Genomic DNA, 57,671 nt, shown 5'->3' with positions numbered 1-57,671 from the left:
CCTTGTGTACGTCAAGGACCGGCCGCCCCGGCCCCGAGTCAGGTCGCACTGGAAGGGACCTCAAGCACCTCGCGATGCCGCGGGCGACCGGCAGATCTGCGCCCAGGGCGCGAATTCCGGCGAAGGGACGAACCGGTGAACGAGTACGCGCACGAGCTCAACCAGGTACTGCGCCAGGCCAGTTGCACGGGACTCACCGCAGGGGCCGACGCGCCGCCGCTGCGACTGGCCGGGGCCGACGACGAGGCGTCCGTGGCCGCCGAGCCGCACATCGTCAAAGGCATCGACTGAACCGCGCCCCCGGTCCCGCCCGCCCGTGGGCCGGGCTCTTCGACGGGCCACGGGGCGGCGCCGGGGCACCCGATACAGAACCGCTCGAACTCCGCACTATCCGCCTTGTTGGTCCGGCGCTCCCGTCCCTACGGTGACGTGGCAACGCCGGGGTCGCTACCGGCGCCGGGGGCCCCTCGACGGGGCGCCCGGACGGTGGTCGCAAGGACGACGCCGATGGGCGCACCCGCGCCCGGCGCCGCACCCGGCCTGACGATTTCCGATTCCCGTGTCACCCCATGACGGTTAAGGACGGTGCCAGTTGAGCACGAACCCCTTCGATGACGAGGACGGCCGCTTCTTCGTCGTGGTCAACGACGAGGAGCAGCACTCCCTGTGGCCGGCGTTCAGCGAGGTGCCCGCGGGCTGGCGGGTCGTCTTCGGTGAGGCGGCCAAGGCCGAGTGCCTGGAGTACGTCGAGCAGAACTGGACGGACCTGCGCCCCAAGACGCTGCGCGAGGCCATGGCGGCGGACTGAACGTCCCCCGCACACCCGCCCGTTCCACGCGGCGGAACCCGACGCCCCTGCGGGCCCGGCCGGTGCGAGCTGCCCGGTCGGGCACCCCGGATGAGGCGTCCGGCCCGTGATCTCGCGGGCCCGCACACCTGTGTATCGCCGGTGCTCGCGGCGTAATCGAGCGGAACCGGCGCACGTGGCACGCCAGTGACCGCCGCCCGGACGCTCGGTCCAGTGATCGGTCCGCGCCCAGGAAAACACACTGAGTTGGGGGAGATGAAGATGGTGAGCGGCGCTGTGAGGACCGCGAGCAGACACAAGGCGGGTCCGGCGGGCTCCACCGGCGAGGCGGCGCAGGGCGAGGCGGTCCTGTCCTTCGTCGGGTCGCCGGCCAAGGTCCAGAAGTCGGGCATGCTCCTGCCGCAGAACCTGCCGGAGCGCTCCTGGGAGCAGATCGGCACCAACCTGCGCGAGCTCGTGAACTCCTCCGCGTGGTGGCTCGCCGACTGGCTCATCTACGGCGAGGCCACCTATGGATGGCGGCGCTACAAGGAGGCCATCGAGCGCACCGGCCTCGACTACCAGACCCTGCGCAACTACGCGTGGGTGGCCCGGCGGTTCGAGCACCACCGCCGCCGCGACAACCTCAGCTTCGCCCACCACGCCGAGGTCACCCGGCTCTCCCCGCCGGAACAGGACTACTGGCTGCGCAAGGCCGAACAGCAGAAGTGGTCGCGCAACGAACTCCGCAGGGCCGTCCGCGCCAGCCTGGCCGTGCAGAGCGACACCGCCGACACCTCCCCGGACAGCGATGCCGAGCAGCCGGGCGTGCCCCAGCTGGCCAAGTCGGCCGCCGCCGAGCGGCGCCAGCAGAAGGTCGCCCGCCTCACCATCGAACTGTCCGCGGGCCAACTTGAGTACTACTCGAAGGCCGCCGCGGCACACGGTCTGCCCGTCGACAAGTGGGTGGCCCAGATGCTCGAAGCCGCCGACCAGCGAACCCCCGATCAGCGGACCGCCTAACAGCGCACCGCCCGAACGCCGTGCCGGCCGGACTCCCTTCTCGAGGCGGTGTGCCGACGGCCCGTCCGACCGGCCACCTCTCACATCGGAGCAGTTGATGATCCTTCAGGGAAAGCGGGTTGACCTGCCCCCGGCGCCCGTCGTGCACCACCAGGTCGAGGCGCACGCGCGCAACACGCCCGACGCCGTCGCCGTCTTCTACGCCGGGGAGCGGGTGACGTACGCGGAACTGAACGCCCGGGCCAACCGGTTCGCGCACTACCTCCTCGCGCGCGGGCACGGCCGGGGCGCGAAGGTCGGGGTGTGTCTCGACTACTCGGTCGACCTGCTCGTCGCCATCCTCGGCACGCTCAAGGCGGGCGCGGCCTACGTGCCCTTCGACCCGGCCTACCCCTCGGTGCGGCTCCAGCTGCTGCTGGGCCAGGTGCCCGACCTCGCCCTCATCGTCGCCTCCCCGGCCACGGCCGCCCTCGTGGAGTCGGCGTCCGTCGACGTCATCGACCTGGCGCCGCTGGCCGAGCGGCTCGCGAGCCTGCCGGACACCGACCCCGGCGTCCCGGTCACCGGCGACGACGTGTGCTACGCGGTGTTCACCTCCGGCTCGACCGGCACCCCGAAGCTCACCGCGGTGCGGCACGAGGGCTGGTTCAACCTGATGAACTGGCTGAAGCTCGAATACGGCCTGCACAGCGGGTCCAACAACCTGGTCGTCAGCGCGTTCGGCTTCGACCTGTCCCAGCGCGCTCTGATGACCCCGCTGTTCTGTGGTGCCACCCAGCACCTGATGGCCACCCGCAACTTCGACGCCATGATGGCGTACCGGATGATCGGCGAGCACGACATCCGCGTCGTGCACTGCGCCTCCAGCACGCTGTACCTGCTGGTCGACTGGGAGACCGCGCGGGGCGGAGACGCACTCACGCGGCTCGACTACGTGCTGTTCGGCGGCGAGGCGCTGAAGGTCGAGCGGCTCACCAACTGGGCGCGCCGCGAGGGCAACACCTGCACCCTGCTGCACCAGTACGGCGTCGCCGAGTGCACGGACGTGGCCACCTCCTACGACCTGGCCGGCTACCGGCCGGGCGAGCACGACATCGCCCCGGTGGGCAGGCCCGCCTACAACACCGACATCCACCTCCTCGACGAGGAGCTGAACGAGGTCGGCCCGGGCGAGCAGGGCGAGATCTGCATCTCCGGTGCCAGCGTGGGCGCGGGCTACCTCAACGGCTCCGGCCCCGAGAACGCCAAGTTCACCACGCTCGTGGTCGACGGCGCAGAACGCCGCCTGTACCGCACGGGCGACCGCGGCCAGGTGAACGAGGAGGGCGAACTCGTCGTCCTCGGCCGCATGGACGCGCAGGTGAAGGTGCGCGGCATGCGCATCGACCCCACCGACATCGAGCGCGCGCTCGGCCGCCTGGTCGGGGTCCGCGAGGCGGCCGTGGTGGTCACCTACACCGAGGCCGGCGACGCAGAGCTGACCGCGTTCGTCGTCCCCACCGGCGGCGACCTCTCCGAGGACGACCTGCGCACCCGCCTGCTGTGGACGCTGCCGCGCAACATGGTGCCGGCCCGGTTCGTGAACATCCTGCGCATCCCCCTGAGCCCGCACGGAAAGGTCGACCGCGCGGCCCTCGCCGACGCGTGCCGCAACCAGCTCGCCGGCGTCGGCGCCGCGGCGTAGTCGCCGGACTCCGATGACAACCGAGAGGACTGTGATGATCGCCGACAAGGTGCGGGCCATTTGGTGCCGGGAATTCAAGCGCGAGGACATATCCGACCACGACGACTTCTTCGCCCTGGGCGGCCAGTCCCTGATCATGGTCAAGATTCAGGGTGCGTTCTACGAGGAATTGGACGTCGAGGTCCCGATGGACCAGATGTTCCTCAACCCGACGGTGGCCTCGATCTCCGCCTACATCGAATCCCTGACCCCGGCGTCCCTGTAGCGTCAGGCGAGTTGGTGCCGTGGTGTGTCCCGCCGGCGAGACGCACCACCGCCCCGGCCGGGGCGGCCGCACCGAGTTCCGAACGTGTTTTTCCCGCCGGTTCGCGCGGCTAGCATCTTATTCGTGCTCCGCAGCGGCCCTTTCAATTGCTGCGTCGACAGCGCGCCCCATCGCAAGGGGAATTCCGGCTGCAGCCGCATTGGATCAAAAACTACCTGGTAAGAGAGGCGCGCCATGTACGACGTGATTGTCATAGGTGCCCGTTGTGCGGGTTCGCCGACGGCCATGCTCTTCGCGCAGCAGGGATATCGCGTCCTGCTCCTGGAGAAGGCACGATTCCCGCAGGACACCCTGTCCTCGCACTACCTCCACATGCAGGGCGTGGCACTGCTCAACCGGTGGGGGCTGCTCGACAAGATCCGTGAGTCGGGCGCCCAGCCCATCACCCACCAGGTCTACGAGGGACCGGGCGTCCGCATCGAGGGCTTCTCCCTGCCGATCGACGGGCTGCGGACCACGTACGCGCCGAGGCGGTTCGTGCTCGACCCGATCCTCGCGGACGGTGCCGTGGCGGCCGGCGTGGAGTTCCGGGAGGGCTGCGCGGTCAACGACCTGGTGTGGGAGGACGACCGGGTCGTCGGAGTGCGCTACACGACGCCCGGCGGCGTCGAGGCGACCGACCGGGCGCGCCTCGTCGTCGGCGCGGACGGCATGCGCTCGCTGGTGGCCCGCAAGGTCGGCGCGCAGAACGTCATCGAGCACCCGCGGATGACCTGCACCTACTACAGCTACTGGGCCGGCGTCCCCTCGGACTTCGAGCTGTACGAGCGGACGGGCCGCTGGATCGGTGTCCTTCCCACCAACAACGACCTCACGCTGCTCATGGCGTACTTCCCGCAGGAGGACTTCGCGCAGGTCCGCAAGGCCGTGGAACCCGCCTACCTCGACGCCTTCCGCACGACGGCGCCCGAGCTGTACGAGCGGATGCAGGCCGGCGAGCGCGTGGAGCAGATGTACGGCACGGGGCACCAGGACAACTACTTCCGCAAGGCCTACGGACCCGGCTGGGTGCTGGTGGGCGACGCGGTGAACCACAAGGACTCCATCACCGCCCGGGGCATCACCGAGGCCTTCGTCCAGGCCCAGACGCTGACCGACAACATCGGGGAGCGGCTGCACGACGACGACGCCCTCAATTCGGCTCTGCGGCGCTACGAGAACAACCTGAGCAACGAGGCCCTCAACCACTACCAGGGCGCGCTCAACGTGGCCGAGCTCAAGCCCGAGGGACGCACGGAGATGCTGCGGAAACTGGTTGGCCACCAGGACCACATCGACCGGTACTTCTCGACGCTGTCGGGGGCGTGCTCCATCGACGACTTCTACAACGACGAACTCTTGACCCTGCTCGACCAGAGCTGACGACTTGCTCCCTGGTTTCACCGATTTGGAGACACAATGATCCCGTTGTCGTTCGCCCAGCGTCGGCTGTGGTTCGTGGACCGTTTCGAAGGCCCTTCGCCGACCTACAACGGCGCTTTTGCCCTGCGACTGACCGGTGAACTGAACGTGGCCGCGCTGGAGTCGGCGCTCCGCGACGTCATCGAGCGGCACGAGGTCCTCCGCACGGTGATCGTCGAGAGCGACGACGGCGTCCCCCACCAGGTGGTGCTGCCGACCGGGGAGAAGCCGTTCGACCTGCCGGTCGTCGAGGCCGCGGGGGAGGACGAGCGGGCGGCGGCCGTCGACCAGGAGGCCGGGCAGACCTTCGACCTGGCCACCGACGCGCCGATCCGCGCCCGGCTGGTGCGGTCCGGGCCGCTCGACCACACCCTGGTCGTGGTCGCCCACCACATCGCCGTGGACGGAGAGTCCTTCGGACCGCTGTTCCGCGATCTCACCACGGCCTACGCGGTCCGCAGCGAGGGCGGGGCGCCGGAGTGGGAGCCGCTCCCGGTCCAGTACGCCGACTACACGCTGTGGCAGCGGGACCTGCTCGGCGACGAGACCGACCCGGAGAGCCTGTCGGCCAGGCAACTGGCGTACTGGCGCGAGACGTTGGCCGATCTGCCGCAGCCGCTGGCGATGCCGACGGACCGCCCGCGCCCGAGGGTGATGAGCCCCGACGGCGACCGGATCCCGTTCGCGATCGACCCCGAGCTGCTCGGCGCCGTGGAGAAGCTGGCCGCGGGAGCGGACACCACGGTGTCGATGGTCATGCACTCGGCGCTCGCCGTGCTCCTGCACCACCTCGGGTGCGGTGACGACGTGTCGATCGGCGCGCCCATCACCGACCGCACCGACGAGGAACTGCGCGACCTCATCGGGTTCTTCGTCAACACCTGGGTGCTGCGCGTCGACCTCTCCGGCAACCCGACCTTCCGCCAACTGCTCGGGCAGGTGCGGGACCGGTCCCTCGCCGCGTACGACAACCAGGACATGCCGTTCGAGCGGCTGGTGGAGCTGCTCAACCCGGACCGGTCCACCGCCTACAACCCGTTCTTCCAGGTCATGCTCTCCTGGCAGCCGCCCGTGCCGGATCTCGAACTGCCCGGCCTCGGCGTCCGCACGGAGCGGCTGGAGACCAGCACGGCCAAGTTCGATCTGTTCTTCGACCTGCTCCCGAACAACTCGGGCGGGGCGCAGTGCCGTCTGGAGTACGCCACCAGCCTGTTCGACCGGGGCACGGCCGAGGCCATCGCGCAGCGGTTCGTCCGCGTCCTGCGGGGGCTCGTGGCCGACCCGGAGCACGCGATCGGCACCCTCGACGTGCTCGACGCGGCCGAGCGCGACCGTCTGCTCACCGACTTCAACCACAACGCCGACGCCACGGCGCTGTCCGGGCTGACGATCCCGGAACTGTTCGAAGACCAGGTGGCCCGAACGCCCGACGCCCCCGCGCTCGTGTGCGACGAGCGGGTGCTGACCTACCGGGAGCTCGACGACCGGGCGAACGGCGTCGCCTGGGAACTGGTCCGGCGCGGTGCCGGGCCGGAGGACCTGGTGGTCCTCGCCCTGCCGCGCACCGAGGACCTCGTCGTCGGCCTGCTCGGCATCCTCAAGTCCGGCGCCGGATACGTGCCGATGGACCCGCAGTACCTCGCCGGCCGCGCGGAGACCGTGCTGTCCGAAGCACGCCCGCGCTTCGTGGTCACCGACACCGCGACGTCGCAGGACCTGCCGCGGCACGACATGGTGAGCGTCAACCTCGACCTCCGGGCCGAGTGGGCCGCGCCCGCGGGGGCGCCGGACAACGCCGACCGCGTCGCGCCGCTGGGCCCGGACAACCTCGCCTACGTGATGTACACCTCCGGCTCCACGGGCAAGCCGAAGGGCGCGGCGATCACCCACCGCGGCGTCGTCAACGGCGTGCGGGAGCTGGTGCGCGTCGTCGACGCGCGGCCCGGGCACAAGATGCTGGCCGGCACCTCGGTCAACTTCGACGTCTCCGTCTTCGAGCTGCTCACCGCCCTGTCCACCGGCGGCACCGCGGATCTGGTCCCCAACGCGCTGGCGCTCGGCGAGCGCGACAGCTGGGACGGCCACGTCATCAGCGGCGTCCCCTCGGTGCTCGGCGAACTGGTGGAGCACCTGGACAAGGCCCCCGACGTGCGCACGGTCGTGTTCGCGGGCGACGTGCTCCCGGCCCGACTGGTGCGGCAGGTGCGCGAAGCCCTGCCCGGCGCGCGGATCGTGAACTCCTACGGGCAGAGCGAGAGCTTCTACGCCACCACCTTCTCCCTCGCCGCGTCCCAGGAGTGGGCGGACGGCGATGTCGCGCCCATCGGCACCCCGCTGGGCAACATGCGGGCCTACGTGCTCGGCCCGGGCCTCGCCCCGGTTCCGCAGGGCGTGATCGGTGAGCTGTACGTGGTCGGTACCTGCCTGGGCCGCGGATACTACGGCCGCCCGGGCCTGACCGCCGAGCGCTACGTGGCGAGCCCGTTCGGCACCGGCGAGCGGATGTACCGCACGGGCGACCTCGCCCGCTGGAACGCGGACGGCAAGCTGGAGTGCGTCGGCCGCGGCGACGGCCAGGTCAAGGTGCGCGGTTTCCGCATCGAAACCGCCGAGGTCGAAGCGGCGTGCGTGGCCCACCCCGGCATCAGCCAGGCGGTGGTGATCAGCCGCGAGGTGCCCTCGGGCGGAAAGCGGCTCGTCGCGTACGTGGTGCACACCGGCGAGGGCGCCGTCGGCGACAACGGCGCCGGCGGCATCGGCGACGTGGACGTGCAGGCCGGTGCCTCGGCCGCCGAGCTGCGCAAGTTCGTCGCGGCCCGGCTGCCCGACTACATGGTGCCGTCGGCCTTCGTGGCCCTCGGCCGACTGCCGCTCGGACCGACCGGCAAGCTGGACCGCAAGGCACTGCCCGAACCGGAGTTCCTGGGTGAGGCCTACCGGGAGCCGCGTACCGAGGCCGAGAAGATCATCACCGCGGCGTACGCGGACGTGCTCGGCGTGGAACGGGTCGGTATCGACGACGACTTCTTCGCGGTGGGCGGGGACAGCCTGCGGTCCATCCAGGTGGTGGCCCGGGCCAGGGCCCGGGGCCTGGTCCTCAGCACGCGCGAGATCTTCGAGTGCCGCACGGCGGCCCGCCTCGCCGAGGTGGCCTCCGCCCGCCGGGACGAGGTTCCCGCGCTCGTGGAGTTCGAGGGCGGCGGCGTCGGCCCGATGGCGCTCCAGCCGGTGGCCCGGCACGTCTTCGAGCACGGCGGCGGGACCAACCGGTTCGCCATGTCGATGGTGCTCGAACTGCCCGCCGGCATCGACGCGGACGGCCTCGGCGCGACGCTGGACGCCGTGCTCGACCGGCACGACCTCCTGCGCGCCCAGCTCGTGCGGGGCGACGAGCTCTCCCTCGTCGTCCGTCCGCAGGGCGCCGTGCGAGCGGCGGACCTGATCCGCCGCGTCCCCTGTGACGGCCGGTGGGACGAGCCGTCCTCACTGGAGGCGGCGAAGGCGGAGCTCGACGACGCGGTCGGACGACTCGACCCGGAAGCCGGGACCATGGCGGACTTCGTCTGGTTCGCCGCGGAGTCGGGCGAGGGCCGGCTGCTCGTGGTGCTGCACCACCTGGTGGTGGACGGTGTCACCTGGCGCATCCTCATGTCGGACTTCGCCGAGGCATGGCAGCAGGTCCGATCCGGCAACGCGCCCGAGCTCCCCGCGGTCGGCACCTCGGCCCGCCGCTGGGCATCGGCCCTGGAGGACGAGGCACTCTCCCCGGAGCGGGAGGCGGAACTGGCGTACTGGCAGGACATGCTGGAGGCGCCGAACCCCCCGCTGGGCACGCGGATGTTCGACCCGGCGCTGGATGTGTGGTCCACCGTCGACACCGTGCGGGTGCAGCTGCCCGCCGAGGTCACCGAGGCGGTGCTGACCAAGCTCCCCGCCGCGTTCAAGGGCACCGGCACCGATGTGCTGCTCGCCGCACTCGCCCTGGCGGTGAACCGGTGGCGCGGTGCGGACCGTTCGACCCTGGTCCGCCTCGAAGGACACGGCCGCGAGGAGGACATCGTCCCCGGCGCCGACCTCTCCCGGACCGTCGGATGGTTCACCACCATGTACCCGGCCCGGGTCGACGTGCAGGGCGTGGACCTGGCCGACGTGCTGGCCGGCGGCCCCGCCGCCGGGAAGGCCATCAAGCTGGTCAAGGAGCAGCTGCGCGGGATACCGGACAAGGGCATGGGCTACGGCCTGCTGCGTTACCTGAACCCGGAGACCGCCGAGCTGCTCGCCGAATACCCCGTGCCGCAGATCGGCTTCAACTACCTCGGCCGGATCTCCGACACCGACGTGCCCGAGCACCTGCGTGCGGAGGGCTGGGGACCGGCGTCCTGGTCCGCCGAGCTGATCGCGGCGCCCGACCCGGACCTGCCCGCGCTGTCCGCGCTCGAGGTCAACTCGGTCGCCACGGACACCGTCGACGGCACCCGGCTGCAGGCCGCCTTCATGTTCCCCACCGGGGTGCTGTCCCGCGAGCGTGCCGCCGAACTGGCCGAGCTGTGGGTCGAGGTGCTGCACGGCATGGCCGCGCACGCCGCACGCCCGGGCATCGGCGGGCTCACGCCCTCGGACGCCCCGCTGGTCTCGGTGCGGCAGGACGAGATCGATACCTGGGAGGAGCGCTACGGCCGGCTGGTCGAGGTGTGGCCGCAGGCCCCGGGCCAGTCCGGCATCCAGTTCCAGGCGGCGCTCGCCGACGGCGTCTTCGACGTCTACCACATGCAGTTCGTGCTGCACCTGTCCGGGCACGTGGACCCGGCGCGCATGCGGTCGGCCGGGCAGGCGCTGCTCGACCGGTATCCGAACCTGCGCTCCGCGTTCCTCACCGGAGCCGACGGTGATCCGGTGCAGATCGTCGCGGAACACGTCGCTCTGCCCTGGCGGCACCTCGACCTGACCGGCCTGAGCGAAGCCGAGCAGGACGCCGCGCTCGACCAGGCCCTCGCCGACGACCGGGCCGACCAGCTCGACCCCACCCGGCCGCCGCTGATCCGCCTGGCCCTGCTCACCTGCGGGCCGCAGCAGGCCAAGCTCATCGTCACCGCGCACCACACCCTGTTCGACGGCTGGTCGTCGCCGATGGTGATCACCGATCTGATCCGGCTGTACTCCCCGACCAACGAGCTTGCTCCGGTCCGCAGCTACGGCGACTACCTGGCCTGGCTGTCCAAGCAGGACTGGGAGGCGTCGGCCGTCCGCTGGAAGGCCGAGTTCGACGGATTCGAGCAGCCGACCCTGGTCGCCCCGAACGCTGCCTTCCGGGAGGAGGCGGCGTCCGCCCTCGGACGGGTCGAGGTACCGCTGTCGATCGACAAGGGACGCGAACTCGCCCGGCGCGCCGCCGAGCTCGGCGTCACGCTGAACACGCTCCTGCAGGGCGCGTGGGCGATGCTGCTCTCGCAGCTGACCGGGCAGCAGGACGTGGTGTTCGGGGCCGCCGTCAACGGTCGCCCGGCGGACCTGCTCGGTTCCGACGAGATGGTCGGCCTGTTCATCAACACCCTGCCGACCAGGGTGTTCTGCCGACCTGACCGCAGCCTGGGCGACATCATCACCGAGCTGCAGGACCGGCAGACCGCTCTGCTCGACCACCACCACTACGGCCTGGCCGACATCCAGCGCGGTGTCGGACTGCCCGCGCTGTTCGACACGCTCATCGTGTTCGAGAACTACCCGATCGACCGCGAAGGCATGGTGGACGCCAACACCTCGGCGGGCTTCACGATCGACGGAATCCGCCCGTTCGCGGGCTCGCACTACCCGCTCACCCTCAACTCCGCCGACCCCTATCTGCGGCTCTCGCTCGACTACCAGAACAACCTCTACGACCGTGAAGCCGCCGAGGAGATCGCCGCCCGGCTCGTCCGGATCCTGGACCAGCTTCTCGCCGACCCGGGTACGCGTCTCGGAGACGTCGACGTGCTCGGCGCGGAGGAGCGCAACTGGCTCCTGCACGAGGTCAACGACACGGTCGAGCCGACCCTGGACCTGGGTCTCGTGGAGGCCGTGCGCCGCCAGGTGACGGCGGCGCCCGAGGCCCCCGCCGTCATCGGCGAGGACGAGTCCCTGACCTACGGGGAGCTGGAGGAGCGGACCAACCGGCTGGCGCACTGGCTGATGGACCGCGGTGTCCGGCCGGAGTCGCTGGTCGCCGTGTGCCTGCCCCGCTCCACGGACCTGGTGGTCGCGCTGCTGGCCGTGCTGAAGACCGGCGCGACGTACATCCCGATCGACCCGGAACACCCGCGATCCCGGATCGACTACATCCTGGAGGACTCCCGCCCGGCGCTCGTGCTCGATGCCGAGGTGCTGGCCGGTGCGGACTGCTCGGGATGCCCGGCATCGGCGCCGGAGGTGGTCGTCCGGCCCGAGAACGCCGCGTACGTGATCTACACCTCGGGTTCGACCGGCAAGCCGAAGGGCGTGTCCGTCCCGTACGGCGCGCTGGCGAACTTCCTGGCCACGATGGGGCGGCGGTTCCCGCTCACCCCGGCGGACCGGCTGCTCGCCGTGACCACGGTCGCGTTCGACATCGCGGGCCTGGAGCTCTACCTCCCCTTGATCTCCGGGGCGGCGGTGGTGCTGGCGGGGAAGAAGACCATCTCGCAGCCCTCGGCCCTGGTGGAGGTGATGCGCCGTCACGAGGTCACCATGGTCCAGGCGACCCCGGCGTTCTGGCAGATGCTGCTCATGGAGGAGCCGAACGGCGCGCAAGGTCTGCGGATCCTGGTCGGCGGCGAGGCCCTGCCGGTGCAACTGGCCGAGGCCCTCGCCGGGCAGGCCGTCGACGTGGCCAATGTGTACGGTCCGACCGAGACGACGATCTGGTCCACGACGGCGCCGGTCGAGTCCGGAGCCGGGCTCCCGGCGATCGGGAGGCCGATCGGGAACACCCAGGTGTACGTGCTCGACGGGCGGTTGCTGCCGGTCCCGCGCGGGGTGCAGGGCGAGCTGTACATCGCCGGCGACGGCCTGGCCCGCGGCTATCAGGGTCGGCCGGACCTGTCCGCGGGACGGTTCGTGGCCTGCCCGTTCGGCGAGCCCGGCTCGCGGATGTACCGCACCGGCGACCTGGTGCGGTGGGGCGACGACGGCCGGCTGGAGTACATCGGGCGCACCGACTTCCAGGTGAAGATCCGCGGCTTCCGCATCGAGCTCGGTGAGATCGAGCACGTGCTGGCCGAGCACCCCAGCGTGGCGCAATCGGTCGCCGTGGTCCGCGAGGACCGCGTCGGTGACCAGCGGCTGGTCGCGTACGTGGTGCCCGCCGGCAAGGCGGACCCCGCCGGGCTCGACCTCGACGTCCTGACGGACCTGCTCCGGGAGCGCGTGCCGGAGTACATGGTGCCGTCGGCGATCGTGCCGCTCGCCGCGTTCCCCACCTCCCCCAGCGGGAAGCTCGACCGCGGCGCGCTCCCCGCGCCCGACCACACCAAGGCCGTGACCGGCCGAGGGCCGCGCAACGCCACCGAGGAAGTCCTCTGCCGGCTGTTCGCCGACCTGCTCGGTGTGGACGAGGTCAGCATCGACGACGACTTCTTCGCATGCGGCGGCCACTCGCTCCTGGCCACCCGGCTGAGTGGCCGCATGCGCAACGAATTCGGCGTCGACTCGAAGGTCACGATGGTGTTCCGCAATCCGACCGTCGCCCAATTGGCCGTCCGGATCGAGGAACTGACCGCGTCGGACAGCCCTCAGCGGCGCAAGCCGAACCGTCCCCAGCTGCGCCAGATGACTGTGTAGGAGTAGCGTCGATGATCCCCCTGTCATTCGCCCAACGCCGACTGTGGTTCCTCCACCGTCTGGAGGGTCCGTCCGCGACCTACAACATCCCGTTCGTGCTGCGCCTGGACGGGCCACTGGACACGGCGGCCCTCGCCGCGGCGGTGACGGATGTCGCGACCCGGCACGAAACCCTGCGCACTCTGATCGTCGAGGACGCGGACGGCACGCCGGAGCAGCGGATCCTGCCCCCGCAGGAGGCGGTGCTCCCGTTCCGGGTGGTCGACGTGACGGCCGACGCGGTGGACGCCGCGCTGCGCGAGACCCTGTGCCAGGGGTTCGAGCTGGAAGCGGAACTCCCCTTGCGGACCACCGTCTTCCGCCTCTCGCCCCAGGAGCACGTCGTCGCGTTCGTGTTCCACCACATCGCGGTGGACGGTGCGTCGATGGCGCCGTTCCTCCAGGGGCTGGTGTCGGCGTACGCGGCCCGCCACCAGGGGAGTGCCCCGCAGTGGACGCCGCTTCCGGTGCAGTACAAGGACTACACGCTGTGGCAGCGGCAGCTGCTGGGCGACGAGGCCGATCCGGAGAGCATCGCCGCGGCGCAGATCGACTACTGGCGCCAGGAGCTGGACGGGGTTCCGCAGCCGGTGCAGCTGCCGCTGGACCGGCCCCGGCCGACGATGGCCAGTCACCGCGGCGGCCATGTCTCGTTCGAGCTGGAACCCGAGCTGCTCACCGGGCTCGGGAAGCTGGCCGCGGACCACGGTGCCACCCCGCCGATGGCGGCCCAGGCCGCCCTCGCGGTGCTCCTGTACAAGCTGGGGGGCGGGCAGGACGTGACGATCGGCAGCCCCATCGAGGGGCGCGCCGATGAGCAACTCGACGAGCTGATCGGGTTCTTCGTCAACACGTGGGTGCTGCGCGCCGACCTGTCGGGGAACCCGTCGTTCGGCGAGCTGCTGGACCAGGTGCGGGACAAGGCCCTCTCCGCGTACGACAACCAGGACATGCCGTTCGAGCGCCTGGTGGAGCTGCTGGGCCCGGACCGTGCCACCTCCTACCAGCCGCTGTTCCAGGTGATGCTGGCCTGGCAGTTCGTGTGGCCGCGGATCGAGATGCCGGGTCTGCGGGCCACCCCCGTCGCGGCGGACACCGAGACCGCGAAGTTCGACCTGTTCTTCAACATCGTTCCGACCGCGTCCGGCGGCGCGTACGGGCGGCTCGAATACGCGACGGAACTCTTCGACCACGCCACGGCCGTGAGCATGGTCGACCGCTACGTGCGCGTGCTGCGGCAGGTGGTCGCCGATCCCGCGCGGCGGCTCGGCGGGGTGGACGTGCTCACCGACGCCGAACGCGACTGGCTGGCGGGGGTGAACGAGACGACGGCAGCGGTGCGGGCCTCGACGCTGCCGGAGCTCATCGCCGAACAGGTGGCTCGGACACCCGACGCGACGGCGGTGGTGTCCGGACAGACCGCGCTGTCGTACCGGGAACTCGACGCGCGCGCCGGCCGGCTGGCCGCCGTACTGCGCGACCACGGCGTCGGACCGGATGTCCTGGTCGCCGTCGCGCTGCCCCGGTCCGCGGACCTGGTGGTCGCGCTGCTCGCCGTACTCAAGGCCGGCGGCTGCTACCTGCCGATCGACCCCAACTACCCGGCCGCACGCGTCGATCTGCTGCTCGACACCGCCGATCCGGCACTGGTGCTGACCCAGCACGAAGTGGCGGCGACCGTGGCCAAGGCCCGGCCGCCGGTGCTCCACCTCGACGAGCTGAACCTCGACGGCCCCGCTCCCGAGGTCCCGGAGGTACGCGTCGGGCCGGACCATCTGGCCTACGTGATGTTCACCTCGGGATCGACCGGGACTCCCAAGGGCGTCGCCATCACCCACGCCAGCGTGGTCAACGGTGTGCGGGACCTTCGCCAGACGGCGCGCGTCGGGGCGGGGTCCCGGATGCTCGCGGCGACCTCGGTGAACTTCGACGTCTCCGTGTTCGAGATATTCACGGCGCTCACCAGTGGGGCGAGCGTCGAGGTCGTCCGCGACGTACTCGAACTCGCCGAGCGCGACCGGTGGTCGGGAACCACCATCAGCGCCGTGCCCGCGGTGTTCTCCGCGCTGCTCGACCAGATCGGCGCCCCGGGCGGCCTCGAACTCGACGTGGAAACGGTCGTCTTCGCCGGTGAGGCGCTCTCGGCCGACCTGGTCCGCAAGGTCCACGACGCCCTGCCCGATGTTCGTGTCGTCAACGCCTACGGACAGACCGAGAGCTTCTACGCCACTACGTACACGCTCCCGAAGCAGTCCGCCGCGACCGGAGCGATACCGGTCGGGCAGCCGCTGGCCCACATGCGCGCCCACATTCTGGGCCCGGACCTCGCTCCGGTCCCGCCCGGTGTGGTCGGCGAACTGTATGTCGGCGGTCTGCTCGCCCGTGGCTACTACCAGAACGGCGCGACGACCGCCGAGCGCTTCGTGGCCAGCCCCTTCGGCCCCGCCGGCGCGCGCATGTACCGCACCGGCGACCTGGCCCAGTGGGACGGGGACGGGCAGCTCAAGTACGCGGGGCGAGCCGACACCCAGGTGAAGGTCAATGGCATCCGGGTCGAGCCGACCGAGATCGAGGCGGTCCTCGCCCAGCATCCCGCGATCGGCCAGGCCGTGGTCACCGTCCGCGAGGACCACACCGGCACCACACGGCTGGTCGGCTATGTGGCACCCGCGAGCACCGGGGACACGCACGCCGCTGTCTCGGTGGCGGAGCTGCGGCAGTTCGTGGCCAAGCGACTGCCGGACTACATGGTGCCCGCCCTGCTCGTGGTGCTCGACCGGCTGCCGTTGACCGCGAGCGGAAAGCTGGACCGGGCCGCGCTGCCCGAGCCGGAGTTCTCCGGCACCGCCTACCGGGCGCCGCGCAACGAGGCCGAGCGGGTCCTGGCCGAGGTGTACGCGGACGTACTGGACGCCCAGCAGGTGGGCATCGACGACGACTTCTTCACCAGCGGCGGGGACAGCATCCGTTCCATCCAGGTCGTCGCCCGGGCCAAGTCCCGCGGCGTGGTGGTCAGTACGCGGGAGATCTTCGAGCACCGCACGGTCGCCCGGCTCGCGGAACTGGTCGAAGGCCGTCAGGACGAGGAGCGGGTGACCCTGGCCGAGCTGCCGGGCGGCGGCGTGGGCTGGGCCCCGCTGCCGACGACGGCGGCGCACGTCCTCGCGCTCGGTGGTGGCATCGGCCGGTTCTGCATGTCCGCGATGCTGACCCTGCCCGAGGACATCGACCGGGCTGGACTCGTCGCCACGTTGCAGGCCGTCCTCGACCGGCACGACGTGCTGCGCTCCCGGCTCGACCGCGCGAAGCCCGGCCTGCTGACGGAGCCGGTCGGCACGGTGGACGCCGGCACGCTGGTGCGGGAAGTCCGCTACGGCGACGCCGACGCGAAGGCCGAACTGGACGCGGCCGCGGACCGGCTGGATCCGGACGCCGGCGTCATGGCGCAGTTCGTGTGGTTCACCTCCGACACGGAGGCGGATCGGCTGCTGATCGTGCTGCACCACCTGGTCGTGGACGGGGTGTCGTGGCGGATCCTGCTGCCGGACCTGGTGTCCGCATGGCAGCGGGTCCGCGACGGGCAGGCCCCGCGACCGGCAGGCACCGGCACCTCGTTGCGCCGGTGGACGCACGCCCTGGCCGACCAGGCCGTCACCACGGAGCGGATGGCGGAACTGCCCGTCTGGCAGCGGATCCTGCGCGAGGACGAGCCCGTGCTCGGAGCACGGGAGCTGGACCGGGCGCGTGACGTCGCCGGCACCGTGGACGCCGTGCGCGTCCACGTGCCGACGGACGTGACGGAGACCCTGCTCAACACGGTGCCGGCGGTGTTCCGCGGCGGCGCCGACGACGGGCTGCTGGCCGCGCTCGCGCTGGCGCTGGCGCACTGGCGCCAGACGCGCGGCGGGTCCGGGGCCTCGACACTCGTCCGGCTCGAAGGCCACGGCCGGGAAGAGCACGTGGTGCCCGGCGCGGACCTGTCCGGCACGGTCGGATGGTTCACCGCCATGTTCCCGGTACGCCTTGACCTGGCCGGTATCGACGTGGCGGACGCCTTCGCGGGCGGCCCGGCCGCCGGACGGGCGATCAAGGCCGTCAAGGAACAGCTGCGGGCCGTACCGGACAACGGCATCGGCTACGGCATGCTGCGCCACCTCAATCCCGGCACCGCCGCCGCGCTCGCCGGACAGCGGGAACCGCAGATCGGGTTCAACTACCTCGGCAAGTCCTCCAGTGCGGACATCCCCGAGGAACTGCGTGGCCTGGGCTGGACACCCGACACCTCGCACCCGGACCTGATCGCCGCGCCGGACGCGGACATGCCGGTGCTGTCCGCGCTGGAGATCAACGCGGTGGCCGCCGCCACCCCCGGCGGTGACGAACTGACCGCCTACTTCGGCTTCCCGACCGGGGTGCTCTCCCGCGACGAGGTGACCGAGCTGGCCGGGCTGTGGGTCCAGGCGCTGACCGGCCTGGCCCGGCACGCCAACACGGCCGAGGCCGGTGGGCTCACCCCGAGCGACGCGCCCCTGGTCGACGTCGGCCAGGACGAGATCGACACCTGGGAGGCCCGCTTCGGCCGGCTGACCGAGGTGTGGCCGGTGACACCGGCACAGTCCGGGATGCTGTTCCACACCATGCTGGCCGGGGCGTCGTTCGACGCCTACCACATGCAGATGGTGTTCCACCTCTCCGGCAAGGTCGACCCCGAGCGGATGCGCCGGGCCGGGCAGGCACTGCTGGCACGTCACGCCGGCCTCCGCGCGGCGTTCGTCAACCAGGCGGACGGCGACATGGTTCAGGTCGTGCCGCAGACGGTGACCCTGCCCTGGCGCCACCTCGACCTGACCGCGGTCGGTGAGGCCGAGCGGGCCGAGACGTTCGAGCGGTTCCTCGCCGAGGACCGGACCGTCCACTTCGACCGGCACACCCCGCCGCTGATCCGGCTGGCACTCGTCGTCCTCGGGCCCGACCGGGCCGAACTGGTCATGACCGCCCACCACGTACTGTTCGACGGCTGGTCCACGCCGCTGCTGGTGCGGGACCTGCTGCTGCTCTACGCGTCCCACGGCGACCCGACGGGCCTGCCGAGCACGCGCAGCTACGGCGACTTCCTGTCCTGGCGCGCCCGGCAGGACCAGGAGGAGTCGGCACGGGCCTGGAAGGCCGCGCTCGAAGGGGTCGAGGAGCCGACCCTGCTCGCGCCCGGCTCCGAGGGCGCGGGCGACGAAGGCCTCGACGAGGTCGACGTCGCGCTGCCGCTCGACGTGGCGCGCGAACTCAACCGGTGCGCCGCCGAGTTGGGCGTCACCATCAACACCCTGGTCCAAGGGGCCTGGGCGCTGCTGCTCGGTCGGCTCACCGGCCGTCAGGACGTGGTGTTCGGCGCCACCGTCTCCGGACGCCCGCCCGCGGTGACGGACGTCGAGTCGATGGTCGGGATGTTCATCAACACCCTCCCGGTGCGCGTCGACCACGCGCCCGGCGACACCCTCGCCGAGGTCCTCACCCGGCTGCAGAACCGACAGGCCGGTCTTCTGGACCACCACCACTACGGGCTCACCGAGATCCAGCAGTCCGTCGGCCTTCAGTCCCTCTTCGACACGCTGGTCGTCTTCGAGTCGTACCCGGTCGACCAGGAGGGCCTCAGCGCCGCCACCGACGCCGCGGACGGCATCGCGTTCACGGGCCTGGGTCTGTCCACCGGCACCAACTACCCGCTGACCCTGATGGCGCTGGTCGAACCGCACCTCCAGCTCAGCCTCCAGTACGCGCGGGGTGTCTTCGAGCGGGACACGGTGGAGGTGTACGCGGCCCGACTCGTGCGGGTGCTGCGGCAACTGGTGGCCACCCCCGAGCTGCGGGCCGCGCAGGTCGACGCCCTGGATCCGGCCGAACGCGACCGGCTGCTCGTCGAGTTCAACGACACGGCCGTCCCGACCCCGGACGTCACGATCAGCGGGCTGGTCGAGGCCCAGGCGGCACGGACCCCGGACGAGGTCGCGGTGGTCGCCGACGGCGAGTCGCTCACCTACCGCGAGGTGAACGCCCGGGCCGACCGCCTGGCGCGTGAACTGGCCGGTCGTGGCGTGGGCCCGGAGTCGGTGGTCGCGGTGTCGCTGCCACGCTCGGCCGACCTGGTCGTCGCACTGCTCGCGGTCCTCAAGGCGGGCGGCGCGTACCTGCCGCTCGACCCCAAGTACCCCAGCCACCGCCTCGCAGCCATCTTCGAGGAGGCCCGGCCTCGCCTGGTCCTGACGGACTCGGCGACGGTCGCGGTGCTGCCGCGGCACGACGCCCCGGACGTCTTCCTCGACGCGCTCGACCTGTCCGGAGCCGAAGGCGGCCTCGAACTGCCGCTCCGCCCCGAGCAGTTGGCGTACGTGATGTACACGTCCGGCTCCACGGGCAAGCCCAAGGGCGTCGCCATCACCCACGCGAACGTGGTCAACGGCGTGCTGCGGCTCGCCTCCCGCGTGGGCATGGAGCCGGGCAAGCGGCTCCTGGCGGGCGCGTCGGTCAACTTCGACGTGTCGGCGTTCGAGATCTTCACGACCCTCGCCAGCGGCGGCGTCGTCGAACTGGTCCGGGACGTCCTGGTGCTGGGGGAGCGGAAGAGCTGGAGCGGCGGCGTCATCTCCACCGTGCCGTCCGCCTTCGCCGAACTCGTCGACCAGATCGCGGACCGCACCAGCGTGGAGACGGTCGTCTTCGCCGGCGAAGCCCTCGCCTCGTCGCTCATCGAGAAGGTACGGGACGCCTTCCCCGGCGTACGGGTCGTCAACGCCTACGGACAGAGCGAGTCGTTCTACGCCACCACCTACACCGTCTCCGGCGCCACGCCGGTCCAGGCGGGCAGCGCGCCCGTAGGCACCCCGCTCGGCAACATGCGGGCCTACGTCCTCGGCCCCGGCCTGGCTCCGGCGCCGCAGGGCGCGGTCGGCGAGCTGTACATCGGCGGGAACGTCGGCCGCGGTTACTACGGCCGTGCCGACCTGACCGCCGAGCGCTTCGTCGCCGACCCGTTCGGACCGTCCGGCGCGCGCATGTACCGCACCGGCGACCTGGCCCGCTGGAACGACGAGGGTCAGCTGGAGTACGTGGGCCGCGGGGACGCGCAGGTCAAGGTGCGCGGCTTCCGTGTCGAACCCGGCGAGGTCGAGGCCGCGCTCACCGCGCACCCCGAGGTCGCCCAGGCCGCCGTCATCGCCCGGGGCACCGGCATCGGCAAGCAGCTCGTCGCGTACGCGGTGCCGTCGGGCGAGACCGACCCCGGCGAGCTCCGCCGGTTCGCCGCCGAGCGGCTGCCCGAGTTCATGGTGCCGTCCGCCTTCGTGCTCCTGGACCGGCTGCCGCTGATGCCCAACGGCAAGCTGGACCGGGCGGCCCTGCCCGAGCCCGAGTACACCGGCGCCCCCTACCGGGCGCCCCGCACCACTCGCGAGGAGACCCTGGCCAAGCTGTTCGCCGAGGTGCTCGGCGTGGAGCGGGTCGGCATCGACGACGGCTTCTTCGAGCTCGGCGGGCACTCCCTGCTCGCCACCCGCCTGATCAGCCGCGCCCGCGCCGAGATGGGGATCGAGATACCCATCCGCAAGATCTTCGACCTGCCGACCGTGACCGCGCTCGCCGCGTGGTCGGAGGAATCGGCCGCTCCCCGTCGCCCCAGCATGCGCCAGATGTTCTCGTAAAGGAGTGAAGAAATGATCCCGCTGTCATTCGCACAACGCCGTATGTGGCTCCTGCACAAACTGGAGCAGGGGGCGGCGACCTACAACATCTCGGCGGCCTTCCGGCTGACCGGAACCCTGGACCAGGAGGCCCTGGTCGCGGCGATCCGCGACGTGATCGAGCGGCACGAGGTCCTGCGCACCATCTACCGGACCGACGACGGCGGTGAGCCCTACGCGCGGATCCTGACGATGGACGAGGCGTCGCCACAGGTCCCGCTGGTCGAGGTGACGCCCGAGGAGATGCCCCGCGCGATCGACGAGGCCGTCGCGCACCGGTTCGATCTGGCGGCCGAACTCCCGCTCCGGGCCACGCTGTTGCGCTGCTCCCCCCAGGAGCACGTCCTGGTCCTGGTCATCCACCACATCGCCTCGGACGGCAGCTCCAGCGCGACGACGATACGGGACCTGGCCGCCGCCTACACCGCCCGCCGAGACGGGCGGGCCCCGGAGTGGGAGCCGCTGCCGCTGCAGTACAAGAACTACGCGCTGTGGCAGCGCGAGGTGCTCGGCGACGTGGCCGACCCGGGCAGTCTCGCCGCGGCGCAGATCGAGTACTGGCGCAAGGAACTCACCGGGGTGCCGCAGCCGCTGAACCTGCCGCACGACCGCCCGCGGCCCGCGGAGGCGGGATCGCACGGCGACACGGTCGGCCTGTTCGTGGAACCGGAGGTCACGGCCCAGCTGCAGAAGCTGGCCGACGAGCGCGGGTCGAGCATGTCGATGGTCGTGCAGGCCGCGCTGGCGGTGCTGCTCGGCAAGCTCGGCGGCGGTCACGACGTCACGATCGGCTCGCCGATCGCCGGACGGACCGACGAAGCGCTCGCCGACATGATCGGATGCTTCGTCAACACGCAGGTGCTGCGCGCGGACCTCTCCGGCAACCCGCCCTTCACCGACCTGCTCGCACAGGTGCGGAACAAGGCCCTCGGGGCCTACGAGAACCAGGACGTGCCGTTCGACGTGCTGGTCGAGGCGATCAATCCCGAACGCTCCGCGGCGTACCAGCCGCTGTTCCAGGTGATGTTCTCCTGGCAGAGCTACGAGAAGCCGGACTTCGAACTCCCCGGTCTCGACGTGAAGTTCGAGCAGGCCATCGCGTCGACCTCCATGGTCGACCTGACGTTCTTCCTGGCCGTCGACGGTTCGGGGGCGCTGCGCGGCGACCTCCAGTACGCGACCGAGCTGTTCGACCGCGACTCGGCCGAGGTGATCGCGGCCCGGCTCGCCCGCGTGCTCGAGCAGCTCGCCGCCGACCCGGGCATGCGCGTCGGCGATGTCGACGTGCTCAGCGCGGGCGAGCGGGAGCGGCTCCTCGTCGAGGTGAACGACGCCGGCACGGCCGTACCCGAGGTCACTCTGGTCGAGCTGTTCGAGCGGCAGGCCGCGCAGCGGGCCGACGCCGTCGCGGTGGCCTACGACGACACCACGCTCACGTACGGGGAGCTGAACGCCCGGGCCAACCGGCTCGCGCGGCACCTCGTCGCCCAGGGAGTGGGTCCCGAGTCCCTGGTCGGGGTCTGCCTGGAGCGCTCGGCCGAGCTGGTCGTCGCGCTGCTCGCGGTGCTCAAGGCGGGCGGTGCCTATCTGCCGATCGACCCCGACTCCCCGGCCGACCGCATCGCCTACATGGTCCAGGACGCCCAGCCGGTCCTGCTGGTCACCACCAGCACCACCGGTGCCGCGCAGGACCTCGGTCAGGACCTCCCCCTGGTCCACCTCGACGAGGCCGGGGCCTTCGCCGAGGAGGCGGCCGGCGACCTCACCGACGCCGAGCGCCGCACGGCCCTGCACCCCGAGCACCCGGCCTATGTGATCTACACCTCCGGGTCGACCGGCCGTCCCAAGGGTGTGCTGATCCCGCACCGCAACGTGGTCGGGCTCTTCAACGCCACGCAGGACTTCGGCTTCGGCGCGGACGACGTGTGGACCCTCTTCCACTCCTACGCGTTCGACTTCTCGGTGTGGGAGCTGTGGGGCCCGCTGCTCCACGGCGGACGCCTGGTCGTGGTCCCCTTCGACGTCTCCCGCTCCCCGAGCGACTTCCTCCAGCTCCTCGCCCGCGAGCGGGTCACCGTCCTCAACCAGACGCCCTCGGCCTTCTACCAGCTCATCCAGGCCGACGCCCAGGCCCCCGGCCAGGAACTGGCACTGCGGTACGTGGTGTTCGGCGGCGAGGCACTCGACCTGAACCGCCTCACGGACTGGTACGAGCGCCACGCGGCGGACGCGCCGGTGCTGGTGAACATGTACGGCATCACCGAGACGACCGTGCACGTCACCCGCATCGATCTGGACGAGAACTCCGCCGCCCGCTACCAGGCCAGCGTCATCGGCCCGGCCGTCGCGGGCCTGCGCGCCTACGTCCTGGACGCGCACCTCAAGCCGGCGCCCGTCGGCGTGACCGGGGAGCTGTACGTGGCAGGCTACGGCCTGGCGCGCGGCTACCACGGCCGGCCGGACCTGACCGCGGGACGGTTCGTCGCGTGCCCCTTCGGCGAGCCGGGCGAGCGGATGTACCGCAGTGGCGACCTGGTCCGCTGGGGCAAGAACGGTCAGCTTCAGTACGTGGGCCGGGCCGACTCCCAGGTCAAGATCCGCGGCTTCCGCATCGAACTGGGCGAGATCGAGCACGCGCTGGCCGGGCATCCGGCGGTGGCACAGGCGGTCATCCTGGTGCGTGAGAACCAGGAGGGCGACAAGCGCATCGTCGGCTACGTGGTGCCCGAGCCCGATGCCGGGGCGGTCGACGCCGCTGAGCTGTCCGAGTATCTGCGCGGGCGTCTCCCGGACTACATGGTGCCCTCGGCGGTGATCTCGGTGCCGGAGATCCCGCTGACCTCGAACGGGAAGCTCGACCGGCGGGCACTGCCCTCGGAGGACCCGAACGCCGTGGTGAGCCGGGAGCCGCGGAACGCCTTCGAGCGGAAGCTGTGCGACCTCTTCGGCGAACTGCTCGGTCTGGAGAAGGTCGGCGTCGACGACGGCTTCTTCGCGCTCGGCGGGCACTCGCTCCTGGCCACCCGGCTCAGCGTCCGCATCCGCAAGCAGTTCGACATCGACATCCCCATCCGGACGATCATCAGGTATCCCACGGTGGCCGAGCTGGCCACGCTGATGCTCGCCGGTGGCATCCCCGACGACGACGCCGACTCGTTCGCGGTCGTGCTGCCCCTGAACAGCGATCCCGGTACGGGGAAGCCGCCGGTGTGGTTCTTCCACGGCGGGGGCGGGCTGGGCTGGGCGTACTACGGCTTCGTACCGCACATCCAGGACCGGGCCGCGTACTCCCTGCAGTCCCGTGGCTCCGACGGCGTGGAGCCGGTGGCCGGCTCCGTGGAGGAGATGGTCGAGGACTACGTCTCCCAGATGCTGAAGATCCAGCCGGAGGGGCCCTTCAACCTCATCGGCTGGTCCTACGGCGGCTCCGTCGTGCAGGCCGTCGCCGACGCGCTCGACCGGCGCGGGCACGAGGTCGCGCTGGTGGCCATCCTGGACGCCCAGCCGGGCGGTCACGGGTTCGTTCAGGTCCACGCCGGAAAGGATTCGTCCGACTTCCGGGCGGAGCTCGAGGACGAGTTCAGCCAGTACATACGCACCGGCAACCGGCAGACCTTCCTGGACACCATGTCGAAGGTGCTGGCCAACAACACGGCCCTCATGATGGATTTCGAATCGCCGGTCTACCGCGGCGACGTGGTGTATTTCCACGCGGCGCTCGGGGACACGTCGTACGCGAACCTCTGGCGGCCGTACGTCCTCGGTTCCCTCGAGGTGCACGACGTGCGCGCGACGCACCACGAGATGCACATGCCCGCGCCCGTGGCCGAGATGTTCAAGGTCCTCAAGGGCAAGCTGGCGTAGCTGCCGGACCGCTGTGTCCCGGAGCTGGTTCAACACAAGCGATCGAATGGATGATTGGGGTTGGTCGGGGTGACAGAGCCCGGCATGTCCACGGAACACGGGGACCAGGCCACGCTGCTGTGCGTGCCGTTCGCGGGAGCGGGTCCTTCGTTCTTCCACCCGTGGCGGGAGCTGGCCGGCGACCGGTGGCGAGTGACCTCGGTCGAGCTGCCGGGCCGGGAGCGGCGGATCCTGGAGGAGCCGTACCGCAACGTCTTCGAAGCGGCCAAGGGCTCGATCGACGACATCGTCGCGGACCTGGGCGAAGGGGCGCGGACCGTGTTGTTCGGGCACAGCCTGGGCGCGGTGCTCGCCTACGAGCTGGTGCACCTGCTGACCGAGCGCGGCGTGCACGTCGAGCGGCTGGTCGTCAGTGGTTCGCCGGGTCCGTGGACCCAGCGCGAGAGGCGTGCGACGGGGCTCCAGGACGACGAATTCCTCGCCAGGGTCGAGGAGTTCGCGGGGTTCCGCCACGAGGCCCTCGACCACCCGGAGATGCGTGAACTGATCCTTCCCACGCTGCAGGCCGACTGCGAGATGCACGAGAACTACGTCCCGAGCACCGACGAACCGGTGTCGGTTCCGATCTGCTCGCTGCGCGGCGGCGTCGACGGCCTGGTCACGGCGGAAGAGGCGCGGCAGTGGAAGGACGCCACCACGGGTGAATTCAGCTATGTGGAGTTCCCGGGCGACCACATGTACCTGGTCGACGCCGGGCGGGAAGTGCTGGACGTGATCGAGGCGGAGTCCGTCCGCGGTCGCTGACGGGGAGGCGGACCGCGGCGGGGCGAGCCCTCTTGTGGTCGGCCGGGCGCCGTTGAGCGCCGTGTCAGGGGTGTGACAGGTGGGTGACAGGCCCGGAGAGGAAAGTGGAGGCATGAGAAGTTCAGCAATCGCAGTTTCAGGGCTGCGCAAGGCATATGGCGACAAGGTCGTGCTCGACGGCATCGACTTCGATGTCGCCGCAGGATCGATCTTCTCCCTGCTCGGCCCCAACGGGGCGGGCAAGACGACGACCGTGAACGTCCTGACGACGCTGATGAAGGCCGACGCCGGTACGGTGCGGGTCGCCGGGCACGATGTGGTGACCGCGACCAAGGAGGTGCGCGCCTCCATCGGCGTGACCGGTCAGTTCGCCGCCGTGGACGAGCTGATGTCGGGTCGGGAGAACCTGCAGCTGATGGCGGACCTGAAGCGCGTGCGCTCGGGCGACCAGTTGGTCAGGCGGCTGCTGGAGCGGTTCGACCTGGTGGAGTCGGCGGACAAGCTGGCGGGCACCTACTCCGGCGGTATGCGCCGGAAGCTGGACCTGGCGATGACCCTGGTCGGCAACCCGCAGATCATCTTCCTCGACGAGCCGACGACGGGTCTCGACCCGCGCAGCAGGCGCACCATGTGGGGGATCGTCCGCGAGCTGGTGGCCGAGGGCACCACCATCTTCCTGACCACCCAGTACCTGGAGGAAGCCGACCAGCTCGCCGACCAGATCGCGGTGCTCAACGGCGGCCGCCTGGTCGCCAAGGGCACCCCCGAGGAGCTCAAGCGCCAGATCCCCGGCACCCACGTCCGGCTCCGGTTCGCCGACCTCTACGAACTCGACGCGGCCGCCGGGGTCCTGGCCGGCGCCAAGCGGGACGACGAGGAGCTGACCCTGCGGGTGCCCAGCGACGGTGAGTCGAGGTCGCTGCTGGCCCTGCTGACCCGGCTCGACGAGCACACGATCAACGCTCAGGAGTTCTCAGTGCACACACCGGACCTGGACGACGTGTTCCTCGCCCTGACCGACCACACGAGCAGCGTGCGCAGGGAGGAGGCGATCGCACGATGAGCACTGTCTCCACGTCGTTCGGCGACTCGGCGATCATGCTGCGTCGCAACTTCAAGCACACGGTCCGCAATCCCGTCACGGTGTTCAACGCGGTCCTGTTCCCCATCGTGATGATGCTCATGTTCGTCTACGTCTTCGGTGGCGCCTTCAAGGTCGAGGGCAAGTACATCGACTACGCGGTGCCGGGCCTGATCGTGATGGCCATCACCTACGGGCTGGGCCCGACCGCGGCGGCCGTCAACGGCGACATGACCAAGGGCATCATCAACCGGTTCAAGACCATGGACGTCTCGCACGGCGCCGTGCTGACCGGTCATGTCGTCTCCACGACGGTGCGCGCCCTGATCGCCGACGCGGCCATCATCGGCGTCGGCTTCGCCATGGGATTCCGTCCGCACGCGAGCTTCGGCCAGTGGCTCGGCGCGATCGGCATCATGCTGCTGCTCTCGTTCGCGACCAGCTGGCTCACGGTCGCGATGGGCCTGGGGGCCAAGACCGTCGAGTCGGCGGGCCTGGCCACCGTGCCGCTGATCATGCTCCCGTTCTTGAGCAGCGCGTTCGTGCCCGCCGACACGATGGGCACCGGCGTACGGCAGTTCGCGGAGTACCAGCCCTTCACGCCGATCATCGAGACGCTGCGAGGGCTGCTGACGGGCGACAACCCGTCGAGCGGTGACGCGATCGCGGCCGTCGCCTGGTCCCTCGGGCTCGCGCTCGTCGGGTACGTGTGGGCCGTCTCCTCCTTCAAGAAGCGGGCCTGACACCCCTGTTCAGGGCACCCGCGCGACCACATCCGGCCACCCCGGCCGGCCCCAGCCCCCTCCCGAGCCGCCTCGGCCAGCCGCCGAGGCGGCTCCGCGCTGTTTGCCCCCGAACCACCGCATGCCCGGCCCGCGCGCACGACGACGGCGGCCGTCAGGACCCACCGGGTCCTGACGGCCGCCGTCTGTGCGAGCCTTCGTGTGCACCTAACTCCCTTTGCCTGCAAGGGGGTTGGCCGGTGCGTCACCTCTGGGAAGCGGGACCGCACCAGGTGGTGAGGGCGGCGCGGAGCGCGGAGGTTCCGGGCGCGTCCGCGGCCGCCCAGGCGACATGGCCGTCGGGGCGGATGAGGAGGGCGGTGGGAGCCGGGATCTCACCCATCGCCGGGACGGTCCAGACGTCGTCCTCGGCGCGCGCCTCGACGAGGTCGACGCGATCGGCCCAGCCCTCCGCGAGGGCCGCCACCTCGACGCTGCCGGCCAGGTCGAGCAGGACCGGCCGCCCCGCGTGCAGCAGCTCGTAGACGCGGCTGGCCCCGTCGGCGCTCTTCAGGTCGGCGTCGGGGACCCGGCGGCCCACCAGCGGGTGGTCGCCGTCGATCGGGTACCGGATGTCCAGCGCCGTCAGCATGCCGCGCAGGTACCGGTTGACGTCGTCGAACACCATGAGGGAGCCGAACACCTCGCGCAGCGCGTCCGTCTGGGCGCCGGGCCGGGCCAGCGCGGACTGCGCCCGGGTGTTGTCCAGGACGCGCTCGCCGACCGGGTGGCGCTCGGCGTGGTAGCTGTCCAGCAGGCTCTCCGGCGCCTGGCCGCGCACGACCGAGGCGAGCTTCCAGCCGAGGTTGACGGCGTCCTGCACGCCCATGTTCAGACCCTGCCCGCCGGCCGGGAAGTGGATGTGCGCGGCGTCCCCGGCCAGCAGCACCCGGCCCTGCCGGTACTGCGCGGCCTGCCGGGCGGCGTCGTTGAACCGGGACACCCACCGCGGGCTGTGCATGCCGTAGTCGGTGCCGGCCAGCCTGACCAGCGACTCCCGCAGCTGCTCGAACGTGACGGGTTCGTCGCGGTCCACGACACGGTCGTACTCGGAGGTGATCACGCGGAACCAGCCCGGCTCGAACGCGATCGCCGAGAAGTCGCCGCCCGCGCAGCGCCGCACCCAGATGTAGTCCTCGGTCAGGCCGGGCAGTTCGACGTCGCCGATCAGCGCGGTCATCGTCGCCGCGGTGCCGGGGAAGTCGAAGCCGGCCAGCTTGCGCACGGTGCTGCGGCCGCCGTCGCAGCCCACCAGGTAACGGCCGCGCAGGGTCGCGGGTGAGGCCAGCGCCGTACCCAGTTCGACCGTCACGCCGTCCTCGTCCTGGTGCAGTCCGCACACCTCGGACGACCGCAGAATCCGCACGCCGAGCTCGACGGCCCGTTCCTCCAGGAGCCGCTCGATCGCGGACTGAAGGATCATCAGCGGATAGGGGTGCCTCGACTCCGACTCGTCGAATTCCAGATAAAGGCCGGAGAAGTGGCCGACCGGCTGGAGTTCACCCTCCGCGAGAAAGCGATCCAGAATTCCACGCTGGTCCAGCACCTCCAGGGTGCGCGAATGTATTCCGCCCGCGCGCGACTCGCCCGTGCGTTCCGCGAGCCGCTCGACCACCACCACGTCGACGCCCGCCAGCCGCAGTTCGCAGGCGAGCATCAGGCCTGTCGGCCCGGCGCCCGCGATCACCACGTCCGTATCGATGCCGCTGTGCCCCACGTCGTTCCCCCTCGCTCCACTGATCCTCTAACGTCCTTGAACCACCCCCACGTTCACCGACCGTGGATCGGCCGGTCAAGGAACGCCGCCGCCCGGGCCGGGCGGTGCGGACACCCCTGTCCCGCCGGCGGGACAGGCCGGTGCCCCGGCCGCGCCGGCATGCAGGGCCACGGCCTCGCGCTCAACCCCACCGGCCGGCGAACCCCGCCGCATCCCGGCTGCGGTGTGCGCGGATCCACATTCAGGTGACACTCCATTCGGCCATTCAGAGAATTTGTCTCGCCGGCGGGACGACGCGAAAAGACGTCCCCCCAGCGGTCGTCATAGCGGTGGTGGCCCCGAGAACGGGCCGAAAAGGACGCGAGCGGGCATTCCCGGTCGGCGGAGGAAGGAAAGACTGGCAATGGAATCGTCGCCGCAGGTGCTTCACCCCCGAGGTGGACAGGACGAGACGTCGCAGCGACAGGCCGCGCCCGCGGGCGGGCCGGTGTCGCCGGCGCAGGAAATGGCGGAGCTGTGGGCCCACCACCTCAACCTCGATGAGGTCGCCGTGGACGCCGACTTCTTCGGGATCGGCGGGAACTCGCTGACCGGAATCAAGATCATCGAGCAGGTGGCGCAGGACTACGGGGTCCAGCTGTCGGTGCGCGACTTCTACCTCGCGCAGACCCCGGCCCGCGTCGCCGACCTGGTCGCGCAGGGGAGGGCGGCGGCGTGAGGCTGACGCCTGGTCCCGGGCGCGACATCGACCTCGACGCCGTCAACCTCTTCGACCTGGACCTCTACACCTCGGGCGACCCGCACCCGATCTGGGACGTGATGCGCGCCAAGGCGCCGCTGCACCACCAAGTCCTTCCGGACGGCCGGGAGTTCTGGTCGGTGACGCGCTACGAGGACGTCCACCGCGTCCTCGCCAACCACCGCGAGTTCACCTCCGAGCGCGGCACCGTCCCCACCCACCTCGGGACGGACGACGTCGCGGCCGGCGTGCTGATGACGTCCACCGACCCGCCGCGGCACACCGAGGTCCGCAGGCCGCTCGGGGCCAAGCTCACGGCGCGGGCGGTGAAGTCCTGGGAGGACTCGATCCGCTCGACGGTCGTGCGCTTCCTGGAGCCCGCGCTCGACGGCGAGGTCTTCGACCTCGCCGAGAAGGCGCTGCTCCTGCCGGCGATGGTCACCGGCCCCCTGCTGGGCATCCCGGAGCAGGACTGGGCCGAACTCGTCCAGCTGACCGCGATGGTGACCGCCCCCTCGGACCCGCACTTCCAGCTGGGCAACGAGGCCGCGACCCTGGCCATCTCCCACCACGAACTCGTCACCTACGTCAAGGAATGGGTCAAGACCCGGCGCGCGACCGGTGAAGAGGGCGAGAGCCTGCTCCACCACCTCATGAGCGTGCGCCCGGGTGGCGAGTCGCTGAGCGACGAGGAGATCGCCCTCGACGGCTACAGCATCCTGCTCGGCGCCAACGTGACGACGCCGCACACCGTCTCGGGCACCGTCCAGGCGCTCATCGAGCGGCCCGAGCAGTTCGACAAGGCGGCGGCCGACCTCACCCTGGTCCCCAACCTCGTCGAGGAAGGCCTGCGCTGGACGTCGGCCGCGTGCAACTTCATGCGGTACGCCGTCGACGACGTCGAGATCGGCGGCGGCACCATCCCCGCCCGCGGCGCCGTCGTGGCGTGGATCGGATCCGCCAACCGCGACGAGTCCCTCTTCCCCGACCCGCACACCTTCGACATCACCCGCGAAGGCGCCAAGCGCCAGGCCGCGTTCGGCTTCGGGACGCACTTCTGCATCGGCGCCCCGCTCGCGCGGATGACGCTGCGCATCTTCTTCGAGGAGCTGCTCCAGCGCTTCGAATCGATCGAGCTCGCCGGCGAACCGGAGCACCTGCGCTCGTACTTCATCGCCGGGATGACCCATCTGCCCATCCTCGGCAAGAAACGACACACGCCATGACCACCGGAACCACCACCGCCCCCTCGCCGTGGTTCGTCCGGCCGCAGTCCGCCGACCACCCCGCCCGGCTGTTCTGTCTGCCCTTCTCCGGGTCGGGGGCCTCGGCCTTCAGCGCCTGGCCCGCCGCGATCGACGGCGCCGAGGTCTGCCCCGTGCAGTTCCCCGGCCGCGAGAACCGGCTGGGCCACCCGCACTACGGCACGTACGAGAACCTGGCCGACAGCCTCGTCGAAGCCCTGGAGCCGTTCCTCGACCGGCCGTACGCGATCTTCGCGCACTGCGCCGGAGCGATGCCCGCGTACGAGACCGTGCTCCGCCTCGCCGAGCGCGGCCTGCGCGGTCCGGACCGCCTGTTCGTCTCGGGCCAGCCCGCCCCGCGCGACGCCTCGCGCGACCGCATGCTCACCATGACCGAGCCCGAACTGCGCGCCGAGCTGGAGACGTTCATCCGCGGCCGCGGCATCGAGCCCCGGCCCGACATGATCGACATGGGCATGTACGTGCTGCTCCGCGACCACGCCGCCGCCGGCGCCTACCGGCGGCCGGAGCCGGTCAAGGTGGACTGCCCCGTCTCCGTCCTGCACTGGCGCGACGACCCCGATGTGAGCCTCGAAGAACTCCAGGGGTGGCGGCAGTACTCGGACACGGTCGAGATCCAGGTGGTCCCCGGCGGCCACTACGACTTCATGGACGCGCCGGACGAACTGCTCGCCCTGTTGACCCGCCGGCGCTGACAGCGGTGCCGCCCCCCAAGAGCCCCATGCCGAGGGAACCGGAAGGAATTCGTATGAGTGGCGCAGCCGCCGGCATCGCCGTCATCGGGATGGCGTGCCGCTTTCCCGGTGTGCACGACCTGGACGCGTTCTGGCGCTTGCTGGCCGACGGCGAGTCGACCGTCGGCCAGTTCCCCGAGCACCGGGCGGCCGACTCCAACCACCTGTCCCACCCGGACGCCGCCACCCTGAACACGGGCTCGTTCCTCGACTCCATCGACACGTTCGACGCCGAGTTCTTCGGGACCGGCCCGGCCGAGACCGCCGCCATGGACCCCGTGCAGCGGCTGGGACTCGAACTCGCCTGGGAGGCGGTCGAAGACGCTCGCCTCGCGGCGGACACGCTCGCGGGCCGCGAGATCGACGTCGTGGTGGGCACCGCGCCCTCCGGGTACGAGGTGCTGCGCAAGCTGTCCGGGAGCGACCAGGACGACCACTACGCCGCGCTCGGCTCGAACGGCGCGCTGATCGCCAACCGGATCTCCAGCCTCTTCGACGTCCGCGGCATGAGCTTCTGCGCGGACTCCGGTCAGTCCTCGTCGCTGGTGTCCCTGGCACTGACCTGCGAGCGGATCCGCAGCGGCGCGGTCGACATGGCCATCGCCGGCGGCGTACACCTGATCGCCGACCCCGCGGCCGGAGCCGCCCTGGCGAACCTGGGCGCCCTGTCGCCCGACGGCCGCTGCTTCACCTTCGACGAGCGGGCCAGCGGTTTCGCCCGCGGCGAGGGCGGCGCGTTCGTCGTCCTGAAGCGGCTCGACCTCGCCGTCGCCGACGGCGACCACATCTACGCGGTGGTACGCGGCTGGGGCGTCGGCAGCGGCGGCGCGTCCACCCGCATGCCGGACCCCAGCCCCAGTGGACAGGCGGCCGCCGTGCTCGCCGCGCTCGACAGCGCCGCCGTCCCCTTCGACAGCGTCGACTACGTGGAGGCCCACGGCACCGGCACCCGCATGGGCGACCCGGCCGAAATCGCCGGTCTGCGCGAGGTGTTCGGCGCGACCGGCCGCAGCCGCCGCCTGATCGTCGGATCGGCCAAGACGAACGTCGGGCACCTGGAACCGGCCGCGGGAATGGTCGGCTTCGTGAAGGCGGCGCTCTGCGTGGACCGCGCCCAGCTGGTGCCGAGCCTCAACTTCCGCTCGCCGAACCCCAACATCCCCGACTTCCACGAGGACTTCGAGGTCGTACGGGCCGCGCGGCCCTGGCCGGACGAGCCCGGCAGGCCGCGGCGCGCCGGGGTGTCGGCGTTCGGCATGGGCGGCACCAACGCGCACGTGATCCTCGAACAGGCCCCGCAGGAGCAGACTCCTACCCGCCCGGCGGGGGAGGACCAGACCGGGGCGGAGGCCGCCGGTGTGCTGCCGTGGGTGCTGTCCGCGCGCTCCGAGGCCGCACTGCGCGAGCAGGCGGCGCGGCTGCGCGAGCGCGTGGCCGCGGACGCGTCGCTCCCGGCGGCCGACGTGGGCCACTCGCTGGTGTCGACACGCTCGGCCTTCGACCACCGGGCCGTGGTGCTCGGCGCCGACCGCGAGGAAGCGCTGACCGCCCTCGACCTGCTGGCGGCGGGCACCGACTCACCGAAGGTGGTGCGGGGTGCGGCCACCGAAAAGCCCGGCCCGGTCGTCTTCGTTTTCCCCGGCCAGGGCTCGCAGTGGCTCGGCATGGGCAAGCGGATGTACGCGGAGTCGGAGGTCTTCGCGCGCTCGATCGACGCGTGCGCCCAGGCGCTTGCGCCGTGGGTGGACTGGTCCCTCGTCGACGTGGTGACCGGCGCCGAGGGCGCCGCGTCGCTGGAGCGGACCGACGTCGTCCAGCCGGCGCTGTTCGCGATGCTGGTGTCGCTGGCTCGGGTGTGGCGTTCGCTGGGCGTGACACCCGACGCCGTGATCGGGCACTCCCAGGGCGAGATCGCCGCGGCCTACGACGCCGGGGCCCTGACCCTGGCGGACGCGGCCAAGATCGTGGCCCTGCGCTCCCGGCTGCTGGCGACGGTCCCCGGCAGCATGGCCGGGATCCTGCTGCCCGAAGACCAGGTGCGGGAGCTGCTGGAGCAGTCGGGCTCCCAGGTCGGGATCGCCGCGGTCAACGGACCGAACTCGACCACCGTCTCGGGTGAGACCTCGGCCGTCGAGGCACTGGTCGCGCTCTGCGAGGCCCAGGGCGCCCGCGCCCGGCTGATCAAGTCGAACGTGCCCGGACACTCCTCGCTGCTCGACAAGTTCGAGGAGCCCCTCACCGACTGCCTCGGCGAGATCACGCCCCTGGCCACGCCGGTGGCGATCTACTCGACGGTGACCGGAGAACTGATCGACCCGGCGAGCCTCGACACGGCCTACTGGTTCCGCAACCTGCGCGAGACCGTCCGCTTCGAAGCGGCCATGAGCCGCGTCATCGAGGACGGGCACGGCACGGTCGTGGAGATCAGTCCGCACCCGGTGCTCCAGGTGGCGGTCGAGGAGACCGCCGACATGCTGGCGGCCGCGCCGGTCGTGGTGGGCACCCTGCGCAAGCAGGACAGCGGTGCGGGCAAGGTCCTGGCCTCGCTGGCCGAGCTCTACGTGCGCGGCCTGCCGGTGAACTGGGAGACGGTCTTCGCCGCCGACCGGCCCCGCCGGGTCGCTCTGCCGACGTACGCCTTCCAGCGGCAGCGGTACTGGCTGACGGCCCCCGACGACGCACCCACCGCCAACGGCCCTGCCGAGCGGGCGGGCGAGCGCGACGGGAGGGCGGACCTGGGCTCCCAAGCCGCGGTCCTCGCCCTCGTGTGCACCGAGGCGGCAGCGCTGCTGAGCGCGAAGGAGGCGGAGCTGACGGGCGCCGATCTGGAGGCGCGGTCGGCCGAGAGCTTCAAGGTCCTGGGGTTCGACTCCGCGATGGCGGTGGGGCTGCGCAACCGGCTCGCCGCGGCGGCCGGCGTACGCCTGCCCGCCACCGTCGCGTTCACCTACCCCACCCCGCGGGACCTCGCCCGTCACCTCTTCTCCCTCCTCGAACCGGAGGAGACCGACGCCCCCGAAGCGGCGGAGGAAGAGGTTCTGGAAATCCGCAGCGATGACGATCTCTACGCATTGATCGACCGCGGATACGTGTAGCAACACCGTTCGTCCAAACGACTGTTGGGGGAGGCCCTGGTGGAGGATGTCGACAAGCTCCGTTCCTACTTGCGACGCGCCGTCGGCGACGCGCAGGAACTGCGCGACCGCGTGCGCGAGTTGGAGGAGTCCGCACGCGAACCGATCGCGGTCGTCGGTGTGGGGTGTCGCTTCCCGGGCGGGGTGACGTCCCCCGAGGGACTGTGGGACGTGGTGGCCGAGGGCGTGGACGCCATCAGCGACTTCCCCGAAGACCGCGGATGGGACCTGGAGGCGCTGTACAACCCGGACCCCGAGGCGCCCGGACGCACCAACACCCGCTCCGGCGGGTTCCTGCACGACCTCGCGGAGTTCGACGCGCCCTTCTTCGGCATCAGCCCGCGCGAGGCGCTCGCGATGGACCCGCAGCAGCGCCTGATGCTGGAGACGAGCTGGGAGGCGCTGGAGCGGGCGGGCATCGACCCGGCCACCCTGCGCGGCTCGGCGACCGGCGTCTTCACCGGGCTCTACGCCGTCGACTACGGCCCCCGGGTCGGCGGCCGGGCGGCCGCCGAGGTGGAGGGCTTCGCGCTCACCGGCACGTACACCAGCGTGGCCTCGGGCCGGGTGGCGTACGTGCTGGGCCTGGAGGGCCCGGCGGTGTCGACCGACACCGCGTGCTCCTCCTCGCTCGTCGCCGTCCACCAGGCCGTGCGGTCGCTGCGCGCGGGGGAGTGCACCCTCGCGCTCGCCGGCGGCGTGTCCACCATGCCGACCCCCGGGCTGCTCGTGGAACTCGGCCGCCAGGGAGGCCTGTCGGACGACGCGCGGTGCAAGGCGTTCGCGGACGCGGCGGACGGCACCGGCTTCTCCGAGGGCGCGGGCGTGCTCGTGCTTGAGCGGCTCTCGGACGCGCTGCGCAACGGGCACCGCGTCTGGGCCGTGATCCGCGGCTCGGCCACCAACCAGGACGGCGCCTCCAACGGGCTGACCGCCCCCAACGAACTGGCCCAGCGCCGCGTCATCACGGCGGCCCTGGCCGATGCCGGACTGCGCACCGCCGACGTGGACGCGGTCGAGGCCCACGGGACCGGCACCCGCCTCGGCGACCCCATGGAGGCCGAGGCGCTCCTGGCCACCTACGGCCGGGACCGCGAGCCGGGCAACCCGCTGTGGCTGGGCTCGCTGAAGTCGAACATCGGCCACACCCAGGCGGCCGCGGGCGTCGGCGCCATGATCAAGATGATCATGGCGATGCGGCACGGGGTGCTGCCCAGGACGCTGCACGTGGACCGCCCCTCGACCCACGTGGACTGGTCGGCCGGCGGAGTGCAGCTGCTGACCGAGGCCCGCGAGTGGACCACCGCCCCCGAACGCCCCCGGCGGGCCGGCATCTCCGCCTTCGGCATCAGCGGCACCAACGCCCACCTCATCCTGGAGCAGGCACCCGAACTCCCCGAGACCCAGCAGGCCGCGGCCCCCGCGACGCTGCCCTGGGTGCTGTCGGCACGCTCGGAGCAGGCCCTGCGGGAGCAGACGCTGCGCCTGCGCGACGCGGTGGCCGCCGACGCCGACCTGCCCCTCGCCGGCGTGGCACACGCGCTGGTGACCACGCGCTCCCTGTTCGACCACCGCCAGGTCGTCATCGGCGCCGACCGCGACGAGCTCCTCGCCGCCCTGACCGCCGCGGCCGCCCAGGACGGCAGCGGCCCCGAGCGGGTGGTCGGCGGAGTCGCCAAGCCGGTCGGCAAGACGGTGTTCGTCTTCCCCGGCCAGGGCTCGCAGTGGGTCGAGATGGGCCGCGAACTGTGGGACTCCTGCCCGGTGTTCGCGCGCCGGATGCGGGAGTGCGCCGACGCGCTGGCGCCGTACGTGGACTGGACCCTGCGCGACGTGCTCCAGGACGCCGACGCGCTGGAGCGGGTCGACGTCGTGCAGCCCGTGCTGTGGGCCGTCATGGTCTCGCTGGCCGAGGTGTGGCGCTCGTACGGGGTGGAGCCCTCCGCCGTGGTGGGCCACTCGCAGGGCGAGATCGCCGCGGCGTGCGTCGCCGGCGCCCTCTCGGTCGAAGACGCCGCGAAGGTGGTGGCGCTGCGGTCGAAGGCGATCCTGGCGCTGTCCGGGCGCGGCGGCATGGTGTCGGTCGCGCTCCCCGTCGAGGACGTGCGCGCCCGCCTGACGGACGGTCTGTCCGTCGCGGCGGTCAACGGGCCTTCGTCCGTCGTCGTGTCGGGCGACGTGGCCGAGCTCGACGCCCTGCTGGCCGCCTGCGCCGCGGACGAGGTGCGGGCCCGCCGGGTTCCGGTGGACTACGCCTCGCACTCCCGGCACGTGGAGGCCATCCACGACGAACTGGGCCGGGTCCTGGCCGGACTCGAACCGCGCGAGGCCGACGTCCCGTTCTTCTCCACCGTGACCGCCGACTGGCTGGACACGACGGTGATGGACGCCGAGTACTGGTACACCAACCTGCGCGGCACGGTCCGCTTCGAGGAGGCGACCCGGGCCCTGGCCGCCCAGGGCTTCCGCCACTTCGTCGAGGCGTCCGCCCACCCCGTACTGACGATCGGTGTGGAACAGACCCTGGACAGCGCCGGTGTCGAGGCCACCGCCGTCGGCACCCTGCGCCGCGGCGACGGCGGCCTTGCGCGCTTCCAGCAGTCGGCCGCCGAGGCCTTCGTGGCGGGCGTCGCGGTGTCCTGGGAGACGGCGGTCCCCGCGCCGGACGGCCCGGCGGTCGACCTGCCCACCTACGCCTTCCAGCGCCAGCGCTACTGGCTGAACACCCCGCACGAGTCCACCACCGCGAGCACCTCCGACCACCCGCTCCTCGACGCCGTGATCGACCTGCCCGACGACGGGGAGAGCGGCGGCGTGGTGGGCAGCGGGCGCCTCTCGATCGAGCGCCACCCGTGGCTCGCCGACCACGTCGTCCACGGCGCCGTCCTCGTGCCGGGTGCCGTACTGATGGAGATGGCCCTGTGGGCGGCGCACCGGACAGGTGGTGATGTCGTGGACGAACTCACCCTGGAGACACCGCTGGTCCTGTCCCGCACGGCCGAGCGCGAGATCCGCGTCGTCGTCGACGGCAAGCGCGTGATCAGCGTGCACTCCCGCGGCGAAGGCGAGTCCGAGTGGACGCGCAACGCCGTCGGCGTCGTCGGGTCCGGCTCCGGACACACGCGTGCCGGGGAAAGCCTCGCCGCGTGGCCCCCCGCCGGGTCGACCGAGGTTGCCCTTCGACGACGAGTACGCCCGCCTGGCCGCCCTCGGGCACGGCCACGGGCCCCTGCTGCGCGGGCTGCGCAAGATGTGGCGCCGCGACGACGCCGTCTTCGCCGAGATCGAACTGCCCGCCGGTGACGGCGCAAGCGGCCGCTACCGCATCCACCCGGCCCTCCTCCACGCCGCGCTGCTCCCGGCCGGTCCCGGCGGGCTCGTCGACACCTCCGGGCCCGAGGGCCTGCTGCCGTTCCGCTGCACCGGCCTGCGCGTGAACTCCGCCCAGCCGGGCGTGCTGCGCGTGCGTCTGGCGTCCGCGGGACAGGACACGCTGTCGCTGACGCTCGCCGACGAGAACGGAGTTGCCGTCGGCGGCGCCGCATCCGTGACCCTGCGTCCCGCGGACGTCGCCCAGCTGACCGCGCTGAGCTTCGACCACCAGGACGCGCTGTTCCAGGTGGACTGGGCGCCCCTCGCGGTGCCCTCCGGCCGCACGGCCCGGTACGCGGTCCTCGGCGCCGCCGAGGCGGTCCCCGCGGCCCTCGCCGAGAACGCGGACGTCCACGCCGATCTCGCACAACTCGGCGCCGCCCAGGGCGAGATGCCCCCGGTCGTCATCGCCTGCGCCGACCTGGCGGACGCGGACGGAACCGGCGCACCCGCCGCGGCCGAGAGGGCCCTGCACCGTGTGCTGCGGTGGGCGCGGGAGTGGCTCACCGACGACCGGTTCGCCGACTCCCGCCTGGTCGTCGTGACCCGGGACGCGATCCACGACGACCAGGTGCCGCGCACCGACCCCGCGGCCGCCGCGATCTGGGGATTCGTCCGCACCGCGCAGACCGAGAACCCGGGCCGCTTCACGCTCGTGGACATGGACGGCGCAACCGCCTCGTGGGCCCTGCTCGCGGCGGCGGCCGCCACCGAGGAGCCCCAGGTCAAGATCCGGGCCGGGCAGGCGAGCACGCCCGAACTGGCCCGCACGAAGACCGCGTCGGCCGCCCAGGTCCCCGGCGGGACGCAGGAACGTTCCGCCCTCGGATCCGGGACGGTGCTGATCACCGGAGGCACCAGCGGACTCGGCGCGATGCTGGCCCGCCACCTCGTGGCCCGGCACGGCGTGCGCCGACTGGTCCTGACCAGCAGGCGCGGCCCGAACGCCCCGGCGGCGGCGGAGCTGCGGCAGGAACTGACCGCGGCGGGAGCGCTGGCCGAGATCGTGGCCTGCGACGTCGCGGACCGCGACGCCGTGTCCGCGCTGATCGCCGGAATCGGAACCGAACACCCGCTGACGGCGGTGATCCACTGCGCGGGCGTACTCGCCGACGGAGTGGTCGAGGCGCTGACCGAGGACCGCGTGAACACGGTCCTCGCGCCCAAGGCCGCCGGCGCCTGGCACCTGCACGAACTGACCCGGCACCTGGACCTGTCCGCGTTCGTCCTGTTCTCCTCCATCGCGAGCGTGCTCGGCACGGCGGGACAGGCCAACTACGCGGCGGCCAACGGATTCCTCAACGGCCTCGCCGAGGCCCGCCGGGCCGAGGGACTGCCGGCCACCTCGCTGTGCTGGGGCTTCTGGGCCGAACGCAGCGAGATGGTCGCCGACCTCGGCGACACCGACGTCGTACGCCTGCAACGGCAGGGCGTGCTGCCGCTGGCGTCGCAGGAGGGCCTCGCCCTCTTCGACCTGGCGCTCTCGCGCGACGAGCCGGTCCTGGTGCCCGCCCGGCTCGACCTCGCCGCACCGGGCGCGGCCTCACCGCTGCTGCGCGGCCTGACCGGCGCACCCGGCGGCCCGGCCGGCCCGCAGGCCACCGACCCCGGTCTCGCGGAGCAGCTGGGGTCGCTGCCCCGGGCCGAGGCCGAAGCGGCGCTGCTGGACGCCATCCGCACCCAGACCGCGATCGTTCTCGGCCACCCGGACACCACGAAGATCGGCCCCGCCGCGACGTTCAGGAAGCTGGGCATCGACTCGCTCACCGCGCTGGAGCTGCGCAACAAGCTGGCCGCGGTGACCGGCCTGAAGCTGCCCGCCACGCTCGTCTTCGACCATCCCAACCCCGGCGCCCTCGCGCAGTTCCTGACCGCGGCCGTCACACCCGAACCCACCGCACCGCAGTCTCCGGCCGACCACCTGGCCCAGGAGATCGAAACCCTGGGCGCCCGGCTCGAGGACGCGTTCCTCCAGCTCGCCGAGGACGACCGGACCACCATTTCCACACTGCTCGGCACGCTGCAGGGCCGAGTCCGTTCGCTGGTCAGCGCCGGAGCACCGGCCGCCACCGTCGACCAGATCAATTCGGCCTCGGCGGGAGACCTTCTCGCGCTGCTGGACAAAGAGCTCGGCTAGGGGAGAGCGATGACAAACGACAACAACGCCGAAGTTCTTGACTACCTCAAGCGGACGTCGATCGAACTGATCGAGACGCGCAAGCACCTCAAGGAGCTGCAGGACGCCGCCGCCGAACCGATCGCCGTGGTGGGCGTCGCCTGCCGCTTCCCGGGCGGCGCGACCTCCCCGGAGGCGCTGTGGGACCTGGTGCGCGACGGCGCGGACGTCGTCTCCGACTTCCCGCAGGACCGCAACTGGGACCTGGAAGACCTGTACGACCCCGATGGGGACCGGCCGGGCACCTGCTACACCCGCTCGGGCGGTTTCCTGCACGACGCGGGCGACTTCGACGCCGAGTTCTTCGAGATCAATCCGCGCGAGGCGCTGGCCGCCGACCCGCAGCAGCGGCTGCTCCTGGAGACCGCCTGGGAGTCGCTGGAGCGCGCCGGCATCGACCCGCACACCCTGCGCGGCAGCGCCACCGGCGTCTTCGCCGGCATCGCCTACTTCGGGTACGGCAACCACTTCGTCACCCCCGAGGTCATCTCGGGCTACGCGCAGACCGGTTCCCTGCTCAGCGTCGCCTCCGGGCGCGTGTCGTACGCGCTGGGCCTGGAGGGCCCGGCGGTCTCGGTCGACACCGCCTGCTCGTCGTCGCTCGTGACGGTGCACCAGGCGGTGCAGTCGCTGCGGCAGGACGAATGCGGGCTCGCCCTGGCCGGCGGCGTCACCGTGATGGCGATGCCCCAGGTGTTCCGGGAGTTCGCCCGCCAGCGGGGCCTGGCCGCCGACGGCCGCTGCAAGGCGTTCGCGGACGCGGCGGACGGCACCGGCTTCTCCGAGGGCGTCGGCATGCTGGTCTTGGAGCGCCTCTCCGACGCGCGCCGCAACGGACGCCACATCTGGGCCGTGATCCGCGGCTCGGCCATCAACCAGGACGGCGCCTCCAACGGCCTGACCGCGCCGAGCGGGCCGGCCCAGCAGCGCGTGATCAGGGCGGCGCTGGCCAACGCCCGGGTGCAGCCCGGCGAGGTGGACGCGGTCGAGGCGCACGGCACCGGCACCAAGCTCGGCGACCCCATCGAGGCGCAGGCCCTGATCGCCACCTACGGCCAGGACCGCGAGCCGGGCAACCCGCTGTGGCTGGGCTCGCTGAAGTCGAACATCGGCCACACCCAGGCGGCCGGCGGCGTCGGCGGAATCATCAAGATGATCATGGCGATGCGGCACGGCGTCCTGCCCAGGACGCTGCACGTGGACCGCCCCTCGACACACGTGGACTGGAGCGCCGGAGCGGTCGAGCTGCTGACCGAGGCCCGCGAGTGGACCACCGCGCCGGGACGCCCCCGGCGGGCCGGCGTCTCCAGCTTCGGAGCCAGCGGCACCAACGCCCACCTCATCCTGGAGCAGGCACCCGAGGAGGAGTCCGGGCCCGAGGCCGCCGCCCCCGCGCCGACCGGCACCCGGGGCCCGGTGCCGTGGGTGCTGTCGGCCCGCTCCGAACAGGCGCTGCGCGCACAGGCGGCCAAGCTGCGCGACTTCGTCGCCCGCGAGCCGCAGGCCGACCTCGCCGCCATCGGCGCGTCACTGGTGTCGGGCCGCGCCCGGTTCGAGCACCGCGCCGTGGCGCTGGGGCGCGACCGGGACGCCCTGCTCGACGCGCTGACCGCGCTGAGCCAGGGCACGGAAACCCCCGCCGTGGTGCGCGGCACCGCCGGTGAACTCGGCGGCACCGTCTTCATGTTCCCGGGCCAGGGCGCCCAATGGACCGGCGTGGCACGGGAGTTGTACGACGCCTTCCCCGTCTTCGCGCAGAGCCTCGACGAGATCTGCGAACGCTTCGACGCCCACCTCCCGTTCGCCCTGAAGCCCCTGCTCCTGGCCGACGAACCCGAGGGGCGCGACCGTACCGACGTCATGCAGCCCGCCCTGTTCGCCCTCCAGGTCAGCCTGTACCGGCTCATCGCGCGGCACTGCCCGCGGCCCGGCCACCTCATCGGCCACTCCGTCGGCGAGATCGCCGCCGCCCACGTCTCGGGAGCCTTCGACCTGGACACCGCGACCCGGCTGGTGGCCGCGCGCGGACGGGTCATGCAGAGCGTCACCGAGCACGGCGCCATGCTGGCCGTGCGCGCCTCGGAGGCCGAGGTCCAGCCGCTGCTCGGCGCATACACCCGCATCGGCATCGCCGCCGTCAACGGCCCCGCGTCGGTGGTGGTCTCGGGACTGCGCGACGAGGTCCACGACCTGCGCGACCGGCTCGTCGCCGACGGCACGTCCGCCAAGCTCCTCCCGGTCGACCACGCCTTCCACTCCCCCCTCATGGACCCGGTCCTGGAGGAGTTCGCGGCGGCGCTCCCCGCCTTCCCCGGCGACGGCGAGCTGTCGATCCCGATCGTCTCCTCCAGGACCGGCCGCGAGACAACCCTCCAGGAACTGACCTCCGCCGAGCACTGGGTGGACCACGTCCGCGCCCCCGTGCGCTTCCACGACGCGGTGGAGCGCGCCCGTGCGGTCGGCGCCACCGTCTTCGTCGAGGTCGGCCCCGGATCGACGCTCGCGGGCCTCGTCAAGGACTCCTTCGCCGCCGAGGGCGCGACCGACGCACTGGTCCTGTCGTCGTCGCGCCGCGGCCGCACCGCCGCCGACGCGCTGACCGGCGCGCTCGCCGAACTCCACGTCAACGGCGGGTCGGTGGACTGGGACGCCCTGCTGGGCACCCACCGTCAGGTCGACCTGCCGACCTACGCCTTCCAACGCCAGCGCTACTGGATGGACTTCCTCACCGGGACGCAGGCGGCGGACGTGACCTCCGCAGGCCTCTCGGCCCCCGGGCACCCGCTCCTCGGCGCGGTGGTGGACCACCCCGGCACCGACGAGGTGGTCTTCACCGACCTGTGGTCCCTGCGCACCCACGACTGGCTCGCCGACCACACCGTCTTCGACTCGGTCGTCGTCCCGGCGACGGCCTACCTGGACCTCGCGCTGTCGGTGGGCGACCACGTCGGATGCGCAGCCGTCGAGGAACTCTCCCTCGAAGTCCCCCTGATCATTCCCGACACCGGCGACGTGCAGGTGCGGATCGCCGTCGGCGCCGCGGACGAGGCGGGCCGCCGCTCCCTGGACGTGTACTCGCGCCCCGCCGAGGACGCCGCGACGCTGGGCGGCTGGACCCGCCACGCGATGGGCACCCTGGCCCCGGGCAACCCCGGACCCGCCGAGCGGGCCGACGACCCGCGCGCACTCACCGCCTGGCCGCCGGCCGGAGCCGAACGGCTCGACTTCGACGGCCTGTACGACTCCCTCGCGGACGGCGGCTTCGACTACGGCCCGACGTTCCGCGGACTGCGCGAGGTCTGGCGCCGGGGCGAGGACCTCTTCGCCCTCGCCACCCTGCCCCAGGACGCCGAAGGCGCCACCCACAGCGGCTTCGCCCTGCACCCGGCGCTCATCGACACCGTGCTCCACGCGGTCGTCGTCGGCGACGTCCTCACGGTGACGGACGACCAGGGCTGGATGCCCTTCTCCTGGTCCGGCGTGCACCTCGCCGGGGAGGGCGGCCCCACCGTGCGGGTCCGGCTCACCCCGTCCGGCGAAGGCGTCGTGTCCCTGGCGATCGCCGACGAGCACGGCCGCCAGATCGCCCACGTCGACGCCCTGACGTTCCGGCCCGCCACCGCCGAGCAGGTGCGCTCGGCGCGCGGCGGCCGCGAGCAGTCGCTGTACGAACTGCAATGGCGACCGGTCCCGCGGCCCGCCGCGGAGAACGCCCCCGGTCCCTGGGCCGTGCTCGGCGCGCCCGACGGCCTCGCCGCCCGGCTCGCCGAGGCGGGCGGACCCGCCGTCGCCCTCCACACCGGCCTGGACGAACTCGCCGCCCAGGACGCGCCCGGACACGTCGTCCTGTGCCTGGACGACGCCGTCACGGCCGGACCCGACCTCCTCGCCACGGTGGCCGCCGCCGACAAGCACGTCCTGGACCGCGTCCAGCGCTTCCTCGCCGACGAACGGCTGGCCGGATCCACGCTGGTGGTCCTCACCCGCCACGCGCTCGCCGCCCAGGCGGGGGAGAGCGTCGAAAGCCTGCCCGGCGCCTCCGTGTGGGGCCTGATCCGGTCCGCCCAGACCGAACACCCCGGCAGGTTCCGCCTCGTCGACATCGACGGGACGCAGACCTCCTGGACCCGCCTCGCGGACGCGCTCGCCCTGGGGGAGGACCAGGTGGCGCTGCGCGACGGCGCCCTCCTCGTGCCCCGCATGGCGCCCGCCGCGCCCGGCGACCAGCAGCTGGAACCCCCGGCGGACGGCGCCCACCGGCTGGACATCCCGAAGAAGGGCACGCTGGAGAACCTGACCTGGGTGCCGTGCCCGGAGGCGCAGGCCCCCCTGTCCGAGGGGCAGGTCCGCATCGCGGTCGAGGCCGCCGGCCTCAACTTCCGCGACGTCACGATCGCTCTGGGGCTCATCGACCGGACCGCCGTCGACGCCGTCCTCGGCACCGAGGGCGCCGGAGTCGTCCTGGAGGTCGCCGACGACGTGCGGGGCCTCGCGCCGGGCGACCGGGTCACCGGCATCTTCCCCGGCGCCTTCGGCCGGGTGGCCGTGGCCGACCACCGGCTGCTCACCCCCGTCCCCGAAGGATGGAGCTACGCCGAGGCCGCCTCGATGCCGAGCACCTTCCTCACGGCCTACTACGCGCTGTTCCACGTCATGCGGCTCAAGAAGGGCCAGCGCATCCTCATCCACGCCGCGGCCGGCGGCGTCGGCATGGCCGCCGTCCAACTGGCCCAGCACGTCGGCGCCGAGATCTACGCCACCGCGAGCCCCGCCAAGTGGCCCACCCTGCGCGCCCTGGGCATCGACGACGCGCACCTGGCCTCCTCGCGCGACCTGGAGTTCGCGCGGAAGTTCCTCGACGCGACCGGCGGGGAAGGCGTGGACGTCGTCCTCAACTCCCTCGCGCACACCTTCGTCGACGCCTCCTTGACGCTGCTCCCGCGCGGCGGCGACTTCGTCGAGATGGGCAAGACCGACATCCGCGACCCCCAGCGGGTCGCGGCCGACCACCCCGGCGTCGCGTACGCGGCCTTCGACCTCTACGCGGCCGGGCCGGACGTGATCCACTCCATGTTCCGCGACGTCATGGCCCTCTTCGCCGACCAGGAGATACGGCTGAGCCCGATCTCCGTCCGCAACATCCGGGACGCGCGCGGGACGTTCCGCGAGATGAGCCAGGGCCGCCACGTCGGCAAGCTGGTCTTCGAGCTGGGCAACGGCCTGGGCGGCGGCACCGTGCTCATCACCGGCGGAACCGGCGGAGTGGGCTCCCTGGTGGCCCGCCACCTGGTCGCCGAACACGGCGTACGCAGCCTGGTGCTGGCGAGCCGGCGGGGCACGGCGGCCGACGGCGTCCCCGAACTCGTCGCCGAACTGGAGGGAGCGGGCGCCACCGTCCACGTCGCCGCGTGCGACGTCGCCGACCGCACGTCCCTGGCGGCCGTCCTCGCCGACATGCCCCCGCACCACCCGCTGACGGCGGTCGTGCACGCGGCGGGCGTCCTGGCGGACGGCACCGTCGAGTCGCTGACCGCGCAGAGCATCGACCACGTCCTGCGCGCCAAGGCCGGCGGGGCGATCAACCTGCACGAGCTGACCCGCGAACACAACCTGTCGGCGTTCATCCAGTTCTCCGCCCTGGCCGGCACGCTCGGCACCGCAGGACAGGCCAACTACGCCGCGGCCAACGGATTCCTGGACGGCCTGGCCGCCCGGCGCACCGCGTCCGGCCTGCCCGGCACCTCGCTGTGCTGGGGCTGGTGGGAGCAGAGCAGCGGCATGACCGAGGACCTGGACCAGGCCGACCTCTCCCGGCTCCGGCGCATGGGCATCGAAGCCATGCCCACGGCCGAGGCCCTGGCCCTGTTCGACGCGGCCGTCGCCCTCGACCAGCCCGTCCTCATCCCGGCCCGGGTGGACGTCGCCGCGCTGCGCAACAGGCCCGCCGACGAACTGCCCCTGCTGCTGCGCGGTCTCGCCGAGGGCGGCCGCCCCCGTCGCACCAAGGCGGGCGCGGGCAAGGACGAAGGCTCCTCGGGACTGTTCGCCCAGCTGGCCACCCGGCCGGCCGACGAGGCGGAGGCGGCGCTCTTGGACTGGGTCCGCGAGCAGGTCGCCGTCGTCCTGGGGCACCCCTCCAGCGCGGTCGTCGACGCCGACCAGGCGTTCACCCAGCTCGGATTCGACTCGCTGACCGCGGTCGAACTGTGCAACCGCCTGGCCGCCGCCACCGGGCTGCGCCTGGCCTCCACCCTCGTCTTCAGCTACCCCACCCCGCGCGAGCTCGGCCGGCACCTGCTCGGCCTGCTGCGTCCCGAGGAGGACCCGCAGGCGGACGAGGACGCCCGGATCCGCGAGGTACTGCGGACCGTCTCGATCGACACCCTGCGCAGCGCGGGCGTCCTCGACCTGGTCCTGGCCTGCGCCAACCCGCCCGAGCCGGACGGTGCGACGGACGAGGACGCCGGCGCGGACGGACTGTCGGACATGGACCTGGACGCGCTGCTCGACCTGGCGCTGGATGAGAAGAGGTAAGTGACATGACGAACTCCGCGGATCACACGGCGGAGGGCGCGGACCGGGTCCAGCGTGCGCTCCGTACCCTGCTGGAAGAACGCGACCGCCTGCGCCAGGAGAACGACGCCCTGAAGGCCGGCCGCGGCGAGCCGATCGCCGTGGTGGCCATGGCCTGCCGCTACCCGGGAGGCGTCTCCTCCCCGGAGGAGCTGTGGGACATCGTCCGCGAAGGCCGGGACGTGGTGGGCGAGTTCCCCACGGACCGCGGCTGGCGGGACGTGTACGACCCGGACCCCGACGCCGTCGGGCGGGCCTATGTGCGCCAGGGCGGCTTCCTGACGGACGTGGCGGGCTTCGACGCGGACTTCTTCGGCATCAGCCCGCGCGAGGCGCTCGCCACCGACCCGCAGCAGCGGCTGCTCCTGGAGACCTCCTGGGAGGCCTTCGAGCGGGCCGGCATCGTCCCCGCCGACGTACGCGGCACCGACGTCGGCGTCTTCGCCGGGGTCAGCTCGACCGAGTACGGCTGGCGCTTCCTGGAAGCAGGCCAGAGCGAACTGGAGGGCTACCTGCTGTACGGCAGCTCGCTGAGCGTCGCCTCCGGCCGGGTGGCGTACGAGCTGGGCCTGACCGGTCCGGCGGTGTCCCTGGACACGGCGTGCTCGTCGTCCCTGGTCGCCCTGCACCTGGCGGTGCAGTCGCTGCGGTCGGGGGAGTGCTCCCTGGCGCTGGCCGGCGGCGCGCTGGTGATGTCGACGCCCGCCGCCTTCGTGGAGTTCGCCCGCCAGGGCGCCCTGTCGGCCGACGGCCGCTGCAAGGCCTTCGCCGACGGCGCCGACGGAACCGGCTGGGCCGAGGGCGTGGGCGTCCTGCTCCTGGAGCGGCTCTCCGACGCCCGCCGCAACGGGCACCCGGTGCTCGCCGTCGTGCGGGGCTCCGCGGTGAACCAGGACGGGGCCAGCAACGGGCTGACCGCTCCCAACGGCCGCGCCCAGGAAGAGGTGATCCGGCGGGCCCTGGCGAACGCGGGCGTCGCGCCCGGCGACGTCGACCTGATCGAGGCGCACGGCACCGGAACCACGCTGGGAGACCCCATCGAGGCGGGCGCCCTCCTGGCGACGTACGGCAAGGGCCGGGCCAAGGACAAGCCGCTGTGGCTGGGCTCCCTCAAGTCGAACATGGGGCACGCCCAGGCCGCCGCCGGCGTCGGCGGGGTCATCAAGGCCGTCCAGGCCATGCGCCACGGCTACCTGCCCAAGACCCTGCACGTGGACGCGCCCTCGCGGCACGTGGACTGGTCGTCGGGCGGCATCGAACTGCTCGCCCAGGGCCGCGAGTGGCCCCGCGGCGACGGCCCGCGCCGGGCCGGAGTGTCCTCGTTCGGCGTCAGCGGCACCAACGCGCACGTCATCCTCGAAGAGGCCCCGCCGCAGGAGCGGACGGACGGGGACGGCCCCGAGCCGGGCGTCGTCGGCGGCCTGGTGCCGTGGGTCCTGTCGGGCAAGACCCCCGCCGCCGTGGAGCGGCAGGCGCGGAAGCTGCGCGACTTCGTCGCCGCCGATCCGCACGCGGACCTCGCCGGAGTCGCCGCCTCGCTGGTGTCGAGCCGCTCGAGGTTCGAGCACCGCGCGGTGGTCCTCGGCCACGACCGGGACGAACTGCTGGGCGCGCTCACGTCGTTGAGCGAGGGCGGCGAAAGCCCCGGCGTGGTGCGCGGCAAGGCGGCCCACCGCGGCCCGATCGCCTTCGTCTTCCCCGGCCAGGGCTCCCAGTGGGTCGGCATGGGCCGTCAGCTGTACGACACCTTCCCCGTCTTCGCGCGGAGCCTCGACGCGTGCGCGGCCGCCCTGGACGAATGGGTCGACTGGTCGCTGCTCGACGTGGTGCGCGGCACGCCGGGCGCGGCCTCCCTGGACCGGGTGGACGTGGTCCAGCCGGCGCTGTTCTCGGTGATGGTGTCCATGGCCGCGCTGTGGCGTTCCTGGGGCGTGGAGCCGGCCGCGGTGGTCGGACACAGCCAGGGCGAGATCGCCGCCGCCCATGTGTGCGGCGCGCTGTCGCTGCGCGACGCCACCAAGGTCGTGGCGCTGCGCAGCAAGGCCCTGGTGGACCTGATCGGGCACGGCGCCATGGCGTCGGTCGCGGAGTCCGCGGACGTCGTGGCCGAACGCCTCGCCTCGTGGGACGGCCGGGTGAGCATCGCGGTGGTCAACGGGCCCCGCTCGGTGGTGGTGTCCGGAGAGCCGGACGCCCTCGACGAATTCGTCGCCCGGATGAAGGCCGACGGCGCGCAGGCCCGCAGGATCTCGGTCGACTACGCCTCGCACTCCCACCACGTGACCCGGGTCCGCGACGCCGTGCTCGACGCCCTGAGCGACGTGAGCCCGACGACCTCGGCCCTGCCGTTCTACTCGACGTTGTACGGCGAGGTCATCGACACCGCCCGCCTGAACGGCGCCTACTGGTACGACAACCTGCGCGAGAAGGTCCTCTTCGAAACGTCCGTGCGGCGCCTGGCGGACGACGGCTACCGGGTCTTCGTCGAGATGAGCCCGCACCCCGTCCTGACCGTCCCGGTCCAGGAGACCGTCGAGGACGTGGAGGACGCGGTGGTCCTGTCCTCGACCCGGCGCCACCGCGACGAGGTGGCGGCCATCGTCGGCTCGCTCGCCGAACTCCACGTCCGCGGCGGGTCGGTGGACTGGGACGCGCTGGTCGGCCCGCGTCGCCCCGTGGACCTGCCGACGTACGCCTTCCAGCGGCAGCGCTACTGGCTGACCGCCTCGCACACGGCCGCGTCGGCGGAGGTCCCGCAGGCCGAAGCGCCCGCGGAGGACGAGGTTCCGCTGCCCGAGCGGCTCTCCGCGCTGCCCGACGACGACGCGAAGGCGCTGGTCCTCGACCACGTCCTGGAGAAGGTCGCCGTCGTGCTCGGGCACCCCACCAGCGCCTCCATCAATCCTGACCAGGAATTCAAGGAGATCGGATTCGACTCGCTGCTCTCGATGGAGCTGAGCAAGCGCCTGACCGCCTCGACCGGACTCAAGCTGAGGGCGAACCTGGTGCTGCGGCACCCGTCACCGCGCCTCATCGCCGGTCACGTCATGTCCTCGATGGCCAAGGCCGGCCAGTGAACTGACCGCGCGCACAGCGCACTTGGCCACCTGAACCGTCCCGCCGGCGGGACACCGCAAGCTCCACCGCGGCCCGTCCCGCCCGGCGTCCAAGGTGCCTTGAAGGGCCGACCCACTTCCCTGAAGGTGGGGGTGATCTGCGAATTCCTCCGATTCTCGGGCCTGTTTGTTGAGGGGTTGATCTTTGTGTCTTCGTTCGGTGCGTCGTCTGCGCATAAGGGCATGTGGCGGGCGCAGGAAATGGCTCCCGACACGCCGAACCACGCGCTGACCATGTGGGACGTGGACGGTGAGCTGGACGCGGCCGTCGTGGAAGCCGCGTTCCTGCACGTGATGGGCGAGGCGGAGGTGCTGCGCGTCAACTTCGTCGACGACGGCGACGGGCTGCGCCTGGTGCCCCGCGAGCTGGGCGACTGGCGGCCGTTCTTCCTCGACCTCAGTGCCGAGGCCGACCCCGAGCAGGCGGCCCGCGACGCGCTGGCCGACCTGGTGCGTCAGCCCTTCGACCTGGCGCGGGACCTGCTGTTCCGCCTCGGCGTGGTCAAGCTCGCCCCCACCCGCTCCCTTCTGGTGATCGCCTACCACCACCTCATATCGGACGGCTTCGGCGCGGGCGGCCTGCTGTCCCGCCGCCTCGCCGAGGTGTACACGGCGCTGGTGCGCGGCGAGCGCGTGCCGGAGATGGCCCACCCGTGGGACGCCGAGTCGTTCGCGGCCGAGGCCGTCGAATACCTCGCCTCCCCGAGGTTCACCGAGGACACCGCGTTCTGGCGCGACTACCTGCGCGACGCTCCGGCGCCCGCCCAGGTCCCCCGCGTCGCCCTGTCCGACGAGCAGCGGGTCGCGCTCAGCGAGCCGCTGAGCAGCGCCGACCGCTGGTCGGAGGTGGCCGAGACCATCGGCATGGTGAGCCGCACCCTGACCGTTCCGCGCGCCGAGGCCGACGAGTGGACCGACACCGCCCAGACCCTGGGCCTGTGGATGTCGCAGATGCTGACCGCCGCCGCCGCGGTGTTCTTCCGGCACCGCTGCGACCGCCCCGAGTTCCTCCTCTCGCTGGCCGTCAGCAACCGCGTCGGCGTGGCCAGCCGGACCCCCGGCCTGGCCGTGAACGTCGTGCCCGTACGGGTACGGGTGCCGCTCGGCGCCACCTTCACCGAGTTCGCCGAAGCGCTCGTCGACGAGACCTACGAGGTCCTCGGCCACGCCGCCTGCCACTACTCCGACATCCAGCGCGCCAGCGGGACCACCCTGAGCGGCCGGGGCAGCTTCGGCGCGGTCGTCAACGTCGTCGAGTTCGCCGAGCAGCTCCACTTCGCCGACAGCCCGGCGCGTTACTCCGGCGCGACGACCGGCACCTTCGAGGAACTGTCGATCGGCGTGTACACCGACGGCAGCGCCGACAGCGACCTCTACATCCGCCTCGACGCCCCCGCGAGCCTCTACCACCGTGCCGAACTGCGTTTCATCGGCGAGGAGTTGATCGCCCACATCCGTGCGGTGGTGGCCGCCGGCGAGCAGCCGGTCGGCGCGCTCGACGTGGTGGGCGCGGCCGCGCCCGGCCGGGCGACGCAGACCTCCGACACCACTGAGGCTGCGGTGACGGGAGCCACCGTCGCCGAGCTCTTCACCCGCCAGGTGGAGCAGAAGCCCGAGGCCCTCGCGCTGGTCTCGGCGGGCACGGCCCTCACCTACCGCGAGCTGGACGAGCGTTCCAGCCGGATCGCCCGGGCGCTGCGGGAGCACCAGGTCGGACACGAGACGGTCGTGGCCGTGGCCATGCCCCGCTCCGCCGACCTCGCCGTCGCCCTGCTGGGTGTGGTCAAGGCGGGCGGCGCCTACCTGCCGATCGACCCGGCGGCCCCCGCGCAGCGGATCGCGGCGCAGCTCGCCGGCGCTTCGGCCCACGCCCTGCTCGCCGACGCGGCCACCGCCGGCACGCTCTCCGCGGGCTTCGACGTCCCGACGCTCGTGTTCGACGACCTCCTGGCCCGGGCCGCCGACGGCAGCGCGCCGCAGGCACCGCTCCCCACGTACCAGGACAACCTGCTGGCCGTGCTGTACGGCTCCACACCGGGCGGCACCGACACCGCGGTCGCCGTCACGCACCGCAACGTGGCCCGGCTCGCGGACGGCCACGGCGAAACCGGCCAGCCCACCGTGCTGTGGCACGCCCCGCACACCTCCGACGCGTTCGCCCTCGACGTGTGGACGCCTCTGCTCAACGGCGGCCGGGTCGTGGTGGCCCCGCCGGGCGACCTCGACATCGACGCGCTGACCGAGGCACGCGCGGCCCACGACATCACCGCCGTATGGCTGCCCTCCGGGCTGTTCTCGACGATCGCGGCCGAACACCCCGAGCGCCTCGCCGGGCTGCGCGAGGTGTGGACCGGCGGAGACCGCGTCCCCGCGGCCGCGCTGCGCCGGGTGCGCGAGGCCTGCCCCGACCTGACCATCGTCAACGGCCACGGCGCGACGGAGACCACCGGTTTCGCCGCCTGCCACCGCCTGGCCGTCGACGAGCCGGTGCGCCACGCGGGCGCGATCGGCCACCCCGTCGCCCACACCACCCTCCATGTGCTCGGCCCGGGCCTCGCGCCCGTCCCCGTCGGCGTGACCGGCGAACTGTACGTGGCCGGGCCCGGCGTGGCACGCGGCTATCTCGGCGGCCCCGCACGGACCGCGGAGCGCTTCGTGCCCTCCGTGTCCGGCCCGGCCGGCACCCTCATGTTCCGCACCGGAGACCGGGTGCGGTGGGGCACCGGCGGGCGGCTGGAGTACGTGGGCCGCGCCGACGCCCAGGTCGATGTCCGGGGCGTCCGGATCGAGCCGGCTGAGGTCGAGGAGGTCCTGGCCGAACACACCGGCCTCGCCCAGTCGGTGGTGGCCGTCCGCACGGACGGCACCGGGCAGCAGCGGCTCGTGGCCTACGTGGTCCCGGCCGCGGGCCGGACCGTGTCCGGTGACGAACTGCGCCGGTTCGCCGCGGGATGGCTGCCGGAGTCCATGGTGCCGACGCTGTTCACCGTCCTGGACCGGCTGCCGGTCACCGCCGACGGCCGGGTGGACCGGACCTCGCTGCCGCAGCCCGAGTTCGACGACGGTTACCGGGCGCCGCGCAACGAGACCGAGCGGATCCTGGCCGCGGCCTTCGCCGACGTCCTCGAACTGGACCGGGTGGGCATCGACGAGGACTTCTTCGACCTCGGCGGCAACTCACTGCGGGCCATCAGGCTGGTCGGCCTGATCCGGGCGGAGCTGAAGCAGGAGGTGTCGATCCGCCGCCTGTTCGCGGCGCGCACCATCACCGGTCTGTCGGACATGTGGAAGGACCTCGCCCAGTCCAGCAGGCCGACGCTGAGCAGGAGGACGAGGCAGGGCGCGGTCCTCTGACCGCCGCCCGATCGCGGAGTCCGGCAGGTCGTCGTGGCCTGCCGGGCGAGGAGTTCGGCCGCGGCCTCCACACGTACACGTGACACGACCGCGGCGGACCGGAGTGACTCCGGCCGCCGCGGCCCGCGTTCGCGCCCTTACGGAAGACCGCCCCCGACCCCGACCCACCGACCCCGACCCACCGGCTCGGAGTCGGCGCACCGGGAGACACGTCCGCCCGCACAGCCATGACGGCTCTGCGGGCGGACCCTTCACATGTGCTTCCGCGGCCCTCCAGCGGCCACCGGAGCGCGACCGGTCAGAGCGCCGCGGCGGCGCCGACGAGGAGCCCTTCGGTGATGGTCGCGGCGATCTCGTCGACGTGGTCGGCCAGGTAGAAGTGACCGCCGGAGAAGACCTTCAGGGCGAAGTCACCCGTGGTGTGCTGCTGCCAGGTACGGGCCTCCTCGACGGAGACCATCGGATCGTGGTCCCCGATCAGGGCGGTCACCGGAGCCACGAGCGGCTCACCCGCGCGCCAGCGGTACGTGCCGAGCGCCTTGTAGTCCGCGCGCAGCGCGGGCAGCACTATCTCCAGGACGTCGGGGTTCTCGAGCAGGTCTTGATCGGTGCCGCCCAGCCTGCGCACCTCGGCCAGCACGTCACCGTCCTCGTAGAGGTCGTAGCCCGTGGTGTCATGAAGGTCCGGGGCGCCCCGCCCGGAGAGGAACAGCCTTAGGGGGCCGGGCAGTCCGGCCTGGACGAGCGCGCGGGCCGTCTCGTACGCGACGAGCGCGCCCATGCTGTGACCGAACAGGGCGTACGGCCGTCCCGGATCCGCGGCGAGCTCAGGGACCAGCTGCTCGGCCACCGCCTCGACCAGCGACGTCAGGGACGTGAACGGCGCCTCGTGGTACCGGTCCTGCCGCCCCGGGTACTGCACGGACAGCACGTCCATGTCGGCGGGCAGCGTACGCGACAGGTGGGTGTACGCCGTGGCGGAACCCCCCGCGTGCGGGAAGCACACGAGCCGCGGGCCGTTCCCCGCGGCCGGGGTGTAGCGCCGGAACCAAGTGTTGTTCACTGTTGGTGTGTCCCTTCGTCTGTGCGGCCACCGGGCATGACGGCCGGTCAACTGCTCGGTTCGGCACGGCAGTTGGAGCGCGTCGATGACAGCGCGGCGGCCGTGCGGGGCAACCTGTCTCGCCGCGGCGACCGGCACCGGCCCTGAGTCGGCCGACCTCCCCAGCCTGCCGAGCGTAGCCAACCGGGCCGCACCCGGCGCTGGACACTTGAACACCCCGACTGCCGCCGACCGGCGCCATGACGTGAACCTCCGTCGACGGCTCGGGGGCCATCCGGACGGTGTCCTCGGCCTGAGAGCGGCTGCGGGCGAAGACGACGAGACGCAGCACCGCGAACCGGGCCAGGCCCGCGAAGGCGGACGAGGACAGGTAGACGACCTGCTGGAGCACCGCCCCGGGCGCCGCCACCAACTGCTGAAGAACCATCATCGCCACGCAGGTCACCACGTACGCGGCCACCGCGGAGCCGGCCGACTGCGTGTGCTGGCGCCAGGTCGCGCGTCCGCCGGCGCCGAAGGTGAAGCGGGCGTGCAGTTCGGTGGCGGCGAGCGTGGAGAGCGCGGTCACCAGGGCGTTGGCCAGGCTCCACGGAATCCAGGACGCGAGGGCCGCCACGGCGAAGCTGGAGGCGATGCCCACCCCGCCGCCGCAGAGCACGAAGCGGGCGAACGACGCGAAGGCGCCGAACGTCGCCTGCGACTGACTCTCTGCTGTCTCCATGGCCCGGCCCCCCTGATCGCTCACTCCGCGAACCGCCCGCCCCCGGTGAGCAAGGCCCTCGGTCCTTCGTTTCTGATGATGGAAACGCTACGTTGCATTCGTGGTTCTGGCAATCAATATGTTGCGCAGTTACCGCATAACTCCAGTTCAAAGCCCTCTAATCGTTGCAACGTTCGCCGAGCGAACGCAATGGACGCGCGTCGCCTTGTTGCAATGGATAGCAAGTGAACGCTCTGCGGAGGGCGTTGCCCGGCGAGGTGGCCCGCCTCGGCAGTGGCGCCTGGCAGGAGTCATCCGATCCCGTTCGGCCCTCCGCGAGTCGCTCCGCTGGGTCGTGGCACAAGCGACTCTCTACCGGTCAGTGCATAGGCTCCTGGGAGGCGTACGACCCCGCACCGCAACGCGTGTGCACCGCAACGCGTGTCCGCCGACGTGTCCGCCCGCACCGCGGAACAGCACCGACAGGAGCCGATACACCTATGTCCGTGGAAACCCTTGCCCCCGGTGTCACGGGGGCGGCTGAAAAAGAAGTCCGGCGTCTCGACCGTGTCGTCATTCGTTTCGCGGGTGATTCGGGTGATGGCATGCAGCTCACCGGCGACCGGTTCACCTCGGAGACGGCGTCGTTCGGAAACGATTTGTCGACGCTGCCGAATTTCCCGGCGGAGATCCGGGCGCCTGCCGGGACGTTGCCGGGGGTGTCGAGTTTCCAGCTGCATTTCGCGGATCACGACATTCTGACGCCGGGGGATGCGCCGAATGTGCTGGTGGCGATGAATCCGGCGGCGTTGAAGGCGAATCTGGCGGATGTGCCGCGGGGCGCGGAGATCATCGTGAACACGGACGAGTTCGCGAAGCGCGCGATGGCGAAGGTCGGCTATGTCACGTCTCCGCTGGAGGACGGGTCGCTGTCGGCATACAACGTGCATCGGGTGCCGTTGACGACGTTGACGATCGAGGCGTTGAAGGAGTTCGGTCTGTCGCGGAAGGAGGCCGAGCGCAGCAAGAACATGTTCGCGCTGGGTCTTTTGTCGTGGATGTATCACCGGCCGACGGAGGGCACGGAGAAGTTCCTGCGGGCGAAGTTCGCGAAGAAGCCGGCGATCGCGGAGGCGAATGTGGCGGCGTTCCGGGCGGGCTGGAACTTTGGGGAGACGACGGAGGATTTCGCGGTCTCCTACGAGGTCGCTCCGGCCACGAAGGCCTTCCCCGCGGGTACGTACCGCAACATTTCGGGGAATCTGGCGTTGTCGTACGGGCTGATCGCGGCGGCGCGGCAGGCGGATCTGCCGCTATATCTGGGCTCGTATCCGATCACTCCGGCCTCGGACATTCTGCACGAGTTGTCGCGGCACAAGAATTTCGGGGTGCGCACGTTCCAGGCGGAGGACGAGATCGCGGGTGTGGGCGCGGCGTTGGGTGCCGCGTTCGGCGGCTCGCTGGCGGTGACGACCACGTCGGGCCCGGGTGTGGCGCTGAAGTCGGAGGCGATCGGCCTTGCGGTCTCGCTTGAGCTGCCGTTGCTGATCGTGGACATCCAGCGGGGCGGCCCCTCGACGGGGCTGCCGACGAAGACGGAGCAGGCGGACCTGCTGCAGGCGATGTACGGCCGCAACGGCGAGGCACCGGTACCGGTGGTCGCCCCGAAGACGGCGGCGGACTGTTTCGACGCGGCGCTGGATGCGGCGCGGATCGCGCTGACCTACCGCACCCCGGTGTTCCTGCTCTCGGACGGCTATCTCGCCAACGGCTCCGAGCCGTGGCGGATCCCCCAGATCGATGAACTCCCCGACCTGCGGGTGCAGTTCGCGACGGGCCCCAACCACACGCTGGCCGACGGCACCGAGGTGTTCTGGCCCTACAAACGCGATCCGCACACCCTGGCGCGGCCGTGGGCGCTGCCGGGCACACCGGGCCTGGAACACCGCATCGGCGGCATCGAGAAGCAGGACGGCACGGGCAACATCTCCTACGACCCCGCCAACCACGACTTCATGGTCCGCATCCGCCAGGCCAAGATCGACAACATCGAGGTCCCCGACCTGGGCGTGGACGACCCCGACCAGGCCCGCACCCTGGTCCTGGGCTGGGGCTCCACCTACGGCCCCATCACCGCCGCCGTGCGCCGCCTGCGCGCCCAGGGCGAACCCATCGCCCAGGCCCACCTGCGCCACCTCAACCCCTTCCCGAAGAACCTCGCCGACATCCTCAAGCGCTACGAGCGGGTGGTGGTACCGGAGATGAACCTGGGCCAGCTCGCCACCCTCATCCGCGCCAAATACCTGGTCGATGCCCGCTCCCACACCCAGGTCAACGGCATGCCCTTCAAGGCCGAGCAGCTCGCCACCGCCCTCAAGGAGGCCATCGATGCCTGACGCTCCCACCAACGAGCTCCT

General features: G+C 72.0%; 23 protein-coding genes and 2 pseudogenes. 22 read left to right on the top strand and 3 right to left on the bottom strand.

Annotated features, from left to right (window positions below; translation table 11 throughout):
- The first annotated feature begins 135 nt into the window (after positions 1 to 135).
- From AC07F3_RS31795 to AC07F3_RS31740, 12 genes are all read left to right on the top strand, one after another.
- Entirely contained in the window at positions 136 to 291 is a 156-nt protein-coding gene (locus tag AC07F3_RS31795) for a hypothetical protein (RefSeq protein ID WP_479117877.1), read from the top strand.
- A 301-nt stretch (positions 292 to 592) separates the two neighbouring features.
- Positions 593 to 808, top strand: coding sequence for an MbtH family protein (locus tag AC07F3_RS31790; protein WP_053727472.1), 216 nt, complete (start codon positions 593 to 595; stop codon positions 806 to 808).
- A 261-nt stretch (positions 809 to 1,069) separates the two neighbouring features.
- The gene (locus tag AC07F3_RS31785; protein ID WP_479117875.1) at positions 1,070 to 1,810 is read left to right on the top strand and encodes an LmbU family transcriptional regulator; all 741 of its coding nucleotides are present in this window, start codon (positions 1,070 to 1,072) and stop codon (positions 1,808 to 1,810) included.
- A gap of 97 nt (positions 1,811 to 1,907) precedes the next feature.
- Positions 1,908 to 3,494 (top strand): amino acid adenylation domain-containing protein, encoded by a 1,587-nt coding sequence (locus tag AC07F3_RS31780; RefSeq protein WP_479117873.1) that lies wholly within the window; start codon positions 1,908 to 1,910, stop codon positions 3,492 to 3,494.
- Positions 3,495 to 3,528: 34 nt separating this feature from the next.
- A complete protein-coding gene (locus tag AC07F3_RS31775; RefSeq protein ID WP_479117872.1) occupies positions 3,529 to 3,759 on the top strand; it encodes an acyl carrier protein in 231 nt (76 codons plus the stop codon).
- A 234-nt stretch (positions 3,760 to 3,993) separates the two neighbouring features.
- Positions 3,994 to 5,181: an NAD(P)/FAD-dependent oxidoreductase gene (locus AC07F3_RS31770; RefSeq protein ID WP_479117871.1), complete on the top strand. Its 1,188-nt coding sequence runs from the start codon at positions 3,994 to 3,996 to the stop codon at positions 5,179 to 5,181.
- 36 nt (positions 5,182 to 5,217) lie between these two features.
- Complete coding sequence (locus tag AC07F3_RS31765) at positions 5,218 to 13,011, top strand: amino acid adenylation domain-containing protein (protein WP_479117870.1); 7,794 nt, start codon at positions 5,218 to 5,220, stop codon at positions 13,009 to 13,011.
- 11 nt (positions 13,012 to 13,022) lie between these two features.
- Positions 13,023 to 20,741: an amino acid adenylation domain-containing protein gene (locus tag AC07F3_RS31760; RefSeq protein WP_479117869.1), complete on the top strand. Its 7,719-nt coding sequence runs from the start codon at positions 13,023 to 13,025 to the stop codon at positions 20,739 to 20,741.
- 12 nt (positions 20,742 to 20,753) lie between these two features.
- Complete coding sequence (locus AC07F3_RS31755; RefSeq protein WP_479117868.1) at positions 20,754 to 24,644, top strand: non-ribosomal peptide synthetase; 3,891 nt, start codon at positions 20,754 to 20,756, stop codon at positions 24,642 to 24,644.
- Positions 24,645 to 24,728: 84 nt separating this feature from the next.
- Entirely contained in the window at positions 24,729 to 25,448 is a 720-nt protein-coding gene (locus AC07F3_RS31750; RefSeq protein ID WP_479117867.1) for a thioesterase II family protein, read from the top strand.
- A gap of 112 nt (positions 25,449 to 25,560) precedes the next feature.
- Positions 25,561 to 26,511, top strand: a complete 951-nt coding sequence (locus AC07F3_RS31745) for an ATP-binding cassette domain-containing protein (RefSeq protein ID WP_479117866.1) — start codon at positions 25,561 to 25,563, stop codon at positions 26,509 to 26,511.
- On the top strand, positions 26,508 to 27,272 hold the full coding sequence (locus tag AC07F3_RS31740; protein WP_479117865.1) for an ABC transporter permease: 765 nt from the start codon (positions 26,508 to 26,510) through the stop codon (positions 27,270 to 27,272). Before AC07F3_RS31745 ends, AC07F3_RS31740 begins: the two co-directional genes overlap by 4 nt.
- Before the next feature lie 244 nt (positions 27,273 to 27,516).
- On the opposite strand, the gene AC07F3_RS31735 is transcribed toward AC07F3_RS31740, so the two are convergent.
- Positions 27,517 to 29,028, bottom strand: a complete 1,512-nt coding sequence (locus AC07F3_RS31735; protein WP_479117864.1) for an FAD-dependent monooxygenase — start codon at positions 29,026 to 29,028, stop codon at positions 27,517 to 27,519.
- Between the two features lie 403 nt (positions 29,029 to 29,431).
- Here AC07F3_RS31735 and AC07F3_RS31730 point away from each other — a divergent pair, with 403 nt between their 5' ends.
- The 9 genes and pseudogenes from AC07F3_RS31730 (at position 29,432) to AC07F3_RS31690 (ending at position 53,491) form a co-directional block, all read left to right on the top strand.
- Positions 29,432 to 29,746, top strand: coding sequence for an acyl carrier protein (locus AC07F3_RS31730; protein WP_479117863.1), 315 nt, complete (start codon positions 29,432 to 29,434; stop codon positions 29,744 to 29,746).
- A complete protein-coding gene (locus tag AC07F3_RS31725) occupies positions 29,743 to 30,993 on the top strand; it encodes a cytochrome P450 (protein ID WP_479117862.1) in 1,251 nt (416 codons plus the stop codon). Before AC07F3_RS31730 ends, AC07F3_RS31725 begins: the two co-directional genes overlap by 4 nt.
- Positions 30,990 to 31,727: a thioesterase II family protein gene (locus AC07F3_RS31720; RefSeq protein ID WP_479117861.1), complete on the top strand. Its 738-nt coding sequence runs from the start codon at positions 30,990 to 30,992 to the stop codon at positions 31,725 to 31,727. The genes AC07F3_RS31725 and AC07F3_RS31720 overlap by 4 nt, the downstream gene beginning before the upstream one ends.
- 53 nt (positions 31,728 to 31,780) lie before the next feature.
- Positions 31,781 to 34,861, top strand: coding sequence for a type I polyketide synthase (locus tag AC07F3_RS31715; protein ID WP_479117860.1), 3,081 nt, complete (start codon positions 31,781 to 31,783; stop codon positions 34,859 to 34,861).
- 84 nt (positions 34,862 to 34,945) lie between these two features.
- A pseudogene (locus AC07F3_RS31710) lies at positions 34,946 to 37,975 on the top strand (type I polyketide synthase); the annotation flags it as partial.
- Between the two features lie 97 nt (positions 37,976 to 38,072).
- Positions 38,073 to 40,409 carry a type I polyketide synthase gene (locus AC07F3_RS31705; protein WP_479117859.1) on the top strand — a complete coding sequence of 779 codons (2,337 nt, stop codon included), beginning with the start codon at positions 38,073 to 38,075 and terminating at the stop codon, positions 40,407 to 40,409.
- A 9-nt stretch (positions 40,410 to 40,418) separates the two neighbouring features.
- Complete coding sequence (locus AC07F3_RS31700) at positions 40,419 to 46,982, top strand: type I polyketide synthase (RefSeq protein ID WP_479117858.1); 6,564 nt, start codon at positions 40,419 to 40,421, stop codon at positions 46,980 to 46,982.
- A 5-nt stretch (positions 46,983 to 46,987) separates the two neighbouring features.
- Positions 46,988 to 50,098: a type I polyketide synthase gene (locus AC07F3_RS31695; protein ID WP_479117857.1), complete on the top strand. Its 3,111-nt coding sequence runs from the start codon at positions 46,988 to 46,990 to the stop codon at positions 50,096 to 50,098.
- 126 nt (positions 50,099 to 50,224) lie between these two features.
- The gene (locus tag AC07F3_RS31690) at positions 50,225 to 53,491 is read left to right on the top strand and encodes a non-ribosomal peptide synthetase (protein WP_479118075.1); all 3,267 of its coding nucleotides are present in this window, start codon (positions 50,225 to 50,227) and stop codon (positions 53,489 to 53,491) included.
- A 298-nt stretch (positions 53,492 to 53,789) separates the two neighbouring features.
- Here the strand turns inward: AC07F3_RS31690 and AC07F3_RS31685 are convergent, their stop codons facing one another.
- Both AC07F3_RS31685 and AC07F3_RS31680 read right to left on the bottom strand, forming a co-directional pair.
- Positions 53,790 to 54,554, bottom strand: coding sequence for a thioesterase II family protein (locus AC07F3_RS31685; RefSeq protein WP_479117856.1), 765 nt, complete (start codon positions 54,552 to 54,554; stop codon positions 53,790 to 53,792).
- A gap of 247 nt (positions 54,555 to 54,801) precedes the next feature.
- A pseudogene (locus AC07F3_RS31680) lies at positions 54,802 to 55,275 on the bottom strand (GtrA domain-containing protein); the annotation flags it as partial.
- Positions 55,276 to 55,754: 479 nt separating this feature from the next.
- On the opposite strand from AC07F3_RS31680, the gene AC07F3_RS31675 reads away from it, so the two are divergent.
- Complete coding sequence (locus AC07F3_RS31675; RefSeq protein ID WP_479117855.1) at positions 55,755 to 57,650, top strand: 2-oxoacid:acceptor oxidoreductase subunit alpha; 1,896 nt, start codon at positions 55,755 to 55,757, stop codon at positions 57,648 to 57,650.
- Positions 57,651 to 57,671: the final 21 nt, after the last annotated feature.

Source organism: Streptomyces sp. NPDC045846, assembly GCF_056431605.1.
This window is presented reverse-complemented; position numbering and strand designations above follow the sequence as displayed.

Excerpts from the sequence above, each read along its gene's own strand:
- AC07F3_RS31785 (WP_479117875.1), top strand. The coding sequence starts at position 1,070 with ATGGTGAGCGGCGCTGTGAGGACCGCGAGCAGACACAAGGCGGGTCCG.
- AC07F3_RS31780 (WP_479117873.1), top strand. The coding sequence starts at position 1,908 with ATGATCCTTCAGGGAAAGCGGGTTGACCTGCCCCCGGCGCCCGTCGTG.
- AC07F3_RS31775 (WP_479117872.1), top strand. The coding sequence starts at position 3,529 with ATGATCGCCGACAAGGTGCGGGCCATTTGGTGCCGGGAATTCAAGCGC.
- AC07F3_RS31770 (WP_479117871.1), top strand. The coding sequence starts at position 3,994 with ATGTACGACGTGATTGTCATAGGTGCCCGTTGTGCGGGTTCGCCGACG.
- AC07F3_RS31765 (WP_479117870.1), top strand. The coding sequence starts at position 5,218 with ATGATCCCGTTGTCGTTCGCCCAGCGTCGGCTGTGGTTCGTGGACCGT.
- AC07F3_RS31760 (WP_479117869.1), top strand. The coding sequence starts at position 13,023 with ATGATCCCCCTGTCATTCGCCCAACGCCGACTGTGGTTCCTCCACCGT.
- AC07F3_RS31755 (WP_479117868.1), top strand. The coding sequence starts at position 20,754 with ATGATCCCGCTGTCATTCGCACAACGCCGTATGTGGCTCCTGCACAAA.
- AC07F3_RS31750 (WP_479117867.1), top strand. The coding sequence starts at position 24,729 with ATGTCCACGGAACACGGGGACCAGGCCACGCTGCTGTGCGTGCCGTTC.
- AC07F3_RS31745 (WP_479117866.1), top strand. The coding sequence starts at position 25,561 with ATGAGAAGTTCAGCAATCGCAGTTTCAGGGCTGCGCAAGGCATATGGC.
- AC07F3_RS31740 (WP_479117865.1), top strand. The coding sequence starts at position 26,508 with ATGAGCACTGTCTCCACGTCGTTCGGCGACTCGGCGATCATGCTGCGT.
- AC07F3_RS31730 (WP_479117863.1), top strand. The coding sequence starts at position 29,432 with ATGGAATCGTCGCCGCAGGTGCTTCACCCCCGAGGTGGACAGGACGAG.
- AC07F3_RS31720 (WP_479117861.1), top strand. The coding sequence starts at position 30,990 with ATGACCACCGGAACCACCACCGCCCCCTCGCCGTGGTTCGTCCGGCCG.
- AC07F3_RS31715 (WP_479117860.1), top strand. The coding sequence starts at position 31,781 with ATGAGTGGCGCAGCCGCCGGCATCGCCGTCATCGGGATGGCGTGCCGC.
- AC07F3_RS31700 (WP_479117858.1), top strand. The coding sequence starts at position 40,419 with ATGACAAACGACAACAACGCCGAAGTTCTTGACTACCTCAAGCGGACG.
- AC07F3_RS31695 (WP_479117857.1), top strand. The coding sequence starts at position 46,988 with ATGACGAACTCCGCGGATCACACGGCGGAGGGCGCGGACCGGGTCCAG.
- AC07F3_RS31675 (WP_479117855.1), top strand. The coding sequence starts at position 55,755 with ATGTCCGTGGAAACCCTTGCCCCCGGTGTCACGGGGGCGGCTGAAAAA.